This is a genomic window from Cyanobium sp. Maggiore-St4-Cus, from assembly GCF_024345615.1.
GTDB lineage: Bacteria > Cyanobacteriota > Cyanobacteriia > PCC-6307 > Cyanobiaceae > Cyanobium_A > Cyanobium_A usitatum.
The window spans coordinates 1-53882 of the sequence record NZ_JAGQBL010000015.1 but is presented as its reverse complement, the minus strand read 5'-3'; the positions used below and the strand labels follow the sequence as shown (position 1 = coordinate 53882).

Annotated in this window: 58 protein-coding genes and 2 pseudogenes (1 of these 60 running past the window's edge); 45 read left to right on the top strand and 15 right to left on the bottom strand. The window is 65.0% G+C overall.

Annotation, left to right across the window (positions count from 1 at the left end; translation table 11 throughout):
- From KBY99_RS13050 to KBY99_RS13040, 3 genes are all read right to left on the bottom strand, one after another.
- Positions 1-437, bottom strand: the 5' portion of a protein-coding gene (locus tag KBY99_RS13050; protein WP_254999496.1) for a pentapeptide repeat-containing protein. 214 nt of this gene lie to the left of the window's left edge; 437 of the gene's 651 nt are visible here — the first part of the coding sequence; the start codon lies at positions 435-437; its stop codon lies off the left edge, out of view.
- Positions 437-742 (bottom strand): ArsR/SmtB family transcription factor, encoded by a 306-nt coding sequence (locus KBY99_RS13045; RefSeq protein ID WP_254929665.1) that lies wholly within the window; start codon positions 740-742, stop codon positions 437-439. Before KBY99_RS13045 ends, KBY99_RS13050 begins: the two co-directional genes overlap by 1 nt.
- A gap of 235 nt (positions 743-977) precedes the next feature.
- The gene (locus tag KBY99_RS13040) at positions 978-1310 is read right to left on the bottom strand and encodes an ArsR/SmtB family transcription factor (protein WP_396095588.1); all 333 of its coding nucleotides are present in this window, start codon (positions 1308-1310) and stop codon (positions 978-980) included.
- Positions 1311-1437: 127 nt separating this feature from the next.
- On the opposite strand from KBY99_RS13040, the gene KBY99_RS13035 reads away from it, so the two are divergent.
- From KBY99_RS13035 to KBY99_RS13020, 4 genes are all read left to right on the top strand, one after another.
- Complete coding sequence (locus tag KBY99_RS13035) at positions 1438-1905, top strand: hypothetical protein (RefSeq protein WP_254999495.1); 468 nt, start codon at positions 1438-1440, stop codon at positions 1903-1905.
- Positions 1905-2930, top strand: coding sequence for a magnesium-protoporphyrin IX monomethyl ester (oxidative) cyclase (gene acsF, locus KBY99_RS13030; RefSeq protein WP_254929662.1), 1026 nt, complete (start codon positions 1905-1907; stop codon positions 2928-2930). The genes KBY99_RS13035 and acsF overlap by 1 nt, the downstream gene beginning before the upstream one ends.
- Before the next feature lie 86 nt (positions 2931-3016).
- The gene (locus KBY99_RS13025) at positions 3017-3811 is read left to right on the top strand and encodes an acyl-CoA desaturase (RefSeq protein WP_254999510.1); all 795 of its coding nucleotides are present in this window, start codon (positions 3017-3019) and stop codon (positions 3809-3811) included.
- The gene (locus KBY99_RS13020) at positions 3808-4512 is read left to right on the top strand and encodes a long-chain fatty aldehyde decarbonylase (protein WP_254999494.1); all 705 of its coding nucleotides are present in this window, start codon (positions 3808-3810) and stop codon (positions 4510-4512) included. Before KBY99_RS13025 ends, KBY99_RS13020 begins: the two co-directional genes overlap by 4 nt.
- Here KBY99_RS13020 and KBY99_RS13015 read toward each other — a convergent pair.
- A complete protein-coding gene (locus KBY99_RS13015) occupies positions 4505-4900 on the bottom strand; it encodes a hypothetical protein (RefSeq protein ID WP_254999492.1) in 396 nt (131 codons plus the stop codon). The two genes, KBY99_RS13020 and KBY99_RS13015, sit on opposite strands and share 8 nt — an antisense overlap.
- Before the next feature lie 96 nt (positions 4901-4996).
- Here KBY99_RS13015 and KBY99_RS13010 point away from each other — a divergent pair, with 96 nt between their 5' ends.
- The 4 genes from KBY99_RS13010 to KBY99_RS12995 all read left to right on the top strand — a co-directional run bounded on the left by KBY99_RS13010 (position 4997) and on the right by KBY99_RS12995 (position 9489).
- A complete protein-coding gene (locus KBY99_RS13010; RefSeq protein ID WP_254999491.1) occupies positions 4997-5659 on the top strand; it encodes a biliverdin-producing heme oxygenase in 663 nt (220 codons plus the stop codon).
- Between the two features lie 43 nt (positions 5660-5702).
- A complete protein-coding gene (gene hemN / locus KBY99_RS13005) occupies positions 5703-7061 on the top strand; it encodes an oxygen-independent coproporphyrinogen III oxidase (RefSeq protein WP_254999490.1) in 1359 nt (452 codons plus the stop codon).
- A 311-nt stretch (positions 7062-7372) separates the two neighbouring features.
- Positions 7373-8050: a ligase-associated DNA damage response endonuclease PdeM gene (gene pdeM, locus KBY99_RS13000; protein ID WP_254999489.1), complete on the top strand. Its 678-nt coding sequence runs from the start codon at positions 7373-7375 to the stop codon at positions 8048-8050.
- Between the two features lie 38 nt (positions 8051-8088).
- Positions 8089-9489 (top strand): hypothetical protein, encoded by a 1401-nt coding sequence (locus KBY99_RS12995; protein WP_254999508.1) that lies wholly within the window; start codon positions 8089-8091, stop codon positions 9487-9489.
- Positions 9490-9507: 18 nt separating this feature from the next.
- On the opposite strand, the gene KBY99_RS12990 is transcribed toward KBY99_RS12995, so the two are convergent.
- Positions 9508-9945, bottom strand: coding sequence for a CBS domain-containing protein (locus KBY99_RS12990; protein WP_254929578.1), 438 nt, complete (start codon positions 9943-9945; stop codon positions 9508-9510).
- Positions 9946-10023: 78 nt separating this feature from the next.
- Here KBY99_RS12990 and KBY99_RS12985 point away from each other — a divergent pair, with 78 nt between their 5' ends.
- A complete protein-coding gene (locus KBY99_RS12985; RefSeq protein WP_254929574.1) occupies positions 10024-10551 on the top strand; it encodes a CDP-alcohol phosphatidyltransferase family protein in 528 nt (175 codons plus the stop codon).
- Here KBY99_RS12985 and KBY99_RS12980 read toward each other — a convergent pair.
- The 3 genes from KBY99_RS12980 to KBY99_RS12970 are packed head-to-tail and all read right to left on the bottom strand — an operon-like array spanning position 10537 to position 13344.
- Entirely contained in the window at positions 10537-11460 is a 924-nt protein-coding gene (locus KBY99_RS12980; RefSeq protein ID WP_254999488.1) for an oxidoreductase, read from the bottom strand. The genes KBY99_RS12985 and KBY99_RS12980 overlap by 15 nt on opposite strands.
- A gap of 45 nt (positions 11461-11505) precedes the next feature.
- Positions 11506-12423, bottom strand: coding sequence for an NAD-dependent epimerase/dehydratase family protein (locus KBY99_RS12975; protein WP_254999487.1), 918 nt, complete (start codon positions 12421-12423; stop codon positions 11506-11508).
- Between the two features lie 57 nt (positions 12424-12480).
- Positions 12481-13344, bottom strand: coding sequence for a substrate-binding domain-containing protein (locus tag KBY99_RS12970; RefSeq protein ID WP_254999486.1), 864 nt, complete (start codon positions 13342-13344; stop codon positions 12481-12483).
- Positions 13345-13524: 180 nt separating this feature from the next.
- Here KBY99_RS12970 and KBY99_RS12965 point away from each other — a divergent pair.
- The 12 genes and pseudogenes from KBY99_RS12965 to KBY99_RS12910 all read left to right on the top strand — a co-directional run.
- Positions 13525-13725 (top strand): annotated as a pseudogene (locus KBY99_RS12965) (TIGR02450 family Trp-rich protein); the annotation flags it as partial.
- Positions 13726-13755: 30 nt separating this feature from the next.
- The gene (gene hisA, locus KBY99_RS12960) at positions 13756-14520 is read left to right on the top strand and encodes a 1-(5-phosphoribosyl)-5-[(5-phosphoribosylamino)methylideneamino]imidazole-4-carboxamide isomerase (protein ID WP_254942197.1); all 765 of its coding nucleotides are present in this window, start codon (positions 13756-13758) and stop codon (positions 14518-14520) included.
- Between the two features lie 18 nt (positions 14521-14538).
- Positions 14539-15267, top strand: a complete 729-nt coding sequence (locus tag KBY99_RS12955) for a hypothetical protein (RefSeq protein WP_254999485.1) — start codon at positions 14539-14541, stop codon at positions 15265-15267.
- Positions 15268-15420: 153 nt separating this feature from the next.
- A complete protein-coding gene (locus KBY99_RS12950; RefSeq protein WP_254929581.1) occupies positions 15421-15783 on the top strand; it encodes a Fur family transcriptional regulator in 363 nt (120 codons plus the stop codon).
- 90 nt (positions 15784-15873) lie between these two features.
- The gene (locus KBY99_RS12945; RefSeq protein WP_254999484.1) at positions 15874-17493 is read left to right on the top strand and encodes a DUF3685 domain-containing protein; all 1620 of its coding nucleotides are present in this window, start codon (positions 15874-15876) and stop codon (positions 17491-17493) included.
- Positions 17494-17533: 40 nt separating this feature from the next.
- Entirely contained in the window at positions 17534-18148 is a 615-nt protein-coding gene (locus KBY99_RS12940; RefSeq protein WP_254999483.1) for a thylakoid membrane photosystem I accumulation factor, read from the top strand.
- The gene (fumC, locus tag KBY99_RS12935) at positions 18148-19521 is read left to right on the top strand and encodes a class II fumarate hydratase (protein WP_254999482.1); all 1374 of its coding nucleotides are present in this window, start codon (positions 18148-18150) and stop codon (positions 19519-19521) included. Before KBY99_RS12940 ends, fumC begins: the two co-directional genes overlap by 1 nt.
- Before the next feature lie 112 nt (positions 19522-19633).
- Positions 19634-19966: pseudogene (locus KBY99_RS12930) on the top strand (EAL domain-containing protein); the annotation flags it as partial.
- Positions 19967-19971: 5 nt separating this feature from the next.
- Entirely contained in the window at positions 19972-20889 is a 918-nt protein-coding gene (locus KBY99_RS12925) for a fatty acid desaturase (protein ID WP_254999481.1), read from the top strand.
- Positions 20886-21887 carry an alpha/beta fold hydrolase gene (locus KBY99_RS12920; RefSeq protein WP_254999480.1) on the top strand — a complete coding sequence of 334 codons (1002 nt, stop codon included), beginning with the start codon at positions 20886-20888 and terminating at the stop codon, positions 21885-21887. Before KBY99_RS12925 ends, KBY99_RS12920 begins: the two co-directional genes overlap by 4 nt.
- Complete coding sequence (gene glnT, locus KBY99_RS12915; protein WP_254999479.1) at positions 21880-23205, top strand: type III glutamate--ammonia ligase; 1326 nt, start codon at positions 21880-21882, stop codon at positions 23203-23205. The genes KBY99_RS12920 and glnT overlap by 8 nt, the downstream gene beginning before the upstream one ends.
- A gap of 63 nt (positions 23206-23268) precedes the next feature.
- Positions 23269-24825, top strand: coding sequence for a haloacid dehalogenase-like hydrolase (locus KBY99_RS12910; RefSeq protein ID WP_254999478.1), 1557 nt, complete (start codon positions 23269-23271; stop codon positions 24823-24825).
- A 15-nt stretch (positions 24826-24840) separates the two neighbouring features.
- Here the strand turns inward: KBY99_RS12910 and KBY99_RS12905 are convergent, their stop codons facing one another.
- Positions 24841-26223, bottom strand: a complete 1383-nt coding sequence (locus KBY99_RS12905; RefSeq protein ID WP_254999477.1) for a PhoH family protein — start codon at positions 26221-26223, stop codon at positions 24841-24843.
- Positions 26224-26317: 94 nt separating this feature from the next.
- On the opposite strand from KBY99_RS12905, the gene KBY99_RS12900 reads away from it, so the two are divergent.
- The 15 genes from KBY99_RS12900 to fba all read left to right on the top strand — a co-directional run bounded on the left by KBY99_RS12900 (position 26318) and on the right by fba (position 39286).
- Positions 26318-27514: a F420-0:Gamma-glutamyl ligase gene (locus KBY99_RS12900; protein WP_254999475.1), complete on the top strand. Its 1197-nt coding sequence runs from the start codon at positions 26318-26320 to the stop codon at positions 27512-27514.
- A gap of 87 nt (positions 27515-27601) precedes the next feature.
- Positions 27602-28690: a GNAT family N-acetyltransferase gene (locus KBY99_RS12895; protein ID WP_254999474.1), complete on the top strand. Its 1089-nt coding sequence runs from the start codon at positions 27602-27604 to the stop codon at positions 28688-28690.
- A 38-nt stretch (positions 28691-28728) separates the two neighbouring features.
- The gene (ruvX, locus tag KBY99_RS12890) at positions 28729-29178 is read left to right on the top strand and encodes a Holliday junction resolvase RuvX (RefSeq protein ID WP_254999473.1); all 450 of its coding nucleotides are present in this window, start codon (positions 28729-28731) and stop codon (positions 29176-29178) included.
- Between the two features lie 19 nt (positions 29179-29197).
- The gene (locus KBY99_RS12885; protein WP_106501587.1) at positions 29198-29758 is read left to right on the top strand and encodes a DUF3727 domain-containing protein; all 561 of its coding nucleotides are present in this window, start codon (positions 29198-29200) and stop codon (positions 29756-29758) included.
- The gene (locus KBY99_RS12880; protein WP_254999472.1) at positions 29758-30267 is read left to right on the top strand and encodes a YqeG family HAD IIIA-type phosphatase; all 510 of its coding nucleotides are present in this window, start codon (positions 29758-29760) and stop codon (positions 30265-30267) included. Before KBY99_RS12885 ends, KBY99_RS12880 begins: the two co-directional genes overlap by 1 nt.
- Entirely contained in the window at positions 30267-31355 is a 1089-nt protein-coding gene (proB, locus tag KBY99_RS12875) for a glutamate 5-kinase (protein ID WP_254999471.1), read from the top strand. The genes KBY99_RS12880 and proB overlap by 1 nt, the downstream gene beginning before the upstream one ends.
- A gap of 38 nt (positions 31356-31393) precedes the next feature.
- Positions 31394-32446 (top strand): UDP-3-O-(3-hydroxymyristoyl)glucosamine N-acyltransferase, encoded by a 1053-nt coding sequence (lpxD, locus tag KBY99_RS12870; protein ID WP_254942295.1) that lies wholly within the window; start codon positions 31394-31396, stop codon positions 32444-32446.
- Between the two features lie 26 nt (positions 32447-32472).
- Positions 32473-33555: a 3-isopropylmalate dehydrogenase gene (leuB, locus tag KBY99_RS12865; RefSeq protein ID WP_254999470.1), complete on the top strand. Its 1083-nt coding sequence runs from the start codon at positions 32473-32475 to the stop codon at positions 33553-33555.
- Between the two features lie 48 nt (positions 33556-33603).
- Positions 33604-34506, top strand: a complete 903-nt coding sequence (locus tag KBY99_RS12860) for a phosphoribulokinase (RefSeq protein ID WP_254999469.1) — start codon at positions 33604-33606, stop codon at positions 34504-34506.
- A 5-nt stretch (positions 34507-34511) separates the two neighbouring features.
- Entirely contained in the window at positions 34512-34910 is a 399-nt protein-coding gene (locus KBY99_RS12855) for a hypothetical protein (protein WP_254999468.1), read from the top strand.
- A gap of 7 nt (positions 34911-34917) precedes the next feature.
- On the top strand, positions 34918-35763 hold the full coding sequence (locus KBY99_RS12850; RefSeq protein ID WP_254999466.1) for a prepilin peptidase: 846 nt from the start codon (positions 34918-34920) through the stop codon (positions 35761-35763).
- Positions 35764-35800: 37 nt separating this feature from the next.
- On the top strand, positions 35801-36676 hold the full coding sequence (gene accD, locus KBY99_RS12845; protein ID WP_106501581.1) for an acetyl-CoA carboxylase, carboxyltransferase subunit beta: 876 nt from the start codon (positions 35801-35803) through the stop codon (positions 36674-36676).
- A complete protein-coding gene (locus KBY99_RS12840; RefSeq protein ID WP_254999465.1) occupies positions 36673-37077 on the top strand; it encodes a hypothetical protein in 405 nt (134 codons plus the stop codon). The genes accD and KBY99_RS12840 overlap by 4 nt, the downstream gene beginning before the upstream one ends.
- Positions 37074-38171, top strand: coding sequence for a Gfo/Idh/MocA family protein (locus KBY99_RS12835; protein ID WP_254999463.1), 1098 nt, complete (start codon positions 37074-37076; stop codon positions 38169-38171). The genes KBY99_RS12840 and KBY99_RS12835 overlap by 4 nt, the downstream gene beginning before the upstream one ends.
- A 41-nt stretch (positions 38172-38212) precedes the next feature.
- Positions 38213-39286 (top strand): class II fructose-bisphosphate aldolase, encoded by a 1074-nt coding sequence (fba, locus tag KBY99_RS12830; RefSeq protein ID WP_106501579.1) that lies wholly within the window; start codon positions 38213-38215, stop codon positions 39284-39286.
- Positions 39287-39333: 47 nt separating this feature from the next.
- Here fba and KBY99_RS12825 read toward each other — a convergent pair whose 3' ends face one another.
- The gene (locus KBY99_RS12825) at positions 39334-42204 is read right to left on the bottom strand and encodes a UPF0182 family protein (RefSeq protein WP_254993287.1); all 2871 of its coding nucleotides are present in this window, start codon (positions 42202-42204) and stop codon (positions 39334-39336) included.
- A 133-nt stretch (positions 42205-42337) separates the two neighbouring features.
- Between KBY99_RS12825 and thrC the strand changes: the two genes are divergently transcribed.
- From thrC to KBY99_RS12810, 3 genes are all read left to right on the top strand, one after another.
- Complete coding sequence (thrC, locus tag KBY99_RS12820) at positions 42338-43603, top strand: threonine synthase (RefSeq protein WP_254999506.1); 1266 nt, start codon at positions 42338-42340, stop codon at positions 43601-43603.
- 70 nt (positions 43604-43673) lie between these two features.
- On the top strand, positions 43674-43949 hold the full coding sequence (locus tag KBY99_RS12815) for a MoaD/ThiS family protein (RefSeq protein WP_254999462.1): 276 nt from the start codon (positions 43674-43676) through the stop codon (positions 43947-43949).
- A gap of 62 nt (positions 43950-44011) precedes the next feature.
- A complete protein-coding gene (locus KBY99_RS12810; RefSeq protein ID WP_254999461.1) occupies positions 44012-44980 on the top strand; it encodes a cupin in 969 nt (322 codons plus the stop codon).
- Here the strand turns inward: KBY99_RS12810 and ftsH are convergent.
- Complete coding sequence (gene ftsH / locus KBY99_RS12805) at positions 44918-46750, bottom strand: ATP-dependent zinc metalloprotease FtsH (protein ID WP_254999458.1); 1833 nt, start codon at positions 46748-46750, stop codon at positions 44918-44920. The two genes, KBY99_RS12810 and ftsH, sit on opposite strands and share 63 nt — an antisense overlap.
- A gap of 118 nt (positions 46751-46868) precedes the next feature.
- Between ftsH and KBY99_RS12800 the strand changes: the two genes are divergently transcribed.
- Positions 46869-47048, top strand: coding sequence for a 50S ribosomal protein L32 (locus KBY99_RS12800; protein WP_106501574.1), 180 nt, complete (start codon positions 46869-46871; stop codon positions 47046-47048).
- A 50-nt stretch (positions 47049-47098) separates the two neighbouring features.
- On the opposite strand, the gene KBY99_RS12795 is transcribed toward KBY99_RS12800, so the two are convergent.
- From KBY99_RS12795 to KBY99_RS12785, 3 genes are read right to left on the bottom strand one after another with little or no spacing between them, the layout of a single operon-like run.
- Positions 47099-47896 carry a hypothetical protein gene (locus KBY99_RS12795; protein ID WP_254999456.1) on the bottom strand — a complete coding sequence of 266 codons (798 nt, stop codon included), beginning with the start codon at positions 47894-47896 and terminating at the stop codon, positions 47099-47101.
- Complete coding sequence (locus KBY99_RS12790; RefSeq protein ID WP_254999455.1) at positions 47896-48243, bottom strand: DUF565 domain-containing protein; 348 nt, start codon at positions 48241-48243, stop codon at positions 47896-47898. Before KBY99_RS12790 ends, KBY99_RS12795 begins: the two co-directional genes overlap by 1 nt.
- Entirely contained in the window at positions 48240-48992 is a 753-nt protein-coding gene (locus KBY99_RS12785) for an HAD-IA family hydrolase (protein WP_254999454.1), read from the bottom strand. Before KBY99_RS12785 ends, KBY99_RS12790 begins: the two co-directional genes overlap by 4 nt.
- Before the next feature lie 103 nt (positions 48993-49095).
- On the opposite strand from KBY99_RS12785, the gene recJ reads away from it, so the two are divergent.
- The gene (recJ, locus tag KBY99_RS12780) at positions 49096-50991 is read left to right on the top strand and encodes a single-stranded-DNA-specific exonuclease RecJ (protein ID WP_254999453.1); all 1896 of its coding nucleotides are present in this window, start codon (positions 49096-49098) and stop codon (positions 50989-50991) included.
- Position 50992: 1 nt separating this feature from the next.
- On the top strand, positions 50993-52318 hold the full coding sequence (locus tag KBY99_RS12775) for a chloride channel protein (RefSeq protein ID WP_254999452.1): 1326 nt from the start codon (positions 50993-50995) through the stop codon (positions 52316-52318).
- Here the strand turns inward: KBY99_RS12775 and psb30 are convergent.
- Positions 52297-52470 carry a photosystem II reaction center protein Ycf12/Psb30 gene (gene psb30 / locus KBY99_RS12770; RefSeq protein WP_254942093.1) on the bottom strand — a complete coding sequence of 58 codons (174 nt, stop codon included), beginning with the start codon at positions 52468-52470 and terminating at the stop codon, positions 52297-52299. The genes KBY99_RS12775 and psb30 overlap by 22 nt on opposite strands.
- Before the next feature lie 85 nt (positions 52471-52555).
- Here psb30 and KBY99_RS12765 point away from each other — a divergent pair, with 85 nt between their 5' ends.
- The 3 genes from KBY99_RS12765 to KBY99_RS12755 are packed head-to-tail and all read left to right on the top strand — an operon-like array spanning position 52556 to position 53592.
- Entirely contained in the window at positions 52556-52927 is a 372-nt protein-coding gene (locus KBY99_RS12765; RefSeq protein WP_254999451.1) for a YkgJ family cysteine cluster protein, read from the top strand.
- Complete coding sequence (locus KBY99_RS12760) at positions 52924-53274, top strand: TMEM165/GDT1 family protein (RefSeq protein ID WP_254999450.1); 351 nt, start codon at positions 52924-52926, stop codon at positions 53272-53274. The genes KBY99_RS12765 and KBY99_RS12760 overlap by 4 nt, the downstream gene beginning before the upstream one ends.
- A 15-nt stretch (positions 53275-53289) precedes the next feature.
- Positions 53290-53592 carry a TMEM165/GDT1 family protein gene (locus KBY99_RS12755; RefSeq protein ID WP_106501567.1) on the top strand — a complete coding sequence of 101 codons (303 nt, stop codon included), beginning with the start codon at positions 53290-53292 and terminating at the stop codon, positions 53590-53592.
- The last annotated feature ends 290 nt before the right edge of the window (positions 53593-53882 follow it).

Genomic DNA, 53882 nt, shown 5'->3' with positions numbered 1-53882 from the left:
GCGAAATCGGCATGGCCCAGATCCGTGAGTTGGTCGAGTCCAGAGCGGAAATCGGCTTCAACCAACCGCGCTTGTCTCCAGCTGCTGCCAGCAGCCACAACACCCCTTAGACAGCAGCGGTGCATCACGGCCCGATCAAAGTTCGATTCCTGAAGACGGCAGCCAGAAAGGTCTGCTTCGTGCCAAAAGGATCCCTGGGCTTGCATTGATGAGAGGTCTGCTCCCCACAGCAACGCTTGCTGAAAGCAGCAGCGTTGCACCTGCGCCCCCCGCAGGCGGGCATGGCCGAAACGTGCTTCCTTGAAACAACTGCCCTCCAGGTTGCAATCAGAGAGGTCAAGGTCGAGACCGTCAATACCACCGAGCCGCAGACCCTGAAAATTGCGCTCGCCTGCCTCCAAGGCCGCACGGAGATATTGGCGACTGGTCTCTGCCATCAGAGAAAGGCAGCAAGGGCATCCAATTGCTGGCGACGAAAAGCAAGCAGTAGCTTTTCAGCCTGGGCAATCAGCTTGAAGACCCCCTTGTCAGCCACCTCGTAATAAACGAGGGCTCCCTCTGGTCGGCGCTGTACCACGCCCGCAATGGTGAGCAGCTTGAGATGTTTCGACACCAGCGCCTGGCTCAGGCCGGTGCTGTCCACAACGGCAGTCACGTTGAGGGGGCCTGCCCGCAGGGCGTGGAGCACGGCAAGCCGATTCGGCTCCGAAAACACCTTGAAATAGTCAGCCAGGTGCTCCATGGCCATGCTCTGCTGCAATCCGATCAAATCACTCTAGAGCATCAAACACATAGCAGCTACTCTAGAAACACATTTCCGTGATATCCTGATAGCCAAGCCTGCGAACTGCCGCTTAATCGCTAGCCCTACCCACCACCCTCACCATCCTGCGGGCCCTGGTGGATGAGATGCGCGATCGGCGCCAAGCCGTGGGCAGGCGGCGATGGTGACGTGACCCCCTTTGCTGCTCCAGTTCCTATGAGAGCTGGTGGCGTCGGGTGGCCAGCAGCAGCATCTCGGCTTGGCCCAGAAGCTTGAGCACTGCTTTGTCGATCACCTCGTAAAACACCAGGGAGCCCTCGGGCCGGCGCTGCACCACTCCGGCGATGGTGAGCAGTTTGAGGTGCTTCGACACAAGGGCCTGGCTGAGCCCCGTGGCCTGGCTGAGCCCCGATGCCTCCACAACTGCCGTGACGTTGAGGGGACCGCCCCGCAGGGCCTCGAGCACCGCCAGCCGGCTTGGCTCGGAGAACACCTTGAAGTATTCGGCCAGGGCTTCCATCTGGTCCTCGGGAAGGGAGGTGGCCAAAAACATGCCTAGTCAAATTTTGACTCATCTTTGCGCTAGTGAATCACCGCTAAATCCAGCTACTGCGTAAATTGCGTAACATGATGCCGTTATGACGTTAAGCTGTTGTCCCCTTGTTACTGCGTCCATGTCGCCTGAGTCCCTCGCGCCTCCCCATCCCTTGCCCCCCTCCTCCGCACCGGCTGTGTGGCCGCTGCAGTGGCCCCAGCGGGAGGGACTGTTGGAGCGCCAGCACGACCGTCTCGAAGCATTGCTTGACGATCTGGTCGATCGCCACTGCCTAGCCGACGAGGAGCGCAGTGCTCTGCAGCTGCTCGCTGATCGCCGCGACTGCCTGCTGTTGGTGAGGGGGCTGCGCCTGCATTTGCGGCTAGAGGAGCGCTGGCTCGCTCAGTGCGGCTGCCTTTGCCCTGGCCACCGGGCCGCCCACTGCGAGGCCGTCGCTGCCGCTGCTGCCGGCTGGGAGGTTGCCGAAACCCTGCGAGCCGCGCGGCTGCCCTGGCTGATGGAACTCCAGCAGTGGTTTCACGGCCATCGCCACGGGCCCGATGCCCTGGCCTACGCCCGCGCTTCCGCCCTCACCCCCTCCCTCTGATGACCACCTCTGCTCCCCACCTGCGCGAAAACCTGCTCACCCCGCGCTTTTACACCACCGAAATCGAGAAGGCTGCCAAGACCGATCTCGTGGGCCAGCTCGCTGCCTTCGAGGCGATGCTCAACGAGATGGAGGCCGATTACAACCGCGATCACTTTGATCGCAAGGCCCCCCTCGATCGGCTGCGGGTCCTGAATCCAGACGAGAAAGTAGCCTACGAGAGCTATTTAGTGCGCAGCTGCGTGTCGGAATTCTCCGGCTTTCTGCTGTTCAAAGAGCTCTCACGCCAGCTTCAAAAGGCAGGCCGCCCAGAGTTGAGCCGCCTCTTCAATTTGATGGCCCGTGATGAGGCTCGCCATGCCGGCTTTCTCAACCGGGCCCTGGTGGCCGAGGGCATTGAAATCGATTTGCCAGCGTTGAGCGGCAAGCGGCCGATCACCTGGTTTCCGTTGAGTTGGGTGCTCTATTCGGTGTATCTCTCCGAAAAGATCGGCTATTGGCGCTACATCTTGATCGACCGGCACCTCAAGGCTCACCCCGAGAACGACTTCGCCCCCCTGTTTGATTTCTTTGAGCCCTGGTGTCAGGACGAGAACCGCCACGGCGACATCTTCAATATGCTTCTGCGCTGCTGGCCGGGGTTGCGGCAGGGACTGCGCGGCCGGCTGCTGAGTCGCATCTTCCTGTGGAGCGTTTTTCTAACCCACAGCCTGACGGTGTGTGAGCGCGGCAACTTTTACAAGCTGCTGGGCATGGATCCCAGCAGCTTCGATGAAGAGGTGATGCGCAACACCAACCGCACAGCCCGCCGTGCTTTTCCGGTGGTGTTCGATCTGGAGGGCCGCGCCTATTTCGAGCTGCGCGATCAGCTGGTGGAGGTATTCCGGGCTATCAAATCCAGCGCGGAGGAGCCCGCTAGCCCTGCACGGTTGCTGAAGTCTCTCGGCCTGAAGGCCCGCTTTGCAGGCTTGCTGTTGCGCCAGCTCAGCCAGCCGATGGTGCCATCCTCTGGGGCAATCGCGTGAGGGCGGCGACTTCCCTGCCCGCCCTTGGGCAGGGGGTGAAGGTGGTGCCTGGACGCTTGCCCTTCAGCACCGGAACGGTGTTGTTCATGGTGGCGATCCATGCCCTGGCGTTGGTCGCTCTGTTGCCACGCTTCTGGAGCCCAACAGCACTGCTAGTCCTATTGGTGCTGTACTGGCTTACCGCCTGTGTGGGGGTGACCCTGGGTTACCACCGTCTGTTGGCCCACAGAGCTTTTCAGGTGCCCAGATGGTTGGAGCTAGTTATCGCTACCTGCGGTGCCCTCAGCTGCCAGCACGGTCCGATCGACTGGGTGGGCTTGCATCGCCATCACCACCTGCACTCCGACGATCCAGCTGACCACCACAACAGTCATCTCGGCTTCTGGTGGAGCCACTTCGCCTGGATGCTGCACACCGTGCCAGCCAAGCAGTACGTGGGCCAACTCACCCCGGACCTGCAACAGATTCCCTACTACCGCTGGTTAAACCGCAACTTTCTGCTGCTGCAGTTACCCCTGGCGGCCGCTCTCTATGGGCTGGGTAAGGCGACCGGAGCCGGTGGTTGGGCCCTTGTGCTCTGGGGCATTCCCCTCCGCCTGGTGTTTGTTTATCACGCAACTTGGCTGGTCAATTCAGCCACCCATCGGTGGGGCTACGTGAGCCACAGGAGCGGTGATAGTTCCCGCAATAACTGGTGGGTGGCCCTGCTCACCTTCGGGGAGGGCTGGCATAACAACCATCACGCCTACCCCAGTAGTGCCCGCATGGGCTTTCGCTGGTGGGAGCTCGATCTCACCTGGTGGCACATCCAGATGCTGGGCCGGCTTGGCCTGGCCCGTCGAATTCGCCTGGCCGCTCCTCTTCACTCCTCCTCCTCATGACGTCCATGCCCTTTTCAGCCCTGCCCGACATCTCCAACCCCGCCTACCGCGATGCCTACAGCCGCATCAACGGCATGGTGGTGGTGGGTGAAAATCTCGCTGGTCGCCACTTCCGACTGCTTGCCCGCGCCATTCCAAATGATCAGCAGGAACTGGAGCGACTTGCCGCCATGGAAGGGCGCCACGCCAGCGACTTCATGGGCTGCGGTCGCAACCTTGGAATCAAGCCCGATCTAGGCCTAGCCCGTCTCCTCTTCGCCCCGCTGCACGAGCTGTTCCTGAGGTGCAACAAGCAGGGCGACCTATCGGGCTGCCTAGTGATTCAGGGCCTGATTGTGGAGTGTTTTGCCCTTTCGGCTTACCACGCCTACCTGCCGGTGGCCGACGCCTACGCCCAGCCCATCACCGCCGCTGTGATCAGCGATGAAGGAGAGCATCTGGGCTACGCGGAGCGCTGGTTGCATGCCCACTTCGGCGCAGCGCAGGCATCCGCCGGCATGGTCAGCCGCAAAGCCCTACCGATCACTCTGGCCATCCTGCAGACCATGGCTAAGGACATGAAGGCGATCGGCATGGACCCGCACGAGGTGCTGGCAAATTTCAGCGAGCTATTTCTTCAAGCCCTGAAAGCCAGCGGCTTTGATCAAACAGCAGCCAGACGCATCGTTACCGGAGGCCTAGCTGCTGCTGCAACTAGATGATCCAGGCCAGGTCAGCGAGGGGCGCGGGGGAGGGGAGATCAATCGCTTCAGTGCGTAGCCAAGCACTGCTGAGCTGCATGGGCCGTAAAGCGCCACCAAACCGCAGCTGCAGCCAGACAGCGACGCTGGGATCGAGTATGGCAATCGCCTCCGCTGGGCCTGGTTGCTCGATCCCGCTCCGCCCGCCAACCACACCCAGCATTGAGCTGAGATTCGGCGGGCAGTACCAGAGGCCCGCCTCGCCTATTGCCTGATGACGGCGTCGCTCGAGCATCAGTTCGCGCAGCTGGCCATCCCCGCTGAGCGCTGGGAACGGAGCCACTAGCAACTGCAGCTGGAGTAGGTCCGTCGGCGGCGGGCCCAGCTGGGGCTCAAAGGGTATGGCCATGGGGAGCGTTGCAACGTTTTAGGAATCACGGGATAGTGTAACAACTGTAGTGGCATATCATTGACCCGGTTTACGCCGCCCGTCCGGGCGAGTCCGATGCTCTCCTCTCCTTCCCTCTCCACCACCTCCCAGCAGGGCCAAGTTCTTGGTCCGCGGGTGCGCAAGCTGCACGCCCACATCGGCAAGGCCCACCATCAAGCGGAGGGGATGGAGTTTTCCAGGGCACTGCTGGAAGGCAGAGCCACGCCGCTGCAGCTGGCAGGCCTGCTGAGGGCGCTGCTGCCGGCCTACACCCTGCTTGAGCAGGAGGCCCCCGACTTGGCCACCGCCCTTGGCGCAACGAACATTCCTTGGTCAGATCTGGCCCGCAGGCACGCCCTAGAGCACGACCTGAAGCAGCTCGCCGCCTTGCCAGCAACACCGGCATCAGCGGCAGCAGCCAGCTGGCTGGAGCAGGTCAAGTTGCTGGCTCGCCAGGCACCCCACCGGCTGATGGCGCACGTTTATGTGCGCTACGGCGGCGATCTCTCCGGCGGACAGCAACTAGGGGGCCAGGCCAACGCCATCCTGAGCCGCCATGGCTTGTCAGGACTGAAGTTTTGGTCATTTGAGCAAGAGATCCCTGCCCTGAAGAAAGCCCTACATGACGGTTTTGAGCAGATGGATCTATCTGAAGCAGAGGAAGAAGAGTTACTGGATGAAGCCGTAGCGGCCTTCAAGCTCACCCAGAAACTGCTAGCCGAACTCGCCGAGATCTAAGGCGGCAACGCATCCCAGTCCCCCAACCCAACCCCTCACGCCCATGCCCGCCATCGCCCCTGCGCTCAGCCCGATCGAGCTGCTGCACAAGTACAACAAGCCCGTTCCCCGATATACCAGCTATCCCACCGCAGCAGCGTTTGAGATCGGAATTGGAGCAGGGGAGCTAAGCCGGCAACTTGCCCAACCAACCAGCGCACCACTTTCGCTCTATGTGCATGTGCCTTTCTGCCGCCATGCCTGCTGGTATTGCGGCTGCAACCGGGTGACCACCCAACTCGGCTCCAAGGTGGTGGAGCCATACCTGGCCTCATTGGGGATCGAGCTGAAGCTCCTCAGGGCCGTGATGCCACAACGACGTCGGGTCGCCCAACTGCACTGGGGCGGTGGTACCCCCAACTATCTCAATCAGCAAGAATCCGCCCAGCTCTGGGGATTACTGGAGCAGCACTTCGAGCTCGAGCCCAACCTCGATGCATCCATCGAAGTCAATCCGGAATTCCTCAGTCGCGATGAGGTGCTGCATCTGCGGGGCCTGGGATTCAATCGCATCAGCTTTGGCATTCAGGATGCCAATCCAGAGGTGCAGAAAGCTGTGAATCGAATCGTGCCAGTGGAGCAGTTGCTCCGGGTGATGGGCTGGCTACGGGAGGTGGATTTCAACAGCGTGAATGTGGATCTGATCTGCGGCCTGCCACTCCAGACACCGGAGCGCTTCCGCCAGACCCTGGCACTGGTGCAGCAGTTGCGCCCTGATCGCGTCTCCCTGTTCTCCTTTGCCTACCTGCCGGACCAGTTGCCACTGCAACGCAAAATTGCCGCCGGCGATCTACCCAACCAGCGCGACCGCTTGATGATGCTCGAAGACGCCCAGCAGCTGCTCTGCAGTTCTGGATACGAGGCTGTTGGCATGGATCATTACGCCCTCACTGGCGACAGCCTGGCAGAAGCCGCCCGAGCTGGGCTGCTGCATCGAAACTTTCAGGGGTACACAACCGGTGGGGAGCTGGAGCTGCTGGGGGTGGGGCCCACCGCCATCAGCCAATTCCCGCACCTATTCACCCAGAACGAACGGAATCTCAAGGCCTACACCCGGGCCCTCGCAGAGGGTCGCCTGCCCGTGGAGCGCGGTTTGGTGGTCCAGGATGCGGAGACCCTGGACCGGCGCGAATTGATCCGTCAGGTGATGTGCGAATTCGCGGCAACCATCGACCTTGATCACTTCAGTGGAGAGTGGCAAGAATTGCAGGAGCTGGCCAAAGATGGGTTGGTGAAACTGGAAACCAGCGGTCGGCTTGGCTTGCTCACAGTCACCACCTCGGGCCGCTGGCTGATCCGCACCATCGCCGCGGTCTTCGATCCGCAACAGCAACAGCGCGCTTCTGGATCCTGCCTGGTTTAAGCCGTCACCAACCAGCGTCCAGCCGCCACCAGCACCAGGGCCAGAGCCAATCCACCCCAACGGCTCCAGCCGGCCGGTTGAAAACGGGGGATCAGCATGGCCGTGCCCCACTTGTCCTATTCACCCCGCGGCCAGGGCCTGGGCTGCCAAGGCAGTCGCCGCGCCAGGCCCTGGATGAACTCTCCCCAAACCATGAAGGGACACACCACGCCGCACCCGACCCAGCCGGTACGGCGCCAGGGTCAACAGGTTGCGGATGGGTCCTTAAGCACCGGCGTTACCGATGATGGCCCCACACGCGGCCACGTCCAATGCGCAAAGGACATGGCGTGGACGTCAGCTTTGACTGGCGGGGCCAGCGGCTGCAGCTGCTGGGAGCCAAGGCGGCGTGGGATCCCCAGCGCCGGGCCCTACTAGTGGCGGATTTGCATTTAGGCAAGGCGGAAACCTTCCAGGCCCATGGCATTCCCCTGCCCAGCGATGGCGACGGCGCGACCCTCAATGGGCTCCTGGAGTTGGCCCATCAGCTGGAGCCCCAGCAGGTGGTGGTGCTGGGAGACCTGATCCACAGCCGCCTGGGGCTCACCGGCGAACTCCGCGCCAAGCTGGCTGCCCTACCGGAACTGCTGGGCTGCCCGTTGCGCCTGATCGGCGGCAACCATGAGCAGGGAAGCTGGATCGAGGGGCTGCCGCAAGAGCCTTCCCAAGCCCTGGGCCCCTGGTGGCTGAGCCACATTCCAGAGCCCCGGGCGGGCATGCTCAACCTCTGCGGCCACCTGCATCCAGTGGCAGTGGTGGGCCGGGGTGCCGATCGGCTGCGGCTGCCATGCTTCAGCTATTGCGAAGCCAGTGAGCGCCTAGCCATGCCAGCCTTCGGGCGCTTGACGGGAGGCCATCCCTGCTCCCAACGTGATCGGATCTGGTTGGTGGCCGACGGCGCCGTCGTGGATTGGACGCAAGCACCACCCAGCAGCAATCGGGCCGCCTGAGCCCCAGGCCCCGCCGCCCGTTGTGGCGATACAAGCGGATGCTCACGGTGGCTCTGCCAGCAGGCTTTCTCACCTTTTTGGTGGCCATTGCCCCACCGCTGCCCGGGTCCGGCCCCCGGGCCGGAGCACCCCTACTCACCCGCGCCGACGACCAACCGTTCCGCTACCAGCCGGACGACAGCACCTATGCCCTCGACTTCGATCCACGTGCCGTGCAGATCGACCTGCTGGAGGGCTGGGATCGGGAACAGGAGGCCTACGCCGACAGCCAGGCCCTGGCCTTCTTTTCGGGGCCGATGTACGAGCGCCACGTCGATGCGGGCGGGCGGGAAATCACGGTGCCGCTGGGCGATCTCAAGCTGGGCGATCGCATCTGGCGCGGCCGCAACCGCACCGCTGCCCGCCAGCGGGCCTTTGTGGGTATCCGCCGCGATGGGGGCGTCGACTTCGGCTTCGGCGAGCTGACGGCCGATCGCGCCCAGCGCTACGACAGCTTCATCGGCGGGCTTCACAGCGTCTACAACGACCTGGAGCGGCCGCCGGCGAGCTATCGCGGTGCCTACAGCATTTCGATGGGCCAGCAGATCCGCTATTTCCTACCCAGGATCCGCATGGTGATCGGCCTGCGCCCCGACGGCCGGCTGGAGGTGCTGATGAGCCGCGATGGCCTCACCCTCGAGCAGACCCGCTCCCTGGCGCGGCAGCGCGGGCTGCGGGCCGCCTACCTGCCCGACCACGCCTCCAAGAGCCGTTTCATCATCCCCGGCAAAAAGGGCTTCAGCGCGGCTGACGCCAACTGGATCAGCGGTGGCGCCACCAGCTTTGTGCACGTGCCCTACCTGCTGCGGCTGAGCCGACGCAGCACCACCCTGCAGGGGTCGCTGCTGGCCAGCATGGCGGGGCGAACGGCGGCGGAGGGCTGCGGCAATCCCTTCCAGTGCGGCCAAACCCTCGGCGGGCAACTGGTGGACCGGGCCCTGGCCGGCTTCAACCGGCTAATGGAGCAGGGGGTGGAACCCATCGCCCAGCTGATCTGGGCCCCTCGTGGTCCCCGGGATCCCCTGCGGGCCAACGCCAAGGCCCCCCTGCGGGAGCCGCCGATCAGCGCGGACCCCCTGGCCCTGCGCCAGCGCCAAGAGCAAGCCGCCGACAGCCCGGCGATCACCGGGGTGGAGTTCGAGACCCTCGGCCTGCCATCCGACCTCTCCCAGCCCCTGGTACTGCCAGAAGGCGTAGAACTGCCTGAGGAGGAAGCCGCGGCCGCGGACGGGTACGCCTCGCCAGCGGATCCAGGGGCGCCAGGGGCCGCCGAACTGGAGGGCGCCGAACCGGCGGAAGCACCATTGGATTCGGCGGTCGGCCCCACGGGCCAGATCACCACAGGGGCTCCCCTGCCGGGAGCGCCGCCACCACCGGGCCTGCCAGTGCCAGAGCCCTGATCGGCTGATACCCCTGCTTCAGCCCGCTGCCGCCAGGGCTCGCACCACATCGCCCCTGGTGAGCACACCCACCGGGTGGCGCTCGCCATCCAGCACAAACAGACGTTGGGTGCTGCGCTCATGCAGCAGGCCAGCCGCCGCCGGCAAGGGCAGCTCGGCGCTGCAGCTGTGGGGGTGTTGGCCCATCACCTCGCCCACGGTGCTGCCGAGCACCTGGTGCACCTCCTTGTCCCAGTTGAGCGGATTGCGCAGGTAGATCACCGCATCGAGCAGCATCACGTAGGGGCCGGGCTGGAAGCCGCTTTCGCGCACCATCAGGTCTTGCTCGCTGAGCTCGCCCACCAGGGCGCCACTGCCATCCACCACCGGCAAACCGCTGATGTGGTGCTCGCTCATCAACTGCACGGCCTCCTGCAGGGGACTGTCCGCTGTGACACTCAACACCGGTGCAGACATCACGGCGGAAACCAGCTGTTGCACCACGGGCCAAACAAGACGACTGGAGCCATTCTGGGGCCGAGCACGGCAGACACGATGGCGACGCAACGGATACGCCAACTGGCCGACGGCCTCACCGTGGCCCGGGCTGTGTTGGGACTACCGCTGATCGTTGCCCTGGCGGGGGGCCAACCAGCCCTGGCCTGGTGGCTGCTGCTACTGGGCGGCTTGAGCGACTGGGCCGATGGCGCCCTGGCACGCCGGGCCGGCGGCGGCTCGGTGTGGGGAGCCCGCCTCGATCCCCTCACCGACAAAATCCTGATCAGCGCGCCGCTGCTGTGGCTTGGAGCGGAGGGGATCCTGCCCCTGTGGGCGATCTGGCTGCTGCTGGCCAGGGAACTACTTATTTCTGGCTGGCGCGCCGCTGAAGCCAGCGGCGGCCCGGCCTCCTGGAGCGGCAAGCTCAAAACGATCCTGCAATTCGCCAGCCTGCTGCTGCTGCTCTGGCCCAACGGCTGGGGTTTCGGACTGGCGGCAGCATTCCAGACCGCTGGCTTCTGGCTGTTCTGGCCGTCGTTGCTGCTGGCGCTGAGCTCGGCCTGGGGCTACCTACGCAAGCCCTAAAGCAGTGAGCTCCTCGCTGTGCTGCCAGAGCCGCTGGCGCTGATCGGCATCGAGGGCCGCGGGGGCAATGCGCACCTCGGTGGGCCAGCCCCGCATGCCACCAAACTGATTTGGTCCGTAGTGGCCGCCTGGGGTGGCTTCGGGTGCGGTGGCGGCAAACAACTGGGGCAACGCTCCCATGGCCGCGCTCTGCAACAGCGGGCCCATCAGCCGGTAGGCCAGGGGTTCAATCCACGAGCCGTTGGCAGCAACTGAGGCCAGCTGAAGATTGGTGCGGGCAAAGCCCGGATGGGCCGCCAGCGACAACACGGCCTGGCCCTGATCGCGCAGCCGCTGCTGCAGCTCTAGGGCAAACATCACATTGGCGAGCTTGCTCTGTCCGTAGGCAGCCCAGCGGTCGTAGCGGCGCTCGCCCTGCAGATCGTCGAAAGCAATCCGGCCGAAATACTGGGCCCCTGAGGTCACGCTCACCACCCGTGCATTCGGGCGGTCTGATAGCAGCGGCAGCAGGGCCAGGGTGAGGGCGAAATGGCCCAGGTGGTTCACACCCAGCTGCATCTCGAAGCCGTCGGGGGTGAGCTGCCGCGGCAGGGCCATCAGGCCGGCGTTGTTGATCAGCAGATCCAATCGGCCGTAGCGATCGGCAAATTCCGCAGCTGCACGGCGAACGCAAGCCAAGCTGGCCAGATCAAGGTCCAGCAGCTCAAGGGCACCACCCCCGCTAGCGGCCGCTGCCTGTAATTCATCCTTGGCCAGCTCTGCCCGGGGCAGGCTGCGGCAGCCAAGCACCACGGTGGCGCCCTTGGCAACAAGCGCCCGAGCCGTTTCCAGGCCCAGGCCGCTGTTGGCGCCGGTGATCAGGACCAAGCGTCCGGCCTGATTGGGAATGGAGTCGGTAGTCCAGTTCATGGCAGGAGCCTATGGAAATAGGCCTCACACCTGCGGCAAGGGAGCTCAGCCGATCAAGGCCTCGTCTGCGGAGAAATCGGGGCTGGTGGGAGTCCGCAGGGCGTAGTCGTTGGTGTAGCTGTCGGCGATGGTGGCCTCGAGGTCAAAGGCCGGCTCCCAGGCCAGTTCGCGCCGCACCCGGGTGGTGTCGGTGAGGAAGTGGGCCAGGCGCAGCGGGAAGGCCTTGCGGGCTTTTTTATCGAGAGCAGCGGGATCGAAGCTGCGGATTTCCACAGAAGCGAGCTCCTTGCCGGCCGCCCGGGCCGCTGCCTGCACCAAGCCTCGGAAGGTGACGCCCTGGCTGCCGGTGCAGTTGTAGATGCGATTGGCGGCGGCATCCACCTCGATGCAGCGAGCCATGGCGGCGGCTAGGTCTGCCACATGGCCCAGCTGGGTGATCGTGCTGCCATCACCGGGCAGGGGCACGGGCCGGCCATGCACGATTCGATCAAAAAACCAGCTCTCTACAGGGTTGTAGTTGCCCGGCCCCACGATGTAGGTGGGCCGAAAGCTGGTGAAGGCGATGCCCTCGCTGCGCAGCCAGTCTTCCGTTTCGGCCTTACCAGCGTGGCGGCTGGCGGGATCAACGGGGCTGTTTTCATCGAGGGGCCAAAGCTCGCTGTCGGCATAGACGCCGGCCGAGCTCACATACACAAAGCGATGGGCCGGAGGCCCGGTGCGATCGATCACAGCGCGGGAATCCTCAAGGCTGCGGCCCGAGCTATCGACGATCACATCAAAACTGCGACCCACCAGCGGCTCCAGCCCCCCAGCAGTGCTGCGGTCGCCGATCAGGTGCTCCACCCCAGCCGGCGCAGGCTTGTTGCCACGGGTAAACAGGGTGAGGGCATGGCCTTCAGCCTGCAGCCGCTCCACCAGCGGTTTGCCCACGAAGCGGGTGCCGCCCATCACCAGAATGTTCATGCTGCTGCCCACTGGAGGCGAAACTGGGGGCCATTCAAACCCCCGGCTAGCTGGCGGTTACTCCACCACCGTGATGCCCGTGTCGATCCGCTCGATCGGTGGCGCCGCCAGCGTCTGCTGCCAAAGGGACAAGATCGACCAGTAGCCCTGGGCCCTCGGCTTGGTCGCCACGCTGGAATCCACCACGCCGCGGCGGATTTGGCCCACCAGCTCGGGCAGATCATCAATGCCGACGGCCTGCACACGACCCTGGGCCCCCAGGCTGGCGATGGCACGGCCGATGCCGATCGGCCCGCTGGCGTCGCTAGCCACCCAGCCTCGCAGCGCCGGATGGGCCTTCATCGTCGCTAGAGCCTGCTGCTCGGCGGTGGCGATGGAGTCCTGATCGCTGGGGGTGGCAACCACCTGGATGCCGGGAAAGCGGCGGAATACCTCCTGATGGCAGCGAAATCGAATCGCATGGTTTGGCGCCGTGGGAACGCCCTGCATGATTGCCACCTCACCGCGACCTGCCAGCAGCTTCACCAGGCGCTCAGAGGCAATCTGGGCCTGCTTGCAGTAGTCGTTGCCCACGCTGGTGATCGGCAAGCCGGCCGGTGCTTCGGAATCGAAAATCGCCAGCTGAATCCCCTCAGCCCGAGCGCGGACAAGCAGGGGAGTTAGGCGGCTGGCATCGAGCAGATCGATGAAAATTCCATCGGCCTTGGAATTGATGGCCCGGCTGAGGATCGCCTGTTGCTGCTCCACCGTGGCTTGGGCCGGGGGCTGGTAGTCCACGGTCACCGGCCGGCCGGTCTGGCTAGTAATCATGCGAGCCGCCGCCAAGGCTCCCAGCCGCACCTCCTCAAACCAGGGGTGACTGACCTTCGGAACCAGCACAAAACGCAGGGCCGTTTTGGCCGGTTCCGCCCTGACGGGCATCAACATTGCTCCTGCAGCGACCCCTAAGCAGGCGAAAACCCTGACGGCACTCCTGCCGATTCCGCCTGCAAAAGAGGCTTGTCGAACTCGGGCCATCGGGCGCACAGGCGGAGCTTCTAATTTTGGCTGCCAAGACGGCGCCGTAAACCACACTTTGGTTCTGGTTTGCCTCTTTTTGTGATGCGTCTGGCCAAGGCCTACACCGCCCAGCCCGCCACCATCACGTCGTGGCCCGCCGGCAGCCGCAGCTATCGCCACTTCTCCCTGCTAGGGGAGCGGGGCCAGGGCGCGGAACGGGCCGTGGAACTACAGGCGGTGCTGGAGCGGGGCTTTCGGCTGGTGGTGCCGCTACGGGAGCTGCGCAACCGGCAGCTCTGGCAGCCTGGCTGGCAGCAATTGCCTCCAGCAGCCATGCAGATAACTCCCGCCATCGACCTACTCGATGGCCACTGCGTGCGGCTGCACCAAGGCGACTACGACCAGGTAACGCGCTTCTCCGACGACCCAGTGGCCCAGGCCCTCAGCTGGCAGCAACAGGGAGCCAGGCGGCTGCACCTGGTGGATCTAGACGGGGCCCGCAGCGGCCAACCGGTCAATGATGCGGCCGTGAAGGCGATCACCACTGCCCTCAGCATCCCCGTGCAGCTAGGGGGTGGGGTGCGCAGCGCCGAACGGGCTGAGGAGCTGCTGAGCTTCGGACTGGATCGGGTCATCCTCGGCACCGTGGCCCTTGAGCAACCCGAATTAGTCGATGAGCTGGCAGCGCGCTATCCCGGCCGGATCGTGGTGGGCATCGACGCCAAAAACGGCAAGGTGGCCACCCGCGGCTGGATCGAAGAGAGCAGCACCGAAGCCACCGCCCTAGCCCAGCGCTTCTGCGCCAGCGGCATCGCCGCAATCATCAGCACCGACATCGCCACAGACGGCACCCTGGCGGGCCCCAACCTCGAAGCCCTGAGGGCGATGGCCGAGGCCAGCGCCGTGCCGGTGATCGCCTCCGGCGGCATCGGCAACCTGGAGCACCTGCTGTCGCTGCTGAGCCTGGCGCCCCTAGGGGTGGAGGGGGTGATCGTGGGCCGGGCCCTCTACGACGGACGGGTGGATCTAGCTGAGGCCCTACAGGCCATCGACGAGGGCCGCCTGCAGGATCCGACCAGTGCCTCGATGATGGCCTGAGTCTGCGCCCATCTCACCTTGACCGACGCCCTGGGAACGCGCGCCGTGCTGGCGGTGTTGGTGCCCTCCACCAACACGATGGTGGAACCGGATCTCGCCTCGCTTCAGCCCCCGGGGGTGACCAACCACACCTTCCGCTTCCCCTTCCCCGAGCTGCCCGCCAGCCCAGAGCGCCTTCTGGCCTTGATGGAGCCTGCCGTCGCCATGGTGGGAGCCTGCGAACCGGATCACCTGGTGCTTGGTTATTCGCCGGAATACATGCCGCAGGCGGCGGCGGTAGCCCGCCATTTGAAAGCCAGCCTGGAGCAGGCCACAGGTGTGGCGGTCAGCACCGCCACCGAAGCGGTCAGCGCCGCCCTGAGGGCCCTCAACTGCAAACGACTAGGCATCGTCAATCCCTTCCCCGAGCAGGCCAACGCTGCGGTGCTCAACCACTTTCAGAGCGAGGGCTTTGAGGTACAGGCCATGGAGTGCCTGGCCTCCGCGCAAAAGGGCAAGGTGTTTTCGGCGCGTATCAGCGCCGAGCGAATCCGGGCAGCCTTTCGTGCGGTGGACCACAGCAGCGTGGATTGCCTGCTGCAGGTGGGCACCAACTTGGTTGCTACTTCGCTAGTGGAGCAGCTGGAGCAGGAGCTGGGCAAACCGGTGGTTGCAGTCAACACCGCCACCTACTGGTACGCCTTGCAACAATTAAATATTCACCAGCTCGGCTCAGGCAACGGCCGGCTGATGCAGCTAGCGATGTGAGCCAGAGCCCATGGCAAAAGCGGATCGCTTGCGACCTGCTCTATAACAGATTGAGTCTGATTTGAGGCGTGTCGCGTGAACGCCGGCGCCCTTCCCCCAACCAATCCATCAACCTGCGTAGACGACGTCTACCAGCGCTGCCGCGACCTGGGCATGAGGCTCAGCCGCCAGCGCCGCATGGTGCTCGATTTGCTTTGGGTTGAGAAGAGCCATCTCAGCGCCCGCGACATTTTTGAAAAGCTCAACAACCTGGGCCGCAATATTGGTCACACGTCTGTTTATCAAAATCTCGAAGCCCTGCAGACCGCTGGCGTGATCGAGTGCCTCGACCGGGCCAGCGGCCGGCTCTACGGCTATCGCAGCGATCCCCACAGCCACCTCACCTGCTCGCAATCAGGCGCCATCCAAGACCTAGACGTCGAGCTGCCGCGCGAGTTGCTCGACCAGATCGAGCGCCACACCGGCTTCGCCATCGAGACCTACACCCTGCATCTCACCGGCCGGCGCCGCAGCTGAATCCCTTCGCCGACCCAGGACTGGAGATTCCGCTCCAGCATCGGTACCTTTGGCGCATGCCATCGCCAAACCCATGAGTTCGCCAAACCCGTGAGTTCGCAGCTGCTGCTGTTTGCCGAACCGCTGCTGCGCGATGGCCTCACCCGCCTGCTCACGGCTCAGGCGGGGCTGTACTGCGTCGCTGAGCGACCAGAGCAGCTGCAAGGGCTGCCCCAACTGGTGATCTGGCAAGCCAGCAGCGGCGACCTCAAGGGCGGGCGCCTGGCCGAAGAATTGCTGCGCCTGCAGGAGCGCTGGCAGCCAGCTCCTGTGCTGCTCCTTCTGCCTGCGGCCCATGGTCTGGGCGGTGATGCCCTGCTGCAGCTGCCGGCGGCTGGAATCCTCGAATCACCCGAACCCCAGGAGTTGCTGGCGGCCCTCGCCACCCTGCTGACGGGCGGGCGCGTGCTGGCAGCGGCGGCAGACAGCACCTCCCCCCGCCCACCAGCCGGCCCAGCAGCCAGCCCGGCCCTCGGCCTGGGCCAGTGGCTGCTGATCAGCGGCCTGCAGCAGATCGACGCAGACCTAGCTGCCATCAAGCGCCTGCTGACGCCGCCGCCCACCAACCTGGTGCTGCTGCTGGTGCTGCAGGGCCGCCTGCGCGAACTCTCGGCAGCCCGCGAGCTGCTGCTGCTGCTTTGGGGGCCGCTGAGTGTGGCCTGGGGCGCGCCCGATCCCTGCCCCAGCAGCCCGGAGCCCGTGCTGGCGATCACCCTGCAGCAGCGCAGTGCCGATGGCATCTGGCGCGCCATTCGTCAGCGGCTCGAGGCCGGCAGTGGTACCGAGCTCAGCAACCAAAGCGGCCAGCTGCTGGCCTTGGAGGGCCTCAGCCCCGAGCGGCGGCGCGACCTGCTGCTGGCCCTGCTGTGCCAACTAGACAGCCTGCGCCAGCGGCTACTTGCCGACCCCTCTCCCCTGCAGGAGCGCTGGGAGCAGTGGCAGCCCGAGCTACGCCAGCAAGCCATGCGCAGCCTGGTTAATTCCTACGTGCAGCTGCCCTGCGAAGGCAGCCTGCTGCCGGTAGCCGACAGCCTGCTTCGCAGCAGCGATATGACCGGCCGCGACCCGGAGCTTCCCGAGGCCCAGCCGATGCTGGCCTCCCTGGTGCGGGCCCAGCCCCTGCTGGTGGATGGCCAGCTGCTGGCCGCCGACGAACCGCGGGCCGTGCTCTATCTCGAACTACTAGTGAGCAACTGGCTGGTGCGCAGCGCCGAACTGGTGAGTGCCGAGCTGCTGGCCAGCTGCGCCGGCTGGCCCGAGTTGCGTCGCTACCTGCTCCAGCCCGAGCTGCTCGCCACCCGCAACCTGGAGCGGCTGCGCAACCAGCTCAATGCCCAACTGCGTTGGAGCAGCTGGGTGGAGCGGCCAATCACCCTCTATGAAAGCCGCCGCCGGCTCTACTGCCTGCGCGATGGCGCCATCCGCTGCCAGGAGCTCACCGAACCCCGCGACGCGGAACTGCGCCAACTGGGCTGGCTGCAGCAACTGGTGACCTTGGCGCTGGAAAGCCGCGATGCCCTGGCTCCCCAGGTGCAGGGCCTACTGCGAGGCCTCGGCGATCTGGTGGTGGTGCTGCTCACCAGGGTGCTGGGCCGAGCCATTGGCCTGGTGGGCCGAGGTATTGCCCAGGGCATGGGCCGGGGCATCGCCAAGAGCGTGGGCCGCAGCTGACGCCCCGCCACAATGGCTTTAAACGAGCTTGCAAGCTGGCATGGGGCGAAATAAGAACGGGCAACAGGGGATCGGGGCACGGGCCTCAACCCTTGAGCACCTCCTGCGAGTCCTGCTCAGTTCCGCCCTGGGGCTGCTGCTGGCGGCGGGCCTGGTGGGCCTAGGTAGCCACCCAGCCCAGGCCTCGCTCACAAGCAACAGCTACGACGGCAACATCTACGCCCTCTACGCCGGCAACGGCTCCCTGGTGCCGCCCCGCAGCAGCCTTGCCAAGGCCCTGGAAGACCACCGCACCACCGTTGTCGTCTACTACCTCGACGACGACGCAGCCAGCAAGCAATTCTCGGCGGTGGTCTCGGAGCTGCAGCGGGTGTGGCTCAACAACATCGAGCTGATTCCGCTGGTTACGGATCCACTCCAAAACCGGGCCGACACCGGCCCCAGCGATCCGGCCCACTACTGGTCGGGCCTGATCCCCCAGGTGGTGGTGTTCAACAGCGAGGGGCAGGTTGTCTTCGATGAGCAGGGCGCCGTGAGCGTCGATGCCATTAATGCCGCCGTCAGCCAGGCCACCGGCATCCCCCTACCCGAGGGGGGCACCACCAGCACCACCGAGAGCTTCAACGAACTCAATTCCGAGGTGGTGAGCCGCTGATGGGCCGCCTTGAAAGCGACAGCATGGGCGCCATCGAGGTGCCCGAGCAGCACTACTGGGGCGCCCAGACCCAGCGCTCAATCGAATATTTCCCCTTCGGCCAGGCCATGCCCCTGGCGGTGCTGCACGCCTTCGGAGCGCTCAAGGCAGCCTGCGCCGAGGTGAATATGGCCAAGGGCAAGCTCAGTCCCGAGCTAGCCGCCCTGATCGTGGCGGCTGCCGAGGAGGTGGCCTCCGGCACGCTTGATGCGGAATTCCCATTGAAGGTGTGGCAGACGGGCTCCGGCACCCAAACCAACATGAACGTCAACGAGGTGATCGCCAATCGGGCGATCGAAGCCGCCGGTGGGGTGCTGGGCAGCAAGAGCCCGGTGCACCCCAACGACCATGTGAACCTCAGCCAATCCAGCAACGACACCTTCCCCGCGGCCCTGCATGTGGCCGTGGCGATTGAGCTGGAGCGCACTCTGTTGCCCGCCGTGGAGGCGCTGCGCGCCGCTCTGGCCGCAAAGGCCGAGGCCTTTGCCGCGATCATCAAGATCGGCCGCACCCACCTGCAGGATGCGGTGCCCCTGAGCCTGGGCCAGGAATTCAGTGGCTACGGAGCCCAACTGGATCTAGCCCTGGAAACCATCCGCGCCAGCCTGCCCCAGGTGCGCCAGCTGGCCATCGGCGGCACGGCGGTGGGCACCGGCCTCAATGCCCCCAGCGGCTTCGGCGAGGCGGTGGCGGCGAGGCTGGCCGAGAGTCTCGGCCTGCCCTTCACCAGCGCGCCCAATAAGTTTCAGGCCCTGGCCGGCCATGAGCCCCTGGCCGCGGCCCACGGGGCCCTCACCGTGCTGGCAGGCTCGCTGCTCAAGATCGCCAACGACATCCGCTGGCTGGCCAGTGGCCCCCGCTGCGGCCTGGGAGAGCTGGTAATTCCGGAAAACGAACCGGGTAGTTCAATCATGCCGGGCAAGGTGAATCCCACCCAGGCCGAGAGCCTGACCATGGTGGCCGTGCAGGTGATGGGCAACAACACGGCCGTGCAGCTGGCCGCCAGCCAGGGCAATTTCGAGCTGAATGTGTTCAAACCAGTGATCGCCCACAACGTGCTCGAAAGCATCGAGCTGCTCGCTGGCGGCTGCACCAGCTTCCGCCAGCATTGCGTCGAGGGGCTCAGGGCCAATGAAAGCCGCATCGAAACCCTGCTGGATCAGAGCCTGATGCTGGTCACGGCCCTCACCCCGGCGATCGGCTACGACCGGGCCTGCGCCATCGCCAAGCACGCCCACAACCACCAGCTCAGCCTCAAGGAGGCCGCCCTGGTGCTCGGTGAAATCAGCGCTGAAGAGTTCGATCGCTGGGTGCAGCCCCAGCAGATGGTCTGAAGCTGCCAAAACCAATAAAACTGCCAGCATTAAGCAAGAGGGTTCTTACCTTCGCGGGCTAAGCGGAGAGATAAGACGATGACCCTACTTTTGAGCGACAGCGAGCTTCTTCTACCTGAAGCACCTACCCGTAGACCTGCTCAAAATCGCTGGCGAATACGTTCGCGGCCTTGGCACGGCAGAGGACCCCGCCGACCGCCTGATCATCGAGGCGGTGGTGAAGCTGGCCAAGGGACTCGGCACCCTGGTGGTGGCTGAGTTCGTGGGCGACCAGGAGACCCGTCAGGAACTGATTGCGATGGGGGTGCGCCTGGGCCAGGGGACCTTCCTCGGCCCCTCCCGGGACGTCAGGGAGATTGAAAGCCTCCAACCCCAGGGCGCCCAGCAAGACCCACAAACAGTCACATCGCCTACCGAAGTCGGGGCCACCGGCCTGGTGGGATAGGTCCCATGGCCCAATCCCACCCACCCCTGCTGGAGCGCGATGCGCTCGCCAGCCTCAACCAGCTGCGTGATGGTCCCGCAGCCGTGCGCCTGGCCAGCCATCTACTTATGACTTTCGCGGGCGGCCTGGTGTGGGCCCACCAGCCCTGGCCCCTGGCCCTGAGGCTGGTGGGGCTGCTGGTGTGCGGCATCGGCCTGGCCACCTGCTTCGCGCCCCTGCACGAGTGCTGCCATCGCACGGCCTTTCGCGGCAGAAAGCTGAACGACACGGTGGCCTGGTTCGCCGGGCTACTGAGCTTCTACAACGCCACCTACTACCGGCGCTACCACCAGTGGCACCACCGCTACACCCACCAACCTGGACTCGATCCCGAACTGGAGGATCCCGTGCCCACCAACCCCTGGGCCTACCTGCGCGAACTAAGCGGCTGGAACTGGTGGAGCGGCAAGTGGGGCGGCTACGCCCGGCTGCTCTGGGGAGACCTCAGCAACCTGAGCTACCTGAGCCCTGAGGCCATTCCCCAGGTGCGGCGCTCGGTGCGACTGCAGTTCGCCGTTTACGCAGCCCTAGCCCTGGCCTCCCTGCTGAGCGGCACCGGCTTTCTGCTGTGGTTCTGGCTGCTGCCCCTGGCGGTGGGCCAGCCCCTGCTGCGCTTTGTGCTGCTGGCCGAGCACAGCGGCTGCTGCTTCAGCGTCGACGGCACCGAGAACACCCGCACCACCCTCACCAATCCTGCGGTGCGCTGGCTGATGTGGAACATGCCGTTCCACGCCGAGCACCACCTCTACCCTTCCCTCCCCTTCCACGCCCTGCCCGCAGCCCACGGCCCCATCGCCCCGCACCTGCGCCACTGCGATCGGGGTTATCTGGCGGTGCACCGCCGCCTGCTGCGCAACCTGCCACTCCTGGGCCTGCCGGCATGAACGCCACCGCAGTCGCCCAGCGCACCCAGCACCCCCTGGGCAACCTTCCCCTGGCCTGCGGCCACACCCTGCCGGAGGCCCAGCTCACCTACCTCCAGATCGGCGAGCTCAACGCCCAGCGCTCCAACCTGATCCTGGTGCCCACCTCCTATGGGGCCCGGCCCGAGGATCTGGCCTGGCTGGCCGGCCCGGTGCTGGATCCGGAGCGCTGGTGCATCGTGATTGCTGGCATGTTCGGCAACGGCGCCTCCAGCAGCCCCAGCCACGGCGCCATGGGCCTGGCCGAACAGGGCTGGGTGGTGAGCCACCGCGACAACGTCGCAGCCCAACGACAACTGCTGGCGGAGGTGTTCGGCGTTGAACGGCTCCCCCTGATCTACGGCTGGTCGATGGGGGCCCAACAGGCCTACCAGTGGGCCGTCGAACACCCGGAGGCGGTGGAGCGGATCTGCTGCGTCTGCGGCACCGCCCGCACCACCCCCCACAACCGCCTGTTCCTGCTCAGCCTGCGCCAAGCCCTCACCGCCGATCGCCACTGGAATGGCAGCGGCTTCAACGCACCGCCGGAGCAGGGGCTGCGCACCTACGCCCTGATCTACGCCAGCTGGGCCGCCAGCCAGCCCTTCTTCCGCAGCCTCGCCGAGCCGGTGGAAGACCACGTGGAGCAGCACTGGCTGCCCCACTACCAGCGCCATGACCCCCGCGATCTGATCGCCATGCTCGACACCTGGCTGGCCCACGACGTGGCCGCCGGAGGCGATTTGGCCGCAAGCCTGGGCCGCATTACCGCCCGCACCGCCGTGGTGGCCGGCAGCCACGACCTCTACTTCCCGCTCGAAGACCTGGCCGCCGACGCCGACGCCATCCCCGGGGCGGAGCTGCACGTGATCCCCTCAGAGCTCGGCCACCGGGCCGGCAACCCCCACAGCAGCCCTGCCGAGCAGCGGCAGCTGAGCCGCATCGTTGAAACCCTCCTCCAGCAGCCCTCCCATGCCTGATCTCGCCCAGCGAATGCAGGAGCTGCAGCTCCGGTTCCTACTGATCTCCTTCACCGACCTGTTTGGCATCCAGCGGGCCAAACTCGTGCCGGCCTCGGCTGTGGCGGGAATGGCCCGCGATGGGGCCGGCTTTGCCGGCTTTGCCGGCTTTGCGGCCTGGCTGGATCTCTCCCCCGCCGATGGCGACGTGATGGCGATCCCGGCGGCGGCCAGTCTCACGCCCCTGCCCTGGCAGCCTGAGGTGGGTTGGGTAGCGGCCGAGCTCCAGCTCAATGGCCAGCCGATGGAGCAGTGCCCCCGCCGCCTGCTGCGGCGCCAACTGGAGCGGGCGGCTGAGCGGGGATTTGAGTTGCGCAGCGGGGTGGAAGCTGAGTTTTTCCTACTCGATCCCAGCGGCGAGCGGATCGGCGATAGCGCCGACAGCCAGGAAAAGCCCTGCTACGACCAACTCGCCTTAATGCGCCGCTACCCCCTGATCGGCCCCCTGCTGGAGGCGATGGAGCAGCTGGACTGGGGGCCCTATCAAGCCGATCACGAGGACGCCAACGGCCAATTTGAGGTCAACTGGACCTACGCCAACGCCCTCACCACCGCCGATCGCCACGCCTTTTTCAAGGTGATGGTGAAATCCTTAGCGGAGCAGCAGGGGCTGCGGGCCAGCTTCATGCCCAAACCCTTCGCCGCCCTCACCGGCAATGGCTGCCACACCCACCTCTCCCTCTGGGGCGCCGCTGGCAGCTCGCAAGCAGGCCGCAACCTGTTCCACGATCCCAGCGGCGAGCTCGGTCTATCGACGCTTGCCTACCACTTCCTGGCTGGCCTGCTGGCCCATGCCCCGGCCCTGAGCTGCCTGAGCAACCCCACGGTGAACAGCTACCGGCGCCTCGCTGCCCCGCCCACCACCTCCGGTGCTACCTGGAGTCCGGGCGGCATCAGCTACACCGGTAACAACCGCACCCACATGGTGCGCATCCCCGACGACCAGCGCTTAGAGCTGCGCCTCCCCGATGGTGCCGCCCATCCATACCTGCTGCAGGCTGCAATCCTGGCGGCTGGGCTCGATGGCATTGAGCGCCAGCTCGATCCTGGCCCCCGCAGCGACAACGACAACTACGCCAAGCCCCTGGATCCCGCCAGCTGCGGCAGGCTCCCGGTCAACCTCGGCGAGGCCCTCGATGCCTTCAAGGCCGACTCGGCCATACGCCAGGCCCTGGGCGAAGAGTTTTGCCAGGCCTACGAAAACCTGCGCCGGCGCCAATGGCAGCGCGAGCGCGGTGATATCAGCGACACTGAGCGCCGCGCTTGCCTGGATTGTTGAACCAGGCAAGCGACCGGCGAAAATAGGCTCAAACTTTTGACTGCTACTCGCAGCACTGCGCCGATGCCCCTGATAGCAATCAACGTCCTGCTGGAACCAGATGCTGCCACGGTTGAGAAAGCAAAGGCGATAAACGCTCGGCTGCGAGAAAACTACCCAGCCAGCTTTCCCCTAGACGCTAACCATGCTCCTCACATCACCCTTCTCCAGTTATATATAAAAACTGCAGACCTGAACCTAGTAGCAGATGCCGTGGCCAACGTGCTGCGTACAGAGCCCCCGATCAATATTGAAGGCAAAGCAACTGGCTACTTTGCATTAGCCAGCGAGAATCTAAAATTAGTAGGATTCAACATCGAGGCGACTCCCGAGCAGCTCCGACTCCAGCAAAAAATCATCGCTGCCATCGCGCCATTTGCCGTGAAACACGGCACAAATGATGCCTTTGCACTTCGCCTTGACGGCGGCGCAATCAGCCAAGCGACTATTGACTACGTGAACAACTTCAGCGATACGCGAACTGGCCCGAACTACCAGCCCCATCTGACCCTGGGCATTGGCACAAGTGATTTTGTTGAAGCTTTAGTAGCAGAGCCATTTGAAGCTTTTAGCTTCCAATCAGCCTCCGTGAGCCTTTACCAAATAGGCGATTATGGTGTAGCCCAAACAAAGCTATACGATCTCTCTCGCCAAGCAGATCCGCTGCCCTCCTGGAATGAAGGGCAGGTCAAACGAGCCATTGTTGCATTCATCGCCAAAGTCACAAATAAAGACTCACCCGCATACCTGCCTCCAGCCGAACGCATTGCAGTGCATGACAATGACGGCACGCTCTGGCCGGAAAATCCGCTGCCTTTCCAGGTAGCTTTTGCCATCGACGAACTGAGGCAGCGCATCCTCACCGAGCCGAGCCTTACTTCAAACCCCATGGTGCAAGCTGCCTTGGACGGCGATCTTGCAAAACTTCTGGAAGGCAAACACTTCGATGGCCTGATGCAGATCCTGGCGATCACCCATGCAGGCATGACGGTAGAAGAATTTCGAGATGCCGTGCAGGCATGGTTTAGATCGGCCAACCATCCGCGCTATGACAGGGCCTATGGCGATCTCACCTACCAACCCATGCAGGAGCTCCTTCGCTATCTAAGCGATAACGGCTTTAAAAACTTCATTGTTTCAGGTGGCGGCGCCGACTTTATGCGGGCCTGGGTGGAACAGGTTTATGGCATACCACCAGAACAAGTTGTTGGCTCAACATCGCGGGCCGTATTTGAACTGCGGGACGGCAAACCAGTAATCACCAAAACCCTTGATTACTTATTCGTAAATGATAAGGCCGGCAAGCCAGTTGGCATCCATCAGTTTATCGGCCGCAGGCCTGTGATTTGCTGTGGCAACAGCGATGGAGATCTAGCAATGTTGCAGTACACCACGATCAACAACCCTCGACCCAGCCTAGGTCTGATTGTCCATCACACCGACGCTGAACGCGAGTATGCCTACGACGCCAAGACGAACAGCAGCGGCAAGCTTGTAGAAGCCCTAAAAGAAGCTCCCGAGCAGGGCTGGCTAGTTGTGGATATGAAGCAGGATTGGAACGTCGTCTTCCAGCCCCAGTAAAGGGAACTGGCCCCGCTATAGCAAATTGGCAGCCAGCTCGGCCAGTTCACTGCGCTCACCCCGCAGCAGGGTCACGTGGCCGGCGAGCCGCTGGCCCTTGAAGCGCTCCACCAGCCAAGTGAGGCCGTTGCTTTCAGCATCCACATAGGGATTGTCGATCTGGTAAGGATCCCCGGTGAGCACGATTTTCGTGCCCTCGCCCACCCGAGTCACGATCGTCTTCACCTCATGGGGGGTGAGGTTCTGGGCCTCGTCCACCACCATGAATTGGCGCGGAATCGAACGACCGCGGATATAGCTGATCGCCTCCACCTCGAGCAGGCCCATGCCCTTGAGGTCGGTCCAATTGCTGCGCGGCCCGCGGTGACTGCCGCCAGCCCGAGCAGCACCCCGCCCCTCCTCCTCACTACCGCCGAGCAGAAAGTCGAGGTTGTCGATGATTGGTTGCATCCAGGGACCCATTTTTTCATCTAGGTCGCCTGGCAGAAAGCCGATCTCCTTGCCGAGGGAAATCACCGGGCGGGTCACCAGCAGGCGCTCGTAGAGCCGCTCATCGGCCACCTGGTGCAGCCCAGCGGCCAGGGCGAGCAGGGTTTTACCGGTGCCGGCCTTGCCCACCAGGGTGATCAGCTGGATGCTGGGATCCAGCAGCAGATCAAGGGCAAATGTCTGCTCCCGGTTGCGGGGCTGGATGCGGCCGAGCTTGGCCTTGGGCGCTCGCTGCAGCGGCTGCAGGCTGGCGGTGGCGGCGTTGTAGCGAGCCAGCAGGGTGTGGGCCGGCTGGGCCCGATCGATCAGGGTCACACCCTCGTTGGCCTGCAGCGGCGCCTCCAGCACCAGGCCCTCCACCGCCAGTCCTGGCGGCAGCTTGACCCGATCCATCTGCTCCGCATCCACCCACACCTCACAGAAGCCGGGGTATAGGTCGCCGATGTCAACCCGATCGCTGGTGTAGTCCTGGGCGATCAAGCCCACCGCATCAGCCTTAATGCGCAGGTTGGTGTCCTTGGTAACGAGCACCACCGGCGGCTGGCTACCCAGCACCGCCTGCAGGCGCTGCTCCTCAAGAGCCACCGCCAGGATGTTGTTGTCGCCACTGCCGCCCTTGAGCTCGGGCGGCAGCTGGCTGAGGGTTTCGGCCCGGCAAAACACCACCTTGAGAGTGCCGCCCTGTTCGCCATTGGGCACCCCATCGGCCAAGTTGCCATGGGCGCGCAGAGCGTCCAGCAGCCGCGACACCTGGCGGGCATTGCGTCCCTTTTCAGCTGGATCCCGCTTAAAGCGGTCGATCTCCTCGACCACCTCGATCGGGATCAGGATGTTGTTGTCTTCAAAGCGGTTAAGGGCTGCCGGATCGTGCAGCAGCACGTTGGTGTCGAGCACGAAGGTCTTGCGCATGCCGATCACCGATTCCGTGATGGCGCGAAGTTAAGACCACTAGGCCATTTACGCTCCGTCGATTCGTGCCTCGTCGCAATTGGCGCCTTCGCCCATGGCCTCATCGCTTGCTGCCCTGGTTTTGCTCAAGCTGTTGCTAGTGCTGGCCCTGCTGCTGGGCCTCACCCTGCTAGTGCTGGAGCTTCGCCATCGCCTGCGCCCCGCCTCGCCGCTGCGGCTGCGGGCTGAAGACTTCCGCGTCGAAGCCGGCAGCGCTGGCCTCACCGTCTCCGGCATGGTGACGATCCACAACCCCCACCAGCGCATGGAGGTGATGGTGCCGGAGATCGAGCTGCGGCCGACCCTGCTGGGTCGGGGCGACCTGGCAGGCGTCACGGTGTCGAGTCGGATCGAAGCGCTGCATCCGGATGAGGAATCCCGCCCTGATGGCTACTGGGCCGCCTACATAGTCAAGGGGCGCAAGAGCACCAGCGCCCGCATCCAGATCAGCCTGAGCGGCGCCCCGGGCCAGTCCCTAGACCAGCTGCTCGACACCCTCTGGCTGGAAATTCTCTGGGTCAACTACGGCCCCTTCGGCCGCCTCCATCGCCGCGATGGCGTGCTGGTGCCACTGCAGCAACCCACGCCCATAGCGCCCCAATCGGCGCGCTGGCGCGACGGCGACCGCTGCCGCGTGCTGCCTGTTGGCACCCACCTGCTCGGCGTGCTCGACGACCCAGAAGCCGTGCTGCGCCGCTACGCCGGCGAGCTGATTCAGCCCGGCGATGTGCTCACCATCGGCGAAACACCCCTGGCGGTGATGCAGGGTCGCTATCACCACCCGGCCACAGTTCAACCCAGCGCCCTGGCCCGGCTGCTCTGTCGTGGGTTCCACCCCACCAGCTCCCTGGCCACCGCCTGCGGACTGCAGTCCTTGATCGATGTGGTCGGTCCGGCCCAGGTGCTGGGCGCCTGGCTGATTGGCCTGGCCCTGAAACTGGTGGGCAGTAAGGGCTGGTTTTATCGCCTTGCCGGCGACCAGGCCCGCCTGATCGACGACATCACCGGCACCACGCCCCCCTACGACCAAACGATTGTGCTCGGGCCTCAACAGCCCGACGCCTTCTGCGCCGCCATGGCCCGCTCCTTGGGCGTTGCCGTGGCGGTAGTAGACGTAAACGATCTGGGCCGGGTCAAGGTGCTGGCCTCCAGCCCGGGCTGCGATGAAGACCTGCTGGAGCGGGCCCTGCGTCCCAACCCGGCTGGTAATGCCAACGAGCGGACCCCATTAGTGCTGGTGCGCCCCAGCTGAGCCCCAGCACACCTAAATCCCAGCTAACCCGCAGCTAACTCTGGCGCCGATACAGTTGGTTTACCCGGCTGACTGGTTACGCCCCCCATGCTCGGGATCCTGCAGCCGCCCTCTGCCCTTCCGGCACCACCCGAGCCCCCGGGGCCAGATAGCTGGCGGCTCGAGACCCTGGCTGGCTGGCACCTGCCCCTACTAACCGATCCCGCCTTTCTGCCCCTGCAACCGGTGCTTCAGCGGGCTGTGCTGCTGGGCCTGCCCGAGCGGTTGATGCAGGCGCTTCTGGCTAGGCCCTCGCTCGCACCCCAGGTGCTGGTGGCTCTCAGCGGCCAGAAGCCGCTCGGGCTGGTCGTCTGCCGCCGGCTCAACCGCAGCGGCAGTTGCTGGCAGATGCAGCACCTGCGCCTGGCCCCAAGCGCCGCCCGCCATGAACTGGCCAGCACCTTGCTGCGAGCAGCAATCCAGCGGGCCCGGGGAGCGGCCAGCTGGATTGCTGCGGCCTCAACCCTCGATGACACCCGCCTGGCGATGCTGCGCGAGCAGGGCTTTCAGCCCTTGCGCAGCGACCGGCTGTGGTGTTGGCTTGGCGACCCTGCCGGCGGCCGCCCTATCTCGGCCAGCAGCCCCGCAACGGCAGAGCTGCAGCTCACACCCCTCAACCGCCGCAGCGCCACCCTGCTTTGGCACCTGGAGCAGGCCGCCTGCCCGGCCCAATTGCGTCAGCTGCTCGATCGCCGCGTCGAAGATCTGCTCGACCAGAGCCATGGCCGCGGCTGGATGCTGGTGGATCCCAGCCGGGAGCAGGCGGTGGCAGCCGTGCGCTGGATAGGCGAGCACCCAGGCGGCGGTCACGATGTGGAGCTGAGTGTCCATCCCGGCTGGGAACACCTGGTGGGCACCGCCACCGAATTGCTGCTGCACCAGGCCCAAGCCGGCCTCGGCGCCGGCGAACCCCTCTGGCTGCGCTGTGACCTGCGCGACGAAGCTCGCCAGCGCTGGCTGGCTGACCTGGGAGCTCAGGAGCGGGGCGAGCGGGTGCTGATGGCGCGCAGCGTCTGGCGGCGTCAGGGGCTGCAGGCCCCGTCACGGGCCGCCCAGCGAATCGATGCCTTGCTGGAGCAGTGGCAACCCCGCCGCCGCCCCCTGCCCACCCCAACCCCCCTGGCCCCGCCGTTGTGAGCGCGACCCGATCAAGAAGCGCCCCGCAGCCCCGCTCAGTGCTGGCCCTCGACGTTGGGCGACGGCGCATCGGCCTGGCGGGCTGTGACCCCCTCGGCCTCACCGTTACCCCCCTGCGGGCCCTGGCCCGAGGTTCCTTCGCCAGCGACCTAGAGCACCTGAACACCCTGGTGCAGCAGCGGCGGGTGCAGGCCCTGGTGGTGGGCCTGCCGCTAGATGCGGCTGGGCAGCTCACCGCCCAGGCCCTGCACTGCCAGCGCTATGGCGAGCGCCTGGCCCGCCGGCTGCAGCTGCCCCTGGCCTGGGTAAATGAGCATGCCAGCACCTGGGCCGCCGGCGAGCGCCACGGGCTCCACGGCGACCGCAGCGGTGCCCTCGACAGCGCCGCCGCGGCCCTGCTGCTCGAACAATGGCTGCAGGACGGCCCCGATCCGGTGCTCCCGGCGACCATCGAACGCTGCCAGACGGCCGACGCTGCAGCATCCTGATGAGATCCAATTCCAGCCAATGAGTTCCGAACCCCCTTCCCAGTCCAGCTCGGAGATCCCCGCCGATGTGCCCACCGTGCTCGTGCACGACAGCCGCGGCCGCCAGCTGCTCTGCTTCCTCGAGCAGCTGATCCCCCTCGATGGCCACGACTACGTGCTGCTCACCCCGGTCGATACCCCTGTCTGCCTGTTCCGCCTCGACGGCGACGAAGACCCAGAACTTATCGACACCATCGATGCCACCGAGCCGATCCTGTCGGTTGCCGATGTGGTGCTGCAGGAGCACGACCTCACCCTGGTGCGCTCTGCCGTCACCCTCACCGTCAGCGGCGAACTGGACGAGCCCGAACCCGATGAGCTCGATGACGACGAAGACGCCGATGACGACTCCGAGACCTACGAGTTGCTGGTGAGCTTCCTCGTAGACGATCTGGAATACGGGTTGTACATCCCCCTAGATCCCTTCTTCGTGGTGGCCCGCATGAATGGCGACGGAGCCTTGCTGGTGGAAGGCGAGGAGTTTGAGCGGGTACAGCCCCGAATCGAGGCTGAATTGGAAGAGCGCGAGGGCGACGACTGATGCTGCGCCAGCTGCTGCGCCCTAACTGGCTGCGGGAGTGCACCCTGGCCGAGCTGCCCCTGCAGGAGCTGCTCGACCAACCGATCCGGGCCCTAGTGCTCGATGTCGATCGCACCTTGCTGCCCCGCCGCCAGGCGGAGCTGCCCGCCAGCGCCCTGCGCTGGCTGCAGCAGGCGCGGCAGCAGGTACCTATCCACCTATTCAGCAACAACCCCTCCCGCCAGCGGATCGGAGCGGTGGCAGCCCAACTCGACCTGCCCTACACAATTTCCGCCGGCAAACCACGCCGCAGCGCCCTGCGTCGGGTGCTGGCCGAGCTCAACCTGCCCCACCAGGAGGTCGCCCTGATCGGTGACCGCCTGTTTACGGACGTAATCGCCGGCAACAGGCTTGGCTTATTCACCGTTCTGGTGAAACCGATCGATCCCCAAGGTCAGCCTTGCAAGCGGGATCGGCTCCAAAAACTGGAGCTGCGCCTGGCCAACTTGGTGGGCACCAGCCTGGGCTGATGGCAACCCCATCCCACTCCATGCGCCGGGTGATCAAGGTGGGCACCAGCTTGCTACGGGGCAGCGCCGGCCGTCCAACGGCAGTGGTGATCGCCGATCTGGCTGCCAGTCTCAGCCGCCAACGGCGCCAGGGCGAGACCATCGCCCTGGTTACCAGTGGGGCCGTGGGGCTGGGCTGCGAAGCCCTTGGCCTGGGGCAGCGCCCCAGCGAAGTGTTGGCTCTCCAGGCCGCCGCCGCCGTGGGCCAGGGCCGGCTGATGGCCCTCTACCAAGACGCTTTCGCCGTGCGTGGGCTGGCGGTAGCCCAGGTGCTGCTGACCCGCGGCGATCTGGCCTCCCGCCGCCGCTACCAGAACGCCTGCCGCACCCTCGAGCAGCTGCTTGCCTGGGGAGTGGTGCCGGTGGTCAACGAAAACGACACCCTGGCCACCGACGAACTGCGCTTCGGCGACAACGACACCCTCTCCGCCCTGGTAGCAGTGGCGATAGGGGCCGATGAGCTAGTGCTGCTCACCGACGTGGACAGTCTTTATTCAGGCGACCCCCGCAGCGATGCCGAGGCCCGACCGATCGAGGAAGTGGCCAGCCTGGCCGAGCTCGACAGCCTGCAATCGGTGGCCACCGGTGGAGGTCAGTGGGGCACTGGCGGCATGACCACCAAACTCACTGCAGCCCGCATCGCCACCTCCAGCGGCATCCGGGTGCGCCTGGCTGACGGACGTGACCCAGGCGTGCTCGATGCCCTGCTGGCCGGCGAGCGGGTCGGCACCCTGTTCCAGCCCAGCCCCACCCCCCTTCCCAACCGCAAGGGCTGGCTGGCCCACGCGCTCCTGCCCAAGGGCAGCCTGCAGCTAGACGCCGGCGCCGAGAGGGCCCTAACCCAGCAGGGAGCCTCCCTGCTGGCCGTGGGAGTGCAAGCGGTGGTTGGCGATTTCGAGCGCCGCGAGGCGGTGCGCCTGCTGGCCAGTGATGGGCGCGAACTGGGCCGGGGTCTGGCCAGCCTTAGCAGCACGGAGCTGCGAGAGCTGATGGGCAGCTCCGGCGTTGAAGTGGTGCACCGCGACCAGCTGGTGCTCACCAGCCGTTAAGACTGGACCTACGATTCGCCCCGCTTCTCTTCCCTGGCATGCGCTTCAGCGAACTGCTCAGCCAGCTCAGCGAAGTGACGGATGCCAGCCTGCGGCATCTCGCTGACGACCCCGAGCTACACGGGGCGGCAGCCCTAGATCAGGCCCAGGCTGACCAGCTCACTTTTCTGGAACCAGGCAACGCCCTAGCTGCTGCCCTGGCCGGCAGCAACGCCGGAGCCATCCTGCTGCCAGCCCGCGGCGACGAGGCCCCAGCCCTGCAGCAGCTGGCCCAGGAGCGGGGCCTGGCCTGGATCGCCCTTGCTGATCCACGCCTGGCTTTTGCCGAGGCCCTCGCTGCTCTCCACCCCCGCCGCCAGCCCGCCGCTGGAATCCACCCCAGTGCAGTGGTCGATCCAAGCGCCGTAGTCGGCATGGGATCCCACCTAGGCCCCCTGGTCGTGATCGGCGCCAACGTGCAGATCGGCGCCAGCTGCGTACTCCACCCCCATGTGGTGCTCTACGAAGACGTGCAGATCGGTGACGACTGCGAGCTGCACGCCGGGGCCGTTCTGCACCCCGGCAGCCGCCTGGGCCGGGGCTGCGTCGTGCACTCCAATGCCGTGGTGGGCAGCGAGGGCTTTGGCTTCGTACCCACCGCCAATGGCTGGCGCAAGATGCCCCAGACCGGCCAGGTAGTTCTGGAGGAGGGGGTTGAGGTGGGTTGCGGCAGCACCATCGACCGACCCTCAGTAGGTGAAACCCGCATCGGCGCCGGCACGAAGATCGACAACCTGGTGCATATCGGCCATGGCGTCAGCACCGGCAAGGGCTGCGCCCTGGCGGCCCAGGTGGGCATCGCCGGCGGGGCCCGTCTCGGCAATGGCGTGATTTTGGCGGGCCAGGTGGGTCTGGCAAACAAGGCGGTGATGGGCGACCGAGCCATCGCCAGCTCAAAATCTGGGGTGCATGGCGAGGTAGCCGCCGGCGAGGTGGTGAGCGGCTATCCGGCCATCTCCAACCGCCTCTGGCTGCGCAGCTCGGCCATATTTAACAAGCTGCCTGAGCTAGCCAAAGCCCTGCGGCAGCTGGAGAAGCAGGCCAAGCCCTAGCCTCGCCGGCGGCGCCCCACCCCCCAATGACGACCAGCTACCGAATCACCCTGCTTCCCGGCGACGGCATCGGCCCGGAAATCATGGCGGTAGCCCGCCAGCTGCTGGATGCTGTCAGCAGCAGCCATGGCTTCAGCCTCGTCTACGACGAGCAGCCCATGGGCGGCGTAGCCATTGACGCCACCGGCGAGCCCCTACCCAACAGCACCCTCGAGGCCTGCAAGGCCGCCGATGCGGTGCTACTCGCCGCCATCGGCTCCCCCCAATACGACAGCCTGCCCCGGGAGCAGCGCCCGGAATCGGGCCTGCTGGGGCTGAGATCAGCGCTGGGCCTGTTCGCCAACCTGCGGCCGGTGAAGATCATCCCGGCCCTGATCGATGCCTCCACCCTCAAGCGCGAGGTGATCGAAGGGGTGGATCTGATGGTGGTGCGCGAGCTCACCGGCGGCGTCTATTTCGGCACCCCCAAGGGACGCGTCGAGGCTGAGGGTCGGGTGCGGGCCTTCAACACCATGGCCTACTTCGACGACGAGATCGACCGCATCGCCAAGGTGGCGTTCGAGTTGGCCGTGGCCAGAAGCGGCCGGCTTTGCAGCGTGGACAAGGCCAACGTGCTCGATGTGAGCCAGCTCTGGCGCGACCAGGTCACCGCCATGGCGGCCGACTACCCGACGGTGGAACTCAGCCATATGTACGTTGATAACGCCGCCATGCAGCTGGTGCGCAATCCCCGCCAATTCGACGTGCTGCTCACCAGCAACCTCTTCGGCGACATCCTCAGTGATGAGGCCGCCATGTTGAGCGGCTCGATCGGCATGCTGCCCTCCGCCTCCCTGGGGTCCAGTGGGCCTGGCCTGTTTGAGCCGATCCATGGCTCCGCCCCCGACATCGCCCGCCAGGACAAGGCAAACCCGATGGCGATGGTGCTCAGCGCCGCCATGATGCTGCGGGTCGGCCTGCAGCAAGACGCCGCTGCCACCGCCCTAGAAACCGCCGTCGACCGGGTGCTGGCCGCTGGCTACCGCACCGGCGACCTGATGAGCGAGGGCTGCATCCAGCTGGGCTGCCGCGCCATGGGAGAGCAGCTGCTAGCTGCCCTGGCGGGGTAGGCGCCGGCGACCTGCCAAACTCGCGGTCAGTTTCGTTGATTCCTGCGCATGTCGAAGCGTCACCCGGTTGTTTCTGTCACCGGTTCCTCCGGCGCAGGCACCAGCACTGTCAAGCGCGCCTTTGAGCACATTTTTAAGCGCGAGGGAATAACACCTGCAGTGGTGGAGGGCGACAGCTACCACCGCTACGAGCGGGGCCCGATGAAGGAAGCCATGGCCACCGCCTTGGCCAATGGTGAAAACTTCTCCCACTTCGGCCCCGAAGCAAACCTGTTTGACAAGCTCGAAGAGCTGTTCAAGGCCTACGGAGAAACCGGCAGTGGCCAGAAGCGCTACTACCTGCACTCCATTGAAGAAGCCGCAGAGCACAACGCCCGCCTCGGCACCAACCTGGATCCCGGCCAGTTCACTCCCTGGGAAGTCATCCCTGAAGGCACCGACCTGCTCTTCTATGAAGGTCTGCACGGTGGCGTCAAGGGCGAGGGTTACGACGTAGCCGGATTGGCTGATCTACTCGTTGGCGTGGTGCCGGTCGTGAACCTGGAGTGGATCCAGAAGATCGCTCGTGACAACAAGGAGCGCGGCTATTCGGCTGAGGCCACGGTGGACACGATCCTGCGCCGCATGCCGGATTACATCAACCACATCTGCCCCCAGTTCAGCCTCACGGATATCAACTTCCAGCGGGTTTCGACGGTGGACACCTCCAATCCCTTCATGATCCGGGAGATCCCCACGCCGGATGAATCCTTCGTGATCATCCACTTCCGCAAGGGTGCCCGCGAAAAGTGGGGCATCGACTTCGCCTACCTACTCGACATGATCCACGACTCGTTCATGTCGAGCCCCACCTCGATCGTGGTAGATGGCGGCAAAATGGGCTTCGCCATGGAGCTGATCCTTACGCCGATCATCCATCGCATGATCGAAGAGAAGAAGAAGCTGTCCTGATTGCAATGGCAACCCCTATTCTGGGGTTGCCATTCGTTTTGGTGAGGCCGATCTCCTTCGCCACACCCACGAAGAATCCTTCCCCGTCGTTTTTGATTCCGGGGGCTGCCAAAACCAAGGCCGCAGACTCATTGCGTCTCGACCAGATCAACAGCAGCCTGGTGATTCAGGCAGCTCGCCGCATCTTGTTTCAGTCTTTGGAGCTCGGTAACTCCGGCCACGAACCATCCGGCGTGGTTCTCAATCGCAAGCAAATATTGCAGGGCAGGATTGTTTTCGACCAGCCGGTGCTGCTGCCCGATGAGCACTTTGTGCCGATTGATTTGATCCGTGGCCGCCTGGCACGGAGCGGTGCAGCCAGGCTGCGTCTACCCCGCAAACCGTCCTCTCCCCCTCTCGCCTGAGGCCCGTTTGAGCGCCCTTGCTCCGCTGCTTGCCAGCACCCCAGCCGTGCCCGTTGTGGTGGCGCTACTTGGGGCCTGCGTGGGTAGCTTTCTCAATTTGGTGGCCTGGCGCCTGCCTCGGGAGGAATCGATCGTGCTGCCACCCAGCCACTGCCCCCGTTGCGGCAGCCGGCTGCGCTGGTTTGAAAATGTGCCCCTACTGGGCTGGTTGCTGTTGCGGGGACGGTGTGGCCACTGCGGTGCTCCTATCTCCTGCCGCTACCCCTTGGTGGAGCTGCTTAGCGCCGGGCTCTGGGTAGCGGCCCTGCTGGCCCAGCCGAGCGCCATGGGCAGCCAGCCCCAGCCCTGGCTGCTGGTAGCCGCAGGCTGGCTGCTGTTGAGCTGGCTGCTGCCGCTGGTGTTGATCGATCTCGATCGCCTCTGGTTGCCCGAACCCCTGTGCCGAATTGGCCTGTTATTAGGCCTGGCGGTGACCGCAGTGATCGGCTTCCAGCAGGGTGACGAAATCGGCCGAGAGCTGCTGTTTCACCATCTGGTGGCCGCTGGAGTTGGCCTGGTTGGCTTTGAAACGGTCAGTGCCTTGGCCCACAAGGCAATCGGCCGGCCAGCCCTCGGCCTGGGAGACGCCAAACTGGCTGCCCTGATTGGTGCTTGGCTTGGTCTCACCGGGCTTGGCATCACCGTGATCCTGGCGGTGTTTGCTGGGGCGGTGCTGGGCAGCATCGGCCGGCTCAGCGGCCTGCTGGGCAAGCACCAGCCCTTTCCCTTTGGCCCCTTCCTTGCAGCTGGAGGAGCCGCCGTGTGGCTACTCGGCAACGACCTATGGCTGACCGTGCTGGGGCTGGTGTGGTGAAGCGCCTTAAATAGGTTGAGCTGTTGGTAAACGCCGCATGTCGCTGTTCGACTGGTTTGCGGATCGCCAGAAAAATGCCCCAACCGTGCGGGTCACCCAGGAGCCGGAGGAGGGAGATGGGCTCTGGAGCAAGTGCCCGGAATGCAGTTTGGTGGTGTATCGCAAAGACCTGGTGGCTAACGCCAGCGTTTGCAAGGGATGTGGCCACCACAACCGCATCGACAGCCCTGAGCGCATCGCCCTGATCGCCGACCCGGGCAGCTTCGAGCCCATGGATACCGGGCTCTCGCCCACCGACCCCCTCGCCTTCAAGGACCGGCGCAGCTACGCCGATCGCATCCGCGATAGCCAGCAGAGCACGGGCCTGCGCGACGCCGTGGTTACCGGTATCTGCCGCACCAGTGGCCTACCCCTGGCCCTAGGGGTAATGGATTTCCGCTTCATGGGCGGGTCGATGGGTTCGGTGGTGGGCGAGAAGCTCACCCGCCTGATCGAAACCGCCACCGCCCGGCGCATACCGGTGCTGATTGTCTGCGCCTCCGGTGGTGCCCGCATGCAGGAGGGGATGCTGAGCTTGATGCAGATGGCCAAAATCTCCGGCGCCCTGGAGCGGCACCGCCAGGCAGAGCTGCTTTACCTGCCCCTGCTCACCTACCCCACCACAGGGGGTGTAACTGCCAGCTTCGCCATGTTGGGCGACTTAATCCTGGCCGAGCCCAAGGCCCTGATCGGCTTCGCCGGCCGCCGGGTGATCGAGCAGACCCTGCGCGAAAAGCTGCCCGAGGGCTTCCAAACCGCCGAATACCTGCGCGACCACGGCTTCGTTGACGCGATCGTGGATCGCACTGAATTCAAGGCAACCCTGGCCAGCCTGCTCACCATGCACGGCTGCCGTGAAACGGTGGCGGCATGAGCGGCCTACGCCAGGCAGCCCGCTCCCTGCTGCTGCTGTTGCTGGTCGTGGGGATCCTGGCCGCCACGCCTGGAAGGGCCCTAGCTGGCCCGGTCGACTGGCATGAGGTGGCCAGCACCAGCGAGGGACGCCAGTGGTGGGACGGCGGCAGCCTGCGCACCAGCCGCGCCGGCAATATTTCGGTGCTGACACGCTTCCAAAAACCTGTCAGCGAGGAGCAACCCAGGCCCCTCGCCGATCTCTACGTGATGGAAATCGACTGCGGCCAGGAGCTGTTCCGCGACACCTCTATCAACGGCCTACCCCAGTTCAGGGCTGAATGGCAGCCGGCATCGGGGGACAACCTGATCAGCAGCGTGATCGGCGAAGTTTGTGCCACCGCAGCCGAGGGCCTCTCATGAGCGCTCCCCCGCTGAAGGTGGCCATTGCTGGCCTGGGCTTTGGCGAGGCCGTGCACCTACCCGCATTGCGCGCCTGCCCCGGCACCGAGCCGGTGGCCCTCTGGCACCCGCGCCCCGAGCGACTGGAAGCCGCCTGCCGCAGCGCCGAACTGCCTGGCCACAGCAACTTCGACGAGCTGCTGGCCAATCCGGCCGTCGAGGCGATCGTGATCGCCACCCCACCGGGGCCGCGTTTTGATCTAGCCAGGCGCGCCCTGGAAGCGGGCAAGCACCTGCTGCTGGAGAAGCCCGTTGCCCTCAAGGCCGAACAGATCGAGAGCCTGCAACGGCTGGCCCTGCAGCGGGGGCTAACCGTGGCGGTCGACTTTGAATACCGGGCCGTTCCCCTGTTCCAGCAGCTCGCCGACCTGCTGGCCAGTGGCGTCCTCGGTGAACTGGTGCTGGTGAAATACGACTGGCTGATGGGCAGCCGAGCTGACCCCTCGCGCCCCTGGAGCTGGTATTCCCAGGCAGCCGCAGGTGGCGGGGTGCTCGGAGCGCTGGGCACCCATGCCTTTGACACCCTGCACTGGCTGGTGGGTCCAAGCCACTCCCTTAGGGCCCAATTGAGCACGGCAATTACCCAACGGCCCCTAGCCGATGGCAGTGGTCGCCTGGCCAGGGTGGATGCCGAAGACATCGCCTTGGTGCAGCTGGAGCTGGAAACACCCCTGGGGCAGAAGGTGCCGGCCCAGCTCAACCTGGCCTCCGTGGCCCGCAGGGGCCGGGGCTGCTGGCTGGAGCTGTACGGCCGCGACGGCACCGCCGTGCTGGGCTCCGACAACCAGGCCGACTACGTACATGGCTTTGGGCTGTGGCACTCCCAGGCGGGAGAGCCATTGCGGCCGGTGGAGGCTGATGACCGCTGGAGCTTTGCTCGCACCTGGGCCGATGGCCGGATTGCGCCGGTGCAGCGCATCCACAGCTGGTGGAGTGCGGCGGTGCGCGAGGGCCGACCGATGCTGCCTGGCTTGGGCGAGGCAGTGCTGAGTCAGCGCTGCTGCGACTGGGCCCGCCTGGGAGCTGGCCAGAGCACTCCAAGGGGCATCACCTAGAGTCGGCGCCAGTTCAACTCCCGACCCCGAGAGGTTTTCCCATGGCGCTCGTTCCGCTTCGGCTGCTGCTCGACCATGCCGCTGAGAACGGCTATGGCATCCCTGCCTTCAACGTAAACAACCTGGAGCAGGTGCAGTCGATCATGGAGGCGGCCAGTGAGACCGACTCCCCGGTGATTCTGCAGGCCTCCCGCGGTGCCCGCCAGTACGCCGGTGAAAATTTCCTGCGCCACCTGATCCTGGCCGCAGTCGAAACCTATCCCGACATCCCGGTGGTGATGCACCAGGACCACGGCAACAGCCCTGCCACCTGCTTTGGTGCTGCCGCCAACGGTTTCACCTCGGTGATGATGGATGGCTCGCTAATGGCAGACGCCAAAAGCCCCGCCAGCTACGAGTACAACGTGGCTGTCACCAAAGAGGTGGTGGACGTGGCCCACGCCATCGGCGTGAGTGTGGAAGGCGAGCTGGGTTGCCTGGGTTCCCTGGAAACCGGCATGGGTGAGGCCGAGGACGGCCATGGCTTTGAGGGCAAGCTCGACCACAGCCAGCTGCTCACCGACCCCGCCGAAGCAGCCGATTTCGTCGCCAAAACCAAAGTTGACGCCCTGGCAATCGCCATCGGCACCAGCCACGGCGCCTACAAGTTCACCCGCAAGCCCACCGGTGAAGTGCTGGCCATCAGCCGCATCGCCGAGATCCACAAAGCGATCCCCAACACCCACCTGGTGATGCACGGCTCCTCCTCTGTTCCCCAGGAGTGGCTGGACATGATCAACAAGTTTGGCGGCGCTATCCCAGAGACCTACGGAGTGCCCGTCGAAGAGATCCAGGAGGGCATCCGCAACGGCGTGCGCAAGGTGAACATCGACACCGATAACCGCCTGGCCTTCACCGCAGCTGTTCGGGAAGCGGCCTTCAAGGATCCCGCCAACTTCGATCCCCGCCACTTCAACAAGCCTGCCCGCCAGTACATGAAGCAGGTGTGCCTGGATCGTTATCAGCAGTTCTGGTGTGCAGGCAACGCCAGCAAGATCAAGCAGCGCGACATCAACTACTACGCCGGCCTCTACGCCAAGGGCGCCCTTGACCCCAAGGCAGCAGTCGCAGCCTGATCTGGCCAGCGATCGGATTCCAGGGGCCCCACACGGGGCCCCCTTTTTTATTGGCTCCGGCCAGCAGTACCGGCCAGGGTCAGTGAGCGGCCAGTTACCACCCCATTCTTGCTGCTCACGAGCTTGGCCAGGGCATCCTGAAGATTGCGCTCCATCACGAAGTTGGTGCCGTCCGTCACCACCACCCGCACCAGCGTGGGCAGGTTGTTGTTCTTGCTCTGCAGGTAGATGGGCTCCACATACAACAGCCCCCGACCCACCGGCAGCACGAGCAGATTGCCGTGGATCACGCTGGAGCCAGCCCGGTTCCAAAGGCCGAACTGATAGCTGATGGCGGGATCCTGCTCGATCAGTGAGGAGATCTGCTGCGGCCCCAGAAGTAGGCGCTGCTGGGGGAAGCGAACCAGCAGCTGCTGGCCGTAGTTGGGGGGATCGTTGCGGACAGCCAACCAACCCACCATGTTGGGACGCTTCAAGGGCGAGAAGGGGAGCAGCAAAACGAATTCCGGCTTGCTTTCTCCCGGCAGCTGCACCGTCACGTGATACGGGCGCACCGGCGTATTCGAGGATCCGTAGATCTCCAGCGGCACCGACCAGACGTCATCTCCGCTGTAGAAGGTGCGCACATCGGTTACGTGGTAACGCAGCAGCCGTTCGGCCTGCACCTGAAACTGGCTTTGAGGCACCTGAATGTGGGCCAGCAGCGACTTCGGCATGGCTGAGAGCGGTCTGAACAGCTCAGGGAACGCTTTCTGCCAGGTGCGCTGGATCGGATCACTGGGATCATTCACATAGAGCCAAACCTTGCCGCTATGGGCGTCAACCACGGCCTTCACCGGATTGCGTAAATAACGGATACCGGAGGGGTTGGCATCGCTGTAGGGGTAGCTGCGACTGTTGGTGAAACCATCGAGCAGCCAGTACTGGTGCTGATCGGGGTCGTAGCCGGGGGTGGACGGCACCCTGGCCGTGACGAGGTAAGGCTGGCTCTCGAAGCGCAGAAACGGCGCCAGGGCTGCAAGGCGCTCACTTACCTGGCGGCGGAGCAGCAGCCGCGAATTTGGCTGCAAGGACCCCGTGAACAACAGCCGCGGCTCTGGCAGATAGGCCGCTGCCATCAGACGCTCCAGGGGACCGTAAATGGCCACGCCCCCGGCACCGCCGTAGTGGGAATAGATGTTCAGCTCCCCCTCGGAGTAGTCGAACTCCCGCACCTTGGTGGGGGCAATCACATAGGGCGCCTTGGCCGAGCCGAAATACAGGCGGGGCCGTCCCACAGGCAGAGCCTGGCGCACGGTGGAGTCAGGCAGGCCCAGTTGGGGGATGCCCTGCACCCTGCCGCTCCGCCCCAGGTCCTTGACGAAATACAGCGGCAGCCCGTCGGGACCGAAGGCATTCACAGGACTGACGGTGAAGCCGTAGCCATGGGTGAAAACCAGATGGCGGTTCAACCAGGTGCGGGAGTCCTTAGGTAGGGCTCCCGTATCGAGTTCCCGGGCAGCGATAAACACCATCTGGGAGCCCTGGCGGGCCGGATCGCTGCCCAGGGGATAGCGATCGACGGCCGCGGAGGGAAAGCGGTAGTAGAGGCGTAGCTGTTGGAGTTGGCGGTTGGCCTCCAGCAGGGGCTTGCTGTCCCACAAGCGGATGTTGGCCAGGGTGCCCGGCGCTTGCGCCAGATCGGCGGCGGTGAGGTTTTGGCGGGGCTGGAGGGTAAGCGTCTGAACGGATTCAAGGCCGAACGCCTGCCGCGTGGCCGCAATGGACCGCGCAAGATAGGGGGATTCAAGGACCAACTCCCGCGGCTGAACCAAGAACCTCTGCACCAAGGGAGCCACAATCCACTCGGTGATCGGAACGGCCAGGGCCGTTAACGCCAGAGGAATTAGGGCACCACGACGCAGCCACCCCTTGGGCAGCGGCACCAGCAGCCCTAGGGCCGTGAGTAGGAGCAGCCCGCTGAACAGCAGACGCAGGGGCAGGCGCACATGCAGATCCACAAATCCCGCTCCCGAGGCCACCCCACTGCCCTGCACCATCAGATCGAAGGGCGAGAGAGCATTGCTGAAGGCCGCCATCAGAGCCAGCACCGCAAACTGGGGCTGCAGCACTCGCTGCTGCAGGGAGCTGAGTCCTGGAAAGCGGAGCTCCGAGAGGCTCGTGCCCTCTGTGCAGGTCAGCCAGAGACAGCCAGCCAGGCCAACAACGGCCTGGGCCATCACCACACTGATCAGCAGATGCAACGCCGGCAGCTGCAGCACGGTAAAGCGCAGATCAAATCCCGTAACTGGGTCGACCTCGTGGAAAGGCACCGCCAGGAGAGCAGGCAGCCAGAGGCTCCAACCCCGAGCCAGCGCCGTGGCAGAGCCGGCCAGGGCCGTGGCCAAGCTGATCCGCAGAGTGGTGAGGGGCCAAAGCAGCAACGGCACCAGCAGCCCCGCCGCCAGGGCCACCACGACCAGAGGCCTGAGATCGGCCAACACGGGAATGCCTGTGATCACCTGGCCACTGAAGGGAGCGGCAATAAGGTCCCTGGCCTGCACCATCAGATAGGTGAGTCCTGCCGCCAGCAGCAAAAGCAAGACTCCAAGAACGAGCAGCAGCCGCCTCTGCCCGAGCACGACTAGGGGGGATTTGGGCAGGTCTTTGCTGGCAGCCTGCTGACGCAGACGCCAGCAGCGATTCAGCTGTTGCAGCTGGAGAGGAACACCCAGGCCCATCACAACGGCGAAGCCCAGCAGCTGGAGCAGCCAGCGGCGCATCACCACCATCTCAGCCCCGAACTGGGCAAACCAGAGCCTCTCAATGCCGAGCCTGGCAAACAAGAGCAGCAAGCCGAACAGCAGGGCTAGTGCGGCCAGCCAGCGCAGAGCGCCTAAGAGGCTTTCAGCGGAGAAGCGCGGGGAGGGTGCTGTCACCATCGGAGGCTAAGAAGTGAACCCCCCAGGTCAAGGGGCCCAGAAGGAAGAGTCAATACCCGAGCTCCAAGATCGGGTATTAAGAAGTCCCGGTTCCACCGCTGCTAACTTTCTATCAACACTGGGCGTGACTGTGACTGCCACCCTCTCCCGCTCCACCTTCACCGGATTGCGCTGCAAGGAATGCGGCCATCCCTACGAAGCGAGCGCTCGCCACGTCTGCGAAGACGTCTGCTTCGGACCGCTCGAAGTTGTCTACGACTACGAGGCGATCAAAAATCGGGTTAGCCGGGCCACGATCGAGGCGGGGCCCGCATCTATCTGGCGCTACCGCGAATTCCTGCCGATTGAAGGCGATCCAATTGATGTAGGTACGGGCTTTACGCCACTGCTCAAAGCCGGCAACCTGGCCAAGCGACTCGGCCTCAAGAGCCTGTACATCAAGAACGACGGCGTCAACATGCCGACGCTTTCGTTTAAGGACCGGGTCGTGAGTGTGGCCCTCACCCGCGCCCGGGAGCTGGGCTTCACCACGGTGAGTTGCGCCTCCACTGGCAACCTGGCCAACTCCACCGCCGCCATCGCCGCCCACGCCGGCCTCGACTGCTGCGTGTTCATCCCCAGCGATCTGGAATTGGGCAAGGTGCTGGGCACCTTGATCTACAACCCCACCTTGATGGCGGTGCATGGCAACTACGACCAGGTGAATCGCCTCTGCTCCGAGGTGGCAAACACCTTCGGCTGGGGCTTCGTCAACATCAACCTGCGCCCCTATTACTCCGAGGGCTCAAAAACCCTGGGCTACGAGGTGATCGAGCAACTGGGCTGGCAGCTGCCAGACCACATCGTGGCGCCCCTGGCCTCGGGATCCCTGTTCACCAAGATTCGCAAGGGTTTTGATGAATTCATCAAGGTGGGGCTGGTAGAGGAGAAGCACGTGCGCTTCAGCGGCGCCCAGGCCGAGGGCTGCTCACCAATCGCCCAGGCCTTCGCGGAAGGTCGGGACTTCATCACGCCGGTGAAGCCAAACACGATCGCCAAGTCGATTGCCATCGGCAACCCGGCAGACGGTCCCTACGCCATCGACATCGCCAACAAAACCAACGGCAGCATTGCGGCAGTCAGCGACCCCGAGATCATCGAGGGCATCAAGCTGCTGGCTGAAACCGAGGGCGTTTTCACCGAAACCGCAGGCGGTACCACCATCGCCGTGCTGAAAAAGCTGGTGGAGCAGGGCAAGATCAATCCTGACGAAACCACCGTGGCTTACATCACCGGCAACGGTCTCAAGACGACTGAAGCGATCGCCTCCTCCATAGGCGAGCCCTACCTGATTGAGGCCCAGCTCGACAGCTTCAAAGCGGCCTGGGCAAAAGCGCAAGCCTCTCACCAGCACTGATTACCAGCAGCACTGATCACCACTAGCACTGATCACCCCACCCATTCCCCACGCCCCTCCAACCCCCGCCATGGCAGTTCAGGTTCTGATCCCCACCCCCCTGCAGAAGTTCACCAACGACGAGGCCAGTGTTGATCTCGATGCCTCCAGCGTGGATGGCCTGATCGATGCCCTCGAGGGCCGCTATCCGGGGATCAAGGGTCGGTTGTGCGATGAAGCCGGCAAATTGCGCCGCTTCCTCAACGTCTACGTAAACAGTGAGGACATCCGCTTCCTCGACAACCAGGCCACCAATCTCAGCGACGGCGATGAGGTTTCGATTGTTCCCGCCGTGGCCGGCGGCTGACCGAAGCCTCCAAGCGCGAGCCAAGTCCTAATAGTGTTCAGATCCCGCGAGGAGCCAGAGAAATGACCCAGGCCCCGATCCAGTCGATCCCCACTACCGACTCCGGCCAGTGGCAAGCCAAGGCCGAGTTGTTCGACTACCGCCAGGCTGCCAATCCGGTGCGAGCTGGGCTAACCGAACCGATACCCCTGCGCCAATGGGACCCCGCCCTGCACCAGTCAGGGCCCACGGCGGTGCTTCCTCTCGATATCAGCAGCGAGCTCGGCTGTAGCGCCCCGGCCACCAGCCCTGGCCTGGCGGCCAACTTTTTGCGCATCGAAGCTGGTGAAGGCCTCAAGGCAGCGGCGAACGCCACCAGCTTGCTGTTTTATGTGTTGCAAGGATCGGGCAGCCTCAAGCGTGCTGGCACGCCGCAGCTTGACTGGAGCGCTGGAGATCTTTTTGTTCTACCAGCTGGCGAGCCCCCCCTGCTAACTGCAGAGGCCACCAGCGTTCTTTACTGGGTGCACGACGGCCCCCTGCTCAGCCACCTGGGCGTTGAGCCCAACATCGCCCGCTTCGAGCCAACCCACTACCCCGCCGCCCGGCTGCAGCGCGAACTAGATCTGCTGCTCGCCGATCCCAGCTCTGCTCGCAGCAACCGGCTGAGCCTGCTGCTGGCTAACAGCGATCTGCCCCAAAGCCGCACCGTGACCCACACCCTTTGGGCCATGCTCGGTGTGGTGCCTGCTGGCGCCATCCAGCCACCGCACCGGCACCAGTCGGTTGCCCTTGATCTAATCATCGATTGCGACCCGGGCTGTTACACCTTGGTGGGCACGGAGCTCGATGCCGGCGGCGCCATCGCCAATCCCAGCCGCATCGACTGGCAGTCCGGTGGGGCCTTCATCACACCGCCGGGCTACTGGCACGCCCATGTCAACAGCAGCGAGCGGATGTCCCGGTTGCTGCCGATTCAGGATTCGGGCCTACACACCTACTTGCGCAGCCTCGACATCCGCTTTTCCGGTGGCCTGCAGGGCAACAGCTGAGCTAGTCGGCTGCGGATGGGCCGCCTCATGACTTGTCACCACCGATCTGAAAGCCTCACCTTCGATGGTTTCATCTCGGATCAGCATTTCGACCAGCTCATCCATTAGGACGCGGCGTGACTGCAGCAAGGCCACGGCCTGCTCGAGGGCTGAGCTGGCCAGTTCTCGCACCAAAGAATCGATGCGATTGCCGGTTTCTCGCGAATAGGGCGGCTCGGAGCGCAGCCAGTCTCTGCCGAGGAAAACCTCAGCCCCATCCCCCTCCAAGGCCACCGGACCAAGACTGGAGAAGCCGTAGCGAGTCACCATCTCCCTGCAGATGCGGGTGACCATATCCAGATCACCACTGGCACCTTGGGTCACCTCAGCGGGACCAAAAACAACCAGCTCAGCTGCGCGCCCACCCAAAGCAACCACAAGCCTGGCTTGTAGGTAGGCCTTGCTGATCAACCCGGAGTCGAGGATCTCCTCGTCCGGCATCATTCGGGCAAAGCCGCCAACTCCGCCTGAGCGCGGCAGCAGGGTCACCTTGTCGAGGGGGTCGGCCTTTGGCACCAAGGTGGTGAGCAGGGCGTGACCCACTTCGTGATAGCCAATCAACCGTTTTTTGGCACTGTCCTGCAGCGGTGCCGCCGTCAGGCCCATGGTGATGCGTTCGAGGGCACCGGCAAGGGCGCCGTCGTCGATCTCGCTCTGGTGATGGCGTGCCGTGAGGATGGCTGCTTCGTTGAGCAGGTTGGCCAGATCGGCCCCAGAAAAACCCGGGGTGCGGCTGGCCCAGGCCGAGAGGGACACCGCCCCAGCCAGGGGGCGGCTGCGGGCATGGACCGCAAGGATCGCCTCACGGCCGCGGCGATCTGGCAAGTCAATGGTGATGCGGCGGTCAAAACGACCGGGCCGCATCAAGGCGCTATCGAGCACATCAGGTCGGTTTGTGGCCGCCAGCAGAATTACGCCGGAGTTATCCGCGAAACCATCCATCTCGGTGAGCAGCTGGTTGAGGGTCTGCTCCCGCTCATCGTTGCCGCCACCGATACCAGCACCTCGCTGGCGACCGACCGCATCAACTTCGTCGATGAAGATGATGCAGGGCGCTTTGGCTTTGGCCTTGCGAAATAGGTCTCGCACCCGACTGGCACCAACCCCCACGAACATCTCAACGAATTCGGAGGCGGCCATCGAGAAAAACGGCACGCCCGCCTCGCCGGCAATGGCTCGGGCCAAAAGGGTTTTGCCAGTGCCTGGTGGCCCCACCAGCAGCACACCCTTGGGGATCTTGGCGCCCACGGCGGTGAAGCGTTCCGGCTCCTTCAAGAAGGTGACCACCTCCTGCAGCTCCTCCTTGGCCTCACCGATACCGGCCACATCCTCAAATCGCACCGCCACGCCGCCCTCCTCCTGCAACCGGGGCTTACTGCTGCCGAAGCCCATGGCCCGATTGGCCACTTGGGCTGAGCGACGGATCAGGAGGGCAAGTCCAGCCAAAAGCAACAGCACCAACAAACCATTAGCCACCAGACCAGCCGTGGCGCCATCAGCCCGGTCGTCGCGCACGTTGAGGGGCACCTTCGCCTGCTCGGCGGTGCGCAAAAGCAGCTGATCGTTACTGAATACCGGCACCGTGGCCTGGCGTCCATCGTCGAAGCGCACCCGCACTTCCCGCTGCCGCAACGACAACTCCAGATCCTTGACCTTGCCCGCCCGAAGATCCTTCAGCAACTGGCTGTAGGAGGGAGCAGGGTCGCGAGGCGATAGTCCGTTCAACCGCATGGATTGCCCAATTGGAGAAATGCTGTCGCTCACTAGGTTCTGTCTTTGCACTGAGCTTAGCGATTTGACGAAAGGCCAGGCGACAACGGAAGATCTTGGTTTGATGTAGTAGGCCGGAATGGCTGTTCCTAAGAAGAAAACTTCCCAGGGCAAGCGCAATCAGCGCCATGCCACCTGGAAGGGCAAGGCGGCAGTGGCAGCTCAGAAAGCTCTCTCCATCGGCAAGGCAGTGCTGAGCGGCAAGGCCCAAGGCTTCATTTATCCGGTAGATGAGGAAGGCGACGACGGCGAAAGCTGATCGTCCCGAACACTCAATTAGGTCTCTGAGCTAACGCAGCTGCTGCCAATTCAGCTGCCACCAATCCAGCGTCGGCGGCTGTCCAGCACTGCGTAACCACTGGCTAGCTCAAGCAGGGGATTCTGATAAAGGGATGGGGGCAGGGAACAAAGGCTGGCGCGCACCACGCGATCCAGCTCAGTCGCCGGCAACCAGGCTTCGCCTCGGCGGCGCTGTTTTGCCTCCGCCTGCAGGCGCCAACGGCGCGGTGACTGCCAGCTTTGGGGACGCAGCAGCCATAACTGGGCGCAGCGCTGCCAAAGCGGCTGATAGGCCTCAAGAGCTTGGTCCCAGTGGGGCAGCCAGGCGAGTTCCTCGGCGTTCAGCCCGGCAGGAGGCTGAATAGTGGCAAGGGCTTCCCTGCCCAGGGAGCGGCAACCGAGCAGCCAGCCCTCCAACAGCAACACCTCCGCTTCCACCACTTCCTCAGAAGAGCGGTCACCCAGGCCACCCCGCAGGGTCTTGTCAAAGCGAGGCAGGCGCAGGTCGCCGCCGGCCTGCCAGACGTCAAGACAATCCAGCGCCAGGGTCACGTCATGACATCCCGGCGGCACCCGGGATACGCCAAAAGGGTTGCCTTCAAGCGCTCGTTGCCGCTGCTCCCAGGGCAGGTAAAAGTCGTCGATTGAGGCCACCGCCAGCGCCAGCCCTAGGCCGGCGGCCCGTTGCTGCAGCACTCGAGCCATGGTGGACTTACCAGCGCCCACCGGCCCATTGAGGGCCAGCACCGCACGCTGGCCACTGCGGCCCAGCAGCTGCAACTGGGCCAGCAGGGGTTGCACAAACCTGCGATCTAGCTGGGAATCCATCAGGTGCCGAGCTTGAAGGCCTCAATAACCACTGCGTACACCATGCCAATGCGCAGGTTGTCGACCAGCACCCAGCCGATTCCGGGCGTGGCTCGAACCAAACGGCCGCGCAGGCGCACGACCAGCTCCACCAGCAGCACCATTGTGAGCACCGCCATCGGGCGCCCACCGGGGATCTCCAGCAGCACGTATGCCGTGAGATTGCTGCCGGCGTAGAAGCCCAGCAGCAGGGCCAAAACCACGCTGCTGCGCAGGCGCCAATTGCCTCTCAGATTGCCCAGCAGCTGGGCTACTAGCCGCTCGATAGCCCGATTGAAGCGGGTGGGCTGCAGGTTCGAACGCGTCACGTTGGCGAATCCTCCAGCAAGGCTTGGACATAGGAGAGCGTGATCTGCCCGCCCTGACAAGCGGGCCCCCGCAGCACGGCCGCCCCAGGGCCCAACTGATCCACCACCGCCCGCGCCCGCGCAAAGCGCTGCGGCGGTTCCGCACTGCCGTAGTGACTAAGGGTGAGCAGGCAGGCCAGTCCGGCGCTAGCGGCAGCCGCAAGACCATTGCCGGAATCTTCCAGGGCCAGCGCCGTGCTGGCTGGGTAGCCCAGCTGCTGGAGGGCCAGCCGGTAGGCCTCCGGATCGGGCTTCTTGCGGGCCACATCTTCACCGCACACCCAGAAGGCGAAATGCTGGCAGAGCCCCCCCAGCAAGTGCTCCGCCAGGGCCGCCACCGCGGCGCGACCGCTGGTGGTCACGATCACCTGGCTCAGGCCAGCTGCTCCAGCAGCAGCGATCAGCTCGGCCACCCCGGGGCGTAGCCGCAGCTCGCCGGCGGCCACCAGAGCTCCGTAATGGTGTTGCTTGCGGGCCTGCAGCTCAGCGACCATCTCGGGCGGCGGCGGCTCCCCCAGCAGCTCCGCGAGAGCAGCAGTGATCCGCTCCCCGCCACCGCTGATGGCCAGCAGCTCGCCATAGCGGGCGGCATCCCAATGCAGGGGCACACCAACGTCGGCAAAGGCGCGGTTAAAGGCCAAGCGATGGCCATCCCGCTCGGTCTCCGCCAGGGTGCCGTCGACATCCCAGAGCAGGGCTTGCAGGGCCATCAGCTGCTCGCACCAGGGCTTATCAGGCTAGGGCTCATCCCTTCTGGGGGATGCGGCCTAGAGGCAGGTCCCGCACAATGACTTGGTACCGGTTGTTAAGTAGTTGCTGCCAGCCCTCCAAGAGCAACGCTGGCACCTGCCCGCTCCATTGGCGCCTGGCGCCCTGCAGGCAGCGCCGGCCAGCGATCCCCTGCCCGAACCGCTGCTGGCGCTGCTCAGCCGCCGGGGCTTCACCAGCCCGGAGGCCATCGCCGCCCTGCTGGATCCGGAGGCGGCACCGGCGGCGGGGCGTCACTTCCCCGACCTGGCCAAGGCCGTCGCGCGGCTGAAGCGCGCCTGCAGCCAGGGGGAAGCGGTGGCGATCTGCGGCGACTACGACGCCGACGGGATGACCAGCACGGCCTTGCTGGTGGGGGTGCTGCAGCGCCTTGGCGCCAGGCCGATCGCGGCGATCCCCAGCCGCATGGATGACGGCTACGGCCTCAACGCCGCCATGGTGGAGAAGCTGGCGGAGCAGGGGGTCGCCCTGCTGGTGACCGTCGACAACGGGGTGTCTGCCCTTGAGGCCCTGGAGCGGGCCCAAGCCCTTGGCGTTGAGGCGATCCTCACGGACCACCACACGATTCCCGATCCGCTGCCGCCGCACCTGGCCCTGCTGCATCCCCAGCGCACCCCGGCCGGATCCCCCTATCGGGGCCTGGCGGGGGTGGGGCTGGCTTATGTGCTGGCGGCGGCGCTCTGCCAAAGCCTGCGGCACACCGACGGCCAGCAGATTGCTCTCAATCTGTTTTGTATCGGCACGATCGCCGACATGGCTCCGCTCGTGGGGGTAAACCGGCGCTGGCTGATCGACGGCCTGCCCGAGCTGGGCCGCAGCCCCCTGGTGGGGCTCCAGGCCCTGCAACAGCTAGCGGGCCTCGATGAGACGCCCCTCGATGCCCAGGCGGTGGGCTTCCAGATCGCGCCGCGGATCAACGCCGTCGGCCGGCTTGGGGATCCCCAGCTGGTGGTGGAGTTGCTCACCACCGAAGATCCAAGCCGGGCCCTGGCCCTGGCCCGCGATTGCGAGGCGCTCAACCGCCAACGCCGCGACCTCTGCACCGCCATCGAAGCCGAGGCCCTGGCCCTGCTCGAGGCCGATGGTCCCCAGCGCCCGGCCTTCCTGCTGCTGGCCCAGAACCACTGGCACCACGGCGTGATCGGCATCGTGGCCGCCCGGCTGGTGGAGCGCTTCGGCCTGCCCGCCGCCCTGCTCGCTGGCGAGGGCAACGGCCGCCTGCGGGCCTCGGTGCGGGCTCCCCGGGGCTTTGCGGTGGACGGGGCCCTGCAGCAGTGCGCATCCCTGCTGGAGCGCTTCGGCGGCCACCCCGCCGCCGGGGGCTTCACCGTGCGCGCCGAGCAGGTGGCCGCCCTGCACGAGCAGCTCAACCAACTGGCCCAAACCTGGCTGCAGCAGGCAGGCCATGGCACCCCGGTAGAACCGGAAGCCCTGCTCAGCTTCGAGCAGATCAACCGCAGCTTTTACCGCCAGCTGCAACGGCTCGAGCCCTTCGGCATCGGCCACCCCCAGCCCGTATTCTGGAGCCAGGGCTGCCAGGTGGCGACCCAGAAGCTGTTGCGCGGCGGCCACCTGCAACTGGAGCTGCGCCAGGGCGAGGCGAGCCTGCGCGCCATGGGCTGGCGCTGGCAGGGTGAAACCAACCTGCCGGCCTTGCTGGATGTGGCCTACCGCCTGCGGCTGGACTCCTGGCAGGGGGAGGAGCGGCTACAGCTGGAGCTGGTGGGCTTGCGAGCCAGCGCTGGTGGAGCCGTTGATGGTGGTGAGGTGGTATTGCAACACCACAACCGCACCTACTGGTGTCGCCGCGAGGGGGCTGGGCTGGTGGTGCGCAATGCGGCCGGCGACGAACTCACAAGCGCCGAGGGCGCCAGCCACGACCACCCCTACGTAAGAGGCCTGATGCAGGATGCGGCCCTGGCCCTGGGCCTGGTCGCCTGAGATGTCCTTACCCCTAAACCGCGGCCAGCTCCACTTCCTGTTGCAGCTCCTGCTTTTAGGGCTGCTGGTGGGCTTGGCTTGCTGGCCCCTGAATCTGGTGGACCACGCCCAGGAGCTGCTGCTGCAGCGCTTGCCCAACTTTGCCGGCGGGGCCTGGACGCTGCAGGGCCTGGCGATCGCCCTGGCGCCGGTGCTGGTGATGCCAGCGCTGCTTTGGCTTCAGGCCGGCCCCTGGGGCCGGGGTTCGGGCTCGGGCATACCCCAAACAATCGAGAGCCTCGAGAATCCCGAGCAGGCCGCTGCTTTGATGGCACCCTTCGCCACCGTGGCGCGGCTCTGCATCTGGTCGGCGGCCAGCCTGGCCCTGATGCCCCTCGGCCGCGAGGGCCCCGTGGTGCAGTTGGGAGCGGCAGTGGCCTATGCCCTGCGGCAACGCTTCCCCCGCTTGCTGGCCAAACTCAGCACCCAGAGTCTGATGGCAATCGGCGCCGGCGCCGGCCTAGCGGGGGGCTTTAACAGCCCGCTGATGGGAGCTGTGTTTGTGGTGGAGGAACTCACCGGACGCTTCCAAACAGCCGTGCTGTGGCCGGCAGTAGTGGTCTGCTCAGCAGCAGCCCTGGTGAGCAATCTCGCTGGCACACCACTTTTCACCCTGGGCATGGTTCAGACCACCCAGCCGGAATGGCAGCAACTGCTATGGGCCCTGCCCGTCGGGGTGGGTGGCGGCCTGCTGGGCGGCCTGTTCAGCCGCATCCTCTGGCGGAGTTCGGCCCTGCTGCGCCAGCGAGTTCGGCAACGGCCCCTGGCCTGGGGGCTGGGGCTGGGATTGGCCCTTGGCCTGATCGCCGTGGCCAGCGGTGGCTGGAGCGGTGGTGATGGCGAAGCCCTGATGGCTCAGTTGCTTAAAGGTCGCGGCAGCTTGCCGGTGCCAGGCTCGCCCCTCAGCGTCATCGGCTGGCTGCTGGTGGTGGCAGCCCGAGTGGTGGCACCGATTTTGGCCTTGGCAGCGGGAATACCCGGCGGCCTGATTGATCCAGCCTTCGCCATTGGTGCCCTGTTTGGCAGCGGCAGCCTGGAGCTGCTTGGGGACAGCAGCGAGCTTGGCTTGGCCCTAGGTATGGCGGCAGCCCTAGCCGGGGCTACCCAGTTGCCCCTGATGACGGTGCTGTTTGCCCTGCGCATGGCAGGGGATCAGCAGTGGCTCTTCGGCATCCTGCTGAGCGCCGTGGTGGGCGCCTATGTGGGCCGCCAGATCCAGCCTGAGCCGATTTATCACGCCCTCTGGAACCTCGGCCGAAGTGGCGATCAGAGTGCGCCGCGGCGGTAGAAGAGCACGAAGATCACGGCAGGACCAGCCAGGGTGATCAGCGCCAGGGCTGCAAAATTGGCGATCAGGTGGAAGTCGATACCCATGGAGATTGCTGCCTTAGAGCAGTAGTCGCTGTGGGCACAGGTTAGGGGTCGATCCCAGCTGCCCATGGCTGCCGGCAGGCTCTGTGACGGCTTGTCACAGCGGCAGTAGAGACTTGAGCTGTGGCTGAATGGAGTTAATCGCTGCAGGGGGATGGCCAGGGACGATCGGGCCCATTGGGGATGCATCAGCGGCTGCGGAGCCTGCTGCCGGCTGGATCCCAGTCTGCGTCAGGAAGCAATCGAGGCGCTTAGCCCAGAGCAGCAGGAGCAGTATCTGGCCATGGTTGGCCCCGATGGCTGGTGCGTCAACTTCAACACCGGCGCGCGTAGTTGCCGCATCTATGCGGACCGACCTGACTTCTGCAACGTGGCCAACCTGGTGCAGCTGTTTGGCACGGTTGACGATCCAGGCGCCGGCGACCGCCTTGCTATTGGCTGCTGCCTGCAGCAGATCCGCAGTGAATACGGAGGCCGTGGCAGGGTAATGAAGCGCTTTAGGCGTGCCACACGGAAGCGTCTATGAGCAGCGAACCCGATCCAAGCGCCAACCGGGCAGGCAGTTGGAGTGCCGCCTTCCTGACCACCTTCACCACGGTCTTCCTTGCTGAGCTTGGGGACAAGACCCAGCTCGCCGCCCTCCTGCTCTCTGCCCAATCAGGCAGGCCAGTTGTCGTGTTTGTTGGTGCCTCCCTGGCCCTGATTAGCTCCAGCCTGGTGGGGGTGTTACTGGGCCGCTGGCTCGCCAAGGTGATGCCACCACAGCAGTTGGAGCGCCTGGCGGGAATCCTGATGGTGGCCCTGGGCCTGTGGCTGGGCAGGCAAGCCGTACTGGGCCTGGTTCCAAGCCCCTCCGACCTTCCCCTCTCCTAACCGCAGCGCTACGCCATGCCCTTCGCCCTGCTCGCTTCCACCTTCGCCACAGTGTTTTTGGCTGAGCTGGGAGACAAAACCCAGCTGGCCATCGTGACCATCAGTGGCACCTCAACCCGCCCTGGAGCGGTGTTTGCCGGCAGTTCCGCTGCCCTGGTGCTGGCCAGCCTGCTGGGCGCAGCCGCCGGCGGCTCCCTATCCGCCGTAATCCCCACCAATGCCTTGCAGCTGGCAGCCTCGGTTGGCTTTCTGGTGATCGGCGCACGCCTGATCCAGCGATCGAGCAGCCCGGAAGCCGAAGAATCGTCAGCTGATTAATATCAGCAAATGAAGGCCTTGGCGGCCGTGGGCATCGCTCCGAGTCCAGTCCGCCATCAACCGGCTTCAGTCCAGCCACCGCCCCTGCACCCCGGGTTCTCCGGGGCGGCCCCCTGCCAACCAGCCCTCCCATCGATGAAGTTCACGGTCGCCGACCTGCTCGACCAGCTGCCCGCCCAGGAAGCCCTGCCGCTGACAAAGCTGGAAAAAGCCCTGGGCATCAGCCAAAAAGCTGAAAAGCAGCAGCTTCAGATCGGCCTCGACGGGCTCAGCCGCCGTGGCCTGCGTGA

Excerpts from the sequence above, each read along its gene's own strand:
- lpxD (WP_254942295.1), top strand. The coding sequence starts at position 31,394 with ATGCGCTTCAGCGAACTGCTCAGCCAGCTCAGCGAAGTGACGGATGCC.
- fumC (WP_254999482.1), top strand. The coding sequence starts at position 18,148 with ATGGGCCGCCTTGAAAGCGACAGCATGGGCGCCATCGAGGTGCCCGAG.
- KBY99_RS13010 (WP_254999491.1), top strand. The coding sequence starts at position 4,997 with ATGCTCTCCTCTCCTTCCCTCTCCACCACCTCCCAGCAGGGCCAAGTT.
- KBY99_RS12990 (WP_254929578.1), bottom strand. The coding sequence starts at position 9,945 with ATGTCTGCACCGGTGTTGAGTGTCACAGCGGACAGTCCCCTGCAGGAG.
- KBY99_RS12755 (WP_106501567.1), top strand. The coding sequence starts at position 53,290 with ATGCCCTTCGCCCTGCTCGCTTCCACCTTCGCCACAGTGTTTTTGGCT.
- KBY99_RS12760 (WP_254999450.1), top strand. The coding sequence starts at position 52,924 with ATGAGCAGCGAACCCGATCCAAGCGCCAACCGGGCAGGCAGTTGGAGT.
- KBY99_RS13020 (WP_254999494.1), top strand. The coding sequence starts at position 3,808 with ATGACGTCCATGCCCTTTTCAGCCCTGCCCGACATCTCCAACCCCGCC.
- KBY99_RS12800 (WP_106501574.1), top strand. The coding sequence starts at position 46,869 with ATGGCTGTTCCTAAGAAGAAAACTTCCCAGGGCAAGCGCAATCAGCGC.
- KBY99_RS12810 (WP_254999461.1), top strand. The coding sequence starts at position 44,012 with ATGACCCAGGCCCCGATCCAGTCGATCCCCACTACCGACTCCGGCCAG.
- KBY99_RS12895 (WP_254999474.1), top strand. The coding sequence starts at position 27,602 with ATGCTCGGGATCCTGCAGCCGCCCTCTGCCCTTCCGGCACCACCCGAG.
- acsF (WP_254929662.1), top strand. The coding sequence starts at position 1,905 with ATGACCACCTCTGCTCCCCACCTGCGCGAAAACCTGCTCACCCCGCGC.
- KBY99_RS12940 (WP_254999483.1), top strand. The coding sequence starts at position 17,534 with ATGGGGCGAAATAAGAACGGGCAACAGGGGATCGGGGCACGGGCCTCA.
- KBY99_RS12950 (WP_254929581.1), top strand. The coding sequence starts at position 15,421 with ATGAGGCTCAGCCGCCAGCGCCGCATGGTGCTCGATTTGCTTTGGGTT.
- KBY99_RS12815 (WP_254999462.1), top strand. The coding sequence starts at position 43,674 with ATGGCAGTTCAGGTTCTGATCCCCACCCCCCTGCAGAAGTTCACCAAC.
- KBY99_RS12835 (WP_254999463.1), top strand. The coding sequence starts at position 37,074 with ATGAGCGCTCCCCCGCTGAAGGTGGCCATTGCTGGCCTGGGCTTTGGC.
- KBY99_RS12920 (WP_254999480.1), top strand. The coding sequence starts at position 20,886 with ATGAACGCCACCGCAGTCGCCCAGCGCACCCAGCACCCCCTGGGCAAC.
- psb30 (WP_254942093.1), bottom strand. The coding sequence starts at position 52,470 with ATGGGCAGCTGGGATCGACCCCTAACCTGTGCCCACAGCGACTACTGC.
- KBY99_RS12910 (WP_254999478.1), top strand. The coding sequence starts at position 23,269 with ATGCCCCTGATAGCAATCAACGTCCTGCTGGAACCAGATGCTGCCACG.
- KBY99_RS12860 (WP_254999469.1), top strand. The coding sequence starts at position 33,604 with ATGTCGAAGCGTCACCCGGTTGTTTCTGTCACCGGTTCCTCCGGCGCA.
- KBY99_RS12880 (WP_254999472.1), top strand. The coding sequence starts at position 29,758 with ATGCTGCGCCAGCTGCTGCGCCCTAACTGGCTGCGGGAGTGCACCCTG.
- pdeM (WP_254999489.1), top strand. The coding sequence starts at position 7,373 with ATGCGCAAAGGACATGGCGTGGACGTCAGCTTTGACTGGCGGGGCCAG.
- KBY99_RS13025 (WP_254999510.1), top strand. The coding sequence starts at position 3,017 with ATGGTGGCGATCCATGCCCTGGCGTTGGTCGCTCTGTTGCCACGCTTC.
- accD (WP_106501581.1), top strand. The coding sequence starts at position 35,801 with ATGTCGCTGTTCGACTGGTTTGCGGATCGCCAGAAAAATGCCCCAACC.
- hisA (WP_254942197.1), top strand. The coding sequence starts at position 13,756 with ATGCAGATAACTCCCGCCATCGACCTACTCGATGGCCACTGCGTGCGG.
- KBY99_RS12765 (WP_254999451.1), top strand. The coding sequence starts at position 52,556 with ATGGCCAGGGACGATCGGGCCCATTGGGGATGCATCAGCGGCTGCGGA.
- fba (WP_106501579.1), top strand. The coding sequence starts at position 38,213 with ATGGCGCTCGTTCCGCTTCGGCTGCTGCTCGACCATGCCGCTGAGAAC.
- KBY99_RS12985 (WP_254929574.1), top strand. The coding sequence starts at position 10,024 with ATGGCGACGCAACGGATACGCCAACTGGCCGACGGCCTCACCGTGGCC.
- KBY99_RS12925 (WP_254999481.1), top strand. The coding sequence starts at position 19,972 with ATGGCCCAATCCCACCCACCCCTGCTGGAGCGCGATGCGCTCGCCAGC.
- KBY99_RS12795 (WP_254999456.1), bottom strand. The coding sequence starts at position 47,896 with ATGGATTCCCAGCTAGATCGCAGGTTTGTGCAACCCCTGCTGGCCCAG.
- leuB (WP_254999470.1), top strand. The coding sequence starts at position 32,473 with ATGACGACCAGCTACCGAATCACCCTGCTTCCCGGCGACGGCATCGGC.
- KBY99_RS13015 (WP_254999492.1), bottom strand. The coding sequence starts at position 4,900 with ATGGCCATACCCTTTGAGCCCCAGCTGGGCCCGCCGCCGACGGACCTA.
- KBY99_RS13045 (WP_254929665.1), bottom strand. The coding sequence starts at position 742 with ATGGAGCACCTGGCTGACTATTTCAAGGTGTTTTCGGAGCCGAATCGG.
- KBY99_RS12775 (WP_254999452.1), top strand. The coding sequence starts at position 50,993 with ATGTCCTTACCCCTAAACCGCGGCCAGCTCCACTTCCTGTTGCAGCTC.
- KBY99_RS13035 (WP_254999495.1), top strand. The coding sequence starts at position 1,438 with ATGTCGCCTGAGTCCCTCGCGCCTCCCCATCCCTTGCCCCCCTCCTCC.
- KBY99_RS12975 (WP_254999487.1), bottom strand. The coding sequence starts at position 12,423 with ATGAACATTCTGGTGATGGGCGGCACCCGCTTCGTGGGCAAACCGCTG.
- KBY99_RS12995 (WP_254999508.1), top strand. The coding sequence starts at position 8,089 with ATGCTCACGGTGGCTCTGCCAGCAGGCTTTCTCACCTTTTTGGTGGCC.
- KBY99_RS12970 (WP_254999486.1), bottom strand. The coding sequence starts at position 13,344 with ATGCCCGTCAGGGCGGAACCGGCCAAAACGGCCCTGCGTTTTGTGCTG.
- proB (WP_254999471.1), top strand. The coding sequence starts at position 30,267 with ATGGCAACCCCATCCCACTCCATGCGCCGGGTGATCAAGGTGGGCACC.
- KBY99_RS12840 (WP_254999465.1), top strand. The coding sequence starts at position 36,673 with ATGAGCGGCCTACGCCAGGCAGCCCGCTCCCTGCTGCTGCTGTTGCTG.
- KBY99_RS12905 (WP_254999477.1), bottom strand. The coding sequence starts at position 26,223 with ATGCGCAAGACCTTCGTGCTCGACACCAACGTGCTGCTGCACGATCCG.
- KBY99_RS12785 (WP_254999454.1), bottom strand. The coding sequence starts at position 48,992 with ATGGCCCTGCAAGCCCTGCTCTGGGATGTCGACGGCACCCTGGCGGAG.
- KBY99_RS12885 (WP_106501587.1), top strand. The coding sequence starts at position 29,198 with ATGAGTTCCGAACCCCCTTCCCAGTCCAGCTCGGAGATCCCCGCCGAT.
- hemN (WP_254999490.1), top strand. The coding sequence starts at position 5,703 with ATGCCCGCCATCGCCCCTGCGCTCAGCCCGATCGAGCTGCTGCACAAG.
- KBY99_RS12980 (WP_254999488.1), bottom strand. The coding sequence starts at position 11,460 with ATGAACTGGACTACCGACTCCATTCCCAATCAGGCCGGACGCTTGGTC.
- glnT (WP_254999479.1), top strand. The coding sequence starts at position 21,880 with ATGCCTGATCTCGCCCAGCGAATGCAGGAGCTGCAGCTCCGGTTCCTA.
- KBY99_RS12900 (WP_254999475.1), top strand. The coding sequence starts at position 26,318 with ATGGCCTCATCGCTTGCTGCCCTGGTTTTGCTCAAGCTGTTGCTAGTG.
- KBY99_RS12855 (WP_254999468.1), top strand. The coding sequence starts at position 34,512 with ATGGCAACCCCTATTCTGGGGTTGCCATTCGTTTTGGTGAGGCCGATC.
- ftsH (WP_254999458.1), bottom strand. The coding sequence starts at position 46,750 with ATGCGGTTGAACGGACTATCGCCTCGCGACCCTGCTCCCTCCTACAGC.